Below are 50,609 nucleotides of genomic sequence, written 5' to 3'. Positions count from 1 at the left end.
CAGATGGTTCACTCGTTAAGCGGTGAACAACGCTTCATACGACCTCAGGTCGCACGGACAACAATAAGTTCGAGAACCGAGTGATAAGTTGTTAGTATGTATCAAATTTATAAATATCAGTTGGCTTATATAAATGCTTGATAATAAGTATATTAAACACCCTTATCACTGTGAGCAGTGCGACGCACTTACCCCGCACCTTGCTGTTAGCGCTTCCGATGCTGAATCTAAAGCGGACGCTGAATCTGAAAAGAAACAATGGAAGTTAGGCGTGTTGATGGAGTACCTGGTGACGTTATTGTTTAGAGGTGACCATAATGTTCCCGGTTTTTATGTCGACAGTGATTACGAATACCAATGTGAGAAATGTGGAACCAAATCGTGGCACTGATCGTGTGTTTAACTTTTGAAAAAATCCCCACCTAAACTGATGATAATAAGACGCATTAGAAAAGTGATCCTCTCTGCAAACTGAGAATGGAATCGCGTCTATACTGACATGGGTTACGTCGCTGAATTTGGAAGTGGCGCTATGAATGTAAGTTTGATTAGGTTAAATCTCAGAGGTGACGATGAAAAAATTACTACCACTATGCGCCATTTTACTCTCGGCATCATTTTCAGCTGCGGCTTCTGATGGTTTGATTAAATACCAAAGTAATTATTCAGTGAAAGAGACCGCTGACCGCTTTGAAGAAATCGCCAAGAGCAAAGGTTTGACCTTGTTTGCGAGAATCGACCATCAGAAAAACGCGAGTAAGGTCGATCTTGAATTGAGACCAACGGAAGTCATCATCTTTGGTAACCCGAAAGTAGGGACACCATTAATGCAATGTGCTCAAGAAGTCGCGATAGATTTACCGCAGAAGGTGTTAGTCACTGAGGATTCTAATAAGAAAGTATGGTTGTCTTACAACGATCCTAATTACTTGGTAGAGCGTCACGCGATCAATGGCTGTGACGAGGTCGTTAAGAAAGTATCGGGTGTACTAAGCAAGCTATCAGAAGCGACAGTGACGAAAAAGAAAGCAAAATAACCAAGACGAATAAGCACTCATTAAGACTATTAATGGGTGCGATATGACGATGATATCGCCCATTAGTCATTGTGTTGACAACTAAGCAACAGTATATAAAAGTAGTTTTATGAAACTGAATTTAGCGCCATCTAACCAACGAATTATCATCATTCCATAGGAATGGTGGGATTGTTGATGCGCTTTGTTTATCGAACCCACCCGTAAGGTGGGTTTTTTGTCGCTGTCTTATGGGTTTTATCTGAATAGAGGAAGTCATATGAAAAAGATCGCGGTTTTTGGCAAGCCTGGGAGTGGAAAATCCACAATCAGCAAGGCGTTAGCACTAGCTACAGGGATAGAGCTTCACCAGTTAGATTCTATTGTTTATAAGGCCAACGGAGAGTTTGTTGAACGTGAAGTATTCGAGCAGGCTCATGAGAGCATACTTAAGTCAGAAAGCTGGATCATCGATGGTTTTGGCCCTCTAGGATCGTTCAACACACGTTTAGATGCAGCTGATACCTTGGTTTATATCGACCTTCCTTATTCAATTAGCTACTGGTTTGTAACCAAGCGAATGCTCAAAGGTCTATTCGTTAAACCTGAAGGCTGGCCTGATGGAAGTTCAGTTATAAAAGGCACGATACAAAGTTATAAGACACTAAAACTGTGTCCTAAATTTTGGAATGACGACTTTAAAGCGCAGTTAGAATTGCGTGCTAAAGAGAAAGAGGTTTACATCATCAGAAGCGTGACTGAATTGAATAACTTTGTTCATCAACACGTCACTTAACAGTCGAGAGCTTACCTTTCTTTGAAACGCTTTAATTTGCTCATAACTTCATGAAAATATATAGATTTAACTCAACATGTGGCATATTTGCCATGTGTTGAATTTGTGCTTTGAGTTAAGGCGATAGATATTATGTATGGAAGTGAGAAGACGAGAGCGTTCTGCTGTAACTGTAAGGAACTTACACTGCATAGGTACACGATGTTCAGTAGCCAAGTGCAAAAGGCACCACAAGCTGAAGATAAAGAACCGAGCTTACTCCAACGAATTTTATCGGAGTTTCTATCTTTTGGTGTTACAGGTTCGGGCGCGACAGGTGATTACAAATGTACCCAATGTGGAACATATCTGAATACACCAGACAACCTCGACTGAGTTTGTGAGTTTGTGAGTTTGTGAGTTTGGCTTAGGCAAATAAAAACGGGAAGACCTCAATGATCTTCCCGTTAGATATTACTTAACTCATCGTGCTATTGGCAGTTTTGAGTGAGAAGCCTTATGCGCAACACTTCTTGTATTTCTTACCGCTGCCGCAAGAACACGGATCGTTACGGTTAGGGGTCTTTTCAAACGTCATCGTTTTTGGCTTGTTCAGTAGAGTATCAAGCTCGATGGTGTTCTCTTCTTTGTCTGCGTCGACTGTAACAGTAACGAAGATAGTATTTTCAGCGGCTAGTGCTTCAACTTCTGCTTTGCGCGCTTCAGTTTGAACCATTACTGCGATTGGAGATTCTTCAGTACCCGCTTTCACATCGCGGTTTACGTTGTAGCCAGCAAGAACGTGGTTCTGTCTTGTTTCGATACGGCCTTTGAAAAATAGTTTCGACATTGGGTACTCATTAAAAATGTTGAATGGCGCTATTTTTAACGGCGATAGCGCAATGGAGCGGGGATTATACGCATATATTGCAATTGATAAAGCAGTGATGTGAGCAAACACTGTTTGGTTTTTGTTTGCTAGTAACGGTTTGTTCTCTAGCTTTGCTTCTATTCGACAAATTTCGAAATTCAAGACAATAAAATTGCCCTAAATAGGCTTATGAATGATAAATTCAAATTACTAATCGAAACAAAGAGATAGTGTATGAAGTTAGATGCCATCCTGTGGGATTACGATGGAACCATAGTCAATTCCGTTCCAAAGAATATCGCAATCACAAAAGATATTATCTCTTTAGTCGCGCCACACTTGTCAGGTGATAACTTACCTAAATATTTGCTCAGCGAAGCGCTTTATCATGAAGCCAACCACGGGGCTAAAAACTGGCAAGCCTTATATGTCGATTATTACGGTTTATCACACGATGAAATGTTGATCGCTGGTGGAATGTGGGCAGAGCATCAAGAGAAAAACCAAACAGCCGTTGCCTTGTTTGAAGGAATGGAAACCGTGGTTAATCAGTTTGCTCATCTTCCACATGGGATCTGCTCTCAAAACTCTCAATTGAATATTCGTGGTGTGCTCGACAGTTATGGCATTGGTGATTTGTTTAAATCGGTCGTGGGCTATGACGATGTCTCGAACGGTAACCAAAAACCCCATCCATTTGGTGGTGTGAAATGTGTCGAGAACATATTTGGCGCCGATCCGACTAACGAGCTTTGTTTGATGTACATCGGTGACCATGAAGCGGACACACAGTTTGCTCGCAATATTGAAGCCGCGCTGGGTAAAAACGCAAAAGTGATTGCCGTTGCAGCAGGTTATAGCCGATCGAAACCTGAAAATTGGCAAACCAAGCCCGATTACATTGCTAACAGTGTCGATGATCTTTTAACGATCATTAGCAAGTACGCATAACGAAGCCGACATTTAAAAATCACCACACGTAAATAACTTTAAGGAAGAATAATGACACCAAAACAAGTGGTATTGGGATTTTGGGATTCAATGCGCAGTAATGATTTTGCAAAGGCAGGTGAATGGCTAACCGCAGATTTTGAAGGCTATTGGCCGCAGTCGTCTGAATTGACGTTAGGGCGCGACAACTTCACTGCAATCAATACTGAATACCCAGCCAATGGTGTTTGGGAATTCACGCTCAATTCGATTGTCTGTGAAGGTGATACGGTAGTCACGGACGTTTCGGTCACTGACAGTGTGTTGAAAGACCGAGTGATCACCTTTCACACGGTGGTTGACGGTTTAATTCAAAAGCAAACTGAGTTTTGGCCAGACCCATTCGAAGCGCCGGCGTGGCGATCGCAGTGGGTTCAGATCGTATCGAACAATTAGTTTGTATCGATACGATCAGTTTGTCACGAACAATCAGGTTGCACAGAATAAGTAAACATTAGGAGGTTTCATTGAGCAAGGTAGTGGTTGTAACCGGCGGAAGCCGAGGCATTGGCGCAGCAACGTCTAAATTGTTGGCCAGTAAAGGCTATGCTGTATGCGTTAACTTCATACACAATGAGTCGCGAGCTGAAGATCTAGTAGACGAGATTCGTGAACAAGGCGGAACCGCGATAAGCGTGCGTGCGGATGTGTCTGTTGAATCGGATGTGAAATCTTTATTTGAGATTGCTCGTAATAAGCTAGGTCCAGTGACGCACTTGGTCAATAATGCCGGGATCTTGTTTACCCAGTCACCATTGGTTGATATTGAATTGGATCGCTTTGAAAAGGTGATGAAATCCAACGTATCAAGCTGCTTTCTGTGCAGTAAAGCCTTTATCAAACAAGCCGATGGCGCGGGTTCGATTGTGAATGTATCGTCTGCCGCTTCTCGTACTGGCGCACCGTTTGAGTATGTGGATTACGCAGCATCGAAAGGTGCGATGGATTCACTCACCAAAGGCTTATCGCTTGAATTAGCTTCACGCAATATCCGAGTGAATGGCGTAAGGCCAGGTTGTATTTATACTGAGATGCATGCAGACGGCGGAGAGCCAGATCGCGTAGACAGACTAGCTTCGCAGTTACCGTTACAACGAGGTGGCACACCAGAAGAAGTCGCGAACTCTATCGCGTGGTTATTATCAGACGAAGCTTCGTATGTCACCGGCTCGTTTATTGATATTGCAGGCGGTCAATAGGGCACGTTTGCCTTTACACTAATATAAACAAGTTAAAACCATCAACACGCAACAAAAGTACCTAACTAAAAGAACGAAACTAAGAGTACAACCATGAAAAACTATTTTGAAAGCCCGTTTGTTGGAAAGTCACTCAAAGAACAAGTGACCAACCCAAACATCATCGTGGGCGAGCACAGCTATTACTCGGGTTACTACCATAACCACAGCTTTGATGACTGTGCGCGTTACCTATTACCGGATAGAACCGACATCGATAAGCTGATCATTGGCAGCTACTGCTCGATTGGTTCTGGCGCCGTGTTTATGATGGCGGGCAACCAAGGCCACCAAAACCAGTGGGTGAGTACCTTCCCGTTTTTCTATCAAGACGATGAGAAGTTTGAAGGTGCGATAGACGGCTTTGAACGCTCTGGTGATACCGTGATTGGTAACGATGTGTGGATTGGTACAGAAGCCATGATCATGAGTGGTGTTAAGGTTGGTGACGGAGCCATCATCGCAAGTCGAGCGGTTGTGACTAAAGATGTCGCGCCATACTCGATTGTCGGTTCAAACCCAGCACGCCATATCCGTTATCGTTTCAATGAGACTGAAATCGCTCAGTTGCTAGAAATGAAATGGTGGGAATGGAGCGAAGAACAAATCAAAGGCGCAATGTCGCTAATGTGTTCTTCAGACATTGGTGGTTTGTACCATTATTGGAAAGGATTCTTGAAGCCTTAAATTGTCGTTCACAGATGAAATGTGAATGGTGAGAACGAGATTAAATTTAACAAATTACTCAATAATCTGATTATGGCAATGCGATTGTGATACGAGTAACTTATTGATTGTAAAGATATTGAATAGTATGGCATGTCGCATTAGCGTGGTGGATGAATTGGAAGGGTATTATGATTAGTTGCAACGATTACGATTATATTGAGATTGTGTGTATGCACCGATACCCAATCAAATTAACGCTGAAATCTGGCGAGCAGATTGAATGTGTCGGATTAGATACTCAACGCAATGATAGCCGTGAAGAGTGCATTAAAGTCAGTACTCAAGGCGAGCAACAACTTGTCGTATTAACTCAAATAGCGACATTGGATGTCTGTGTCGACAACCCTCACTTTCAGCATGTTTCATTCAAAACGTCATAGGCTTTCAAATGAATAGAACCATAGAACAATGCTATTGCACCGCGTGCAGAGAAGAGACACAACATGTTGTTGTGTTGGTCAGAAAGACGAGTGCGTTTGCAGACAAACCTAACCAAAAGCGAAGTGAGTTTTGGGCAGGCATGATAAAAGGTTGGTTCCTTGGCCCGTTTGTCGCGTCAATGGATGAGTTTTCTCGTCACCTTGTCTGTGAAAAATGTGGCCATAAAGAGATACAAGATTAGCATCGTTATCTTATAAAACATTGGATTCAATACAGTTAGATCGTCAATTGGCTTAGGAATAGAACGAATGAAAGTTGAAACGATAGAAGCCGTAAAGGCGTATGGTTTTTCAGTAAGAACCACCAATACCGATGAGATGGACCCAGCAAGAGCCAAGATAGGGCAATTGTGGCAGGGCTTTTTTGACCAAGCATTTCCGAAATTAACACCGGATTCAAAAGTGTATGGCGTTTACACTAACTACGAGTCTGACTTTACGGGCGAATTTGATGTTATCGCGTGTACTAATGCACTTACGGATCAGAATGTTGATACGCTTGTAGAAACCGAAATACAAGCAGGTAAATACTTAACGTTTTCTGCTGAAGGTGAATTACCACAAGCTGTGATCGACCTATGGGGTGAAGTGTGGGCGTATTTCAGCGCTGCTGACTGCCCACATGTGAGAACTTACACGACAGATTTTGAACTATACAAAGGTGAAACTGAAGTCGAGATTTCGATAGCGATTCAGTGATCAGGTTAAAATGAACAAAAGGCTTAGCTTAGACTGTGTTTGCCAGTTAAGAGACAGTCGTTACCGGTAAAGAGACAACGGAATCCCAGTTAAGCCTTTGAATATCTGTTCTTTACAAAGAAGATAAAGTGTCACGTAACTACTTTAATACCTAGGAATTATCTATTCCAGAATTCCCCTAGATCACCCTAGATACCCTTAAGTCACCCAAAATTCTCTTAAGTTATCCAAAAAGACAATCTTGCTTGGTTTCATTCCACAAAGGGTATTGCTTCATGACTTGGGTGTAGAGCTTACTTTCCAAGTGCGCTCTTAACCAACGTCCTACGTTTTGGTATTCAGATTGCACAAACCACTTCTTTTCGACCCGCACAAACTGGCTGACAAAAGGCATCACCGCAAAATCGGCCAAGCTTGGGCTTTCTCCAAAAAAGTAGGGCTGATCGGTAAGTCGCACTTCTAACTGCTTAATGAAGGTTTCGCAGGCTTGTCGGCGTTGTTCAACATCGATGTTTCGGTAACGAACCGATGCACGATACCTTTCTAAGTGACCAATAAATTCTTCATCGTTGGTTTTAATGAGCTGCTGAACTTGTTCGCTAAGCGTTGGATTGCTTGAACGCAGAAGATCTTGAGGATCGTTTTGTTGAAGTGACCAGTTCATCACATCCAAGCTCTGTTCAATGACTTGTCCATTGGGTAACACCAATACAGGCACTGTTCCTTTTGGCGAACTGGCCAATAGTTCGCTAGGCTTGTCTTTGGTAACAATTTCTCGAAGTAACACTTTTTGCTGTGATAGTGCGATGCCCATTCGTCCGCGCATTGCATAAGGGCAACGGCGTAAAGAATAAAGGATAGGTAGATCGGATTCGTTCGGCATTATTGAGGTCATTTAGTTTGAAAAGTGTTGTACGGTGGTAAAGAGATCGTGATGTGGGTAGAATACGCGGCTTAAAAATTATAAGTAAGTGAGCGACTTCAAAAATGAGCAGAAAAATTGAGTTATTAGCCCCAGGTGGCGATGTAGAAGCGATAAAAGCCGCCATCGTAGCGGGTGCTAATGCAGTTTATTGTGGTTTAGACACATTCAACGCTCGTAACAGAGCCTCTAACCTGTCGTTAGACGAATTGAATGGTGTGATTCGCCTTGCTCATGAATACGGCTGTGAAGTGTTCCTGACTCTTAACGTTGTGCTACTGGAGCACGAGACTAAGAGCATCACCAAACTGCTGAACCAGCTTGTGAACACCAAAGTGGACGGCATCATTGTTCAAGACTTGGGTTTATTCAACCTGGTTAAGAAGCATTTCCCATCGTTAGACGTTCACGCGTCGACTCAGTTAACTACGCACAACGAAGGTCAGATTAAGTTCTTGTCTAAGATTGGCGCGACGCGCGTTAACTTGTCTCGTGAGTTGAACCTGCCTGAAATCAAGATGCTGACGGAAGTGGCACACGATCACGACGTATTAACCGAAGTGTTCGTACACGGCGCTCTGTGTATCGCATTCTCTGGTCAATGTTACTCAAGCTCAGTAAGTGTGGGTAACTCAGGTAACCGTGGTCGTTGTAGCCAAGCGTGTCGTGATGAGTACGAAATCACCAACGCGGGCAACAAGTTCCCACTTAACCTGAAAGATAACTCAGCTTACTACGACCTACCTGAATTGGTTGATGCGAAAGTCGACTCATTGAAAGTAGAAGGCCGTATTAAAGGCGCACACTACGTTTACACTGTGGTAGACACATGGCGTAAACAGATTGATAGCTTTGTAGAAAGTGGTTTGTTGATCGAAGACGATTCGAACCTACACAAAGTATTCAACCGTGATTTCACCAACTCTTTCCTAAAGGGCAACCTAACGAAAGACATGTTCATCGATAACCCGCGCGACAACAGCATGAACTACGCTGTTGAAAAAGCGACGGAGCAGAACAACGAAATCTCAGTTGTACAGATTCAAGAAGTGACCAACGAACTTCACCAAGCGAAAGACGTTCTTGGTAACGAAATGCGTGACAAGATCGAGTTCCTTGATATTCGCAAGACACCAGTAGCACTGTCGTTCAGCGCAAAAGTGGGTCAACCATTTACGGTGACTGTGAACACGCCAAAAGAGAACTTTACTCTTCAATCTAAATCGCTATTGAAAGCGGTTGAAGAGAAGGCGATTACTCAAGAGCTACTTGAGAAGCGCTTCAAAAACGTGAAGAGTGCAGTTCACACGCTAGAAAGCCACGACTTCAGTGAAGTGGATGCAGGCTTGTTGATTCCTCTAAAAGAAGTTTCAGACCTAAAAGACGAGATCGACTTCATTCTGAACGGCTCTGTGGAAGTGATTAAGCACGTTGAAGTGCCAGCACTGCCTCAGCACCCTAAAGTGAACGAGAAGCCGACTATGTCGATGCTTATCGCCGATGTAGAAGACTTACACCTGTATGACGTGACTGACGCGGATGTTTACTTCAAACTTCCAGAAAGCTTCAAGAAGCGTTGTAACAAGTACATCGACATCTTGGCAGCAAACCCACGTTTGATTCCTTGGTTCCCAGCGGTATTGATCGGTAAAGATTACGACGAAGCGGTTCGTATTCTTGAAGAGATCAAGCCAGCTCGCATCGTAACCAACAACACGGGTATTGCTTACAAAGCTTACGAGATGGGTATTGAGTGGGTTGCAGGCCCGTTCATGAACACGACCAACTCTCACGCACTGGTTACTCTGAAAGAAGAGCTGAACTGTGCAGGCGCATTCATTTCGAACGAGATCAACAAAGGTCAGATTCGTCATATTCGTCGCCCAGAGAACTTCAAACTGTTCTACAGCATTTACCACCCAATCTTGATGATGACCAGCCGTCAGTGTTTCTTCCAAAGAACCGTGGGTTGTAACAAGCCAAGCATCGAAGCAGGTTGTATGTTGAAGTGTGAGAAAGCGACCACGATTACCAACGTGAAAGGCATCTCTTTTGCGGTTGATAAACAGAAGGGTGGCTACCCAAGCATTTACAACCACGAGCAGTTCTTGAACCACGACGCAGTAACTGACTTCTCTGGTCTGTTCGACGAGTTCTTCATTGACCTAACCAACATCGGTGCAGGTTCTAAAGAAGTGAAAGACAAAGTTGAGCTTATCAAGCATTTCGAAGCGCTACTGAACGGCGTTGAAGGTTCACAACAGAACCTAGAGCAGATGGTTGAAGTTCGAACTAATGCTCAGTACGTGCAAGGTCTATAGCGTACAAGGTTTATAGGGTTCAATGTCTATGGGCTGTAAGGCTTATAGCTTCTAACGCAAAGAGCGTTCAAGGTTTATAACGCTCAACCGCTTATAAGCACTCTGAACCAATAAACAAAAGGCCACTCAATCGAGTGGCCTTTTTAATGTCTGAAACTTTCTGAATCTTTCTCAACCAACGAATACGTTATTCCGTCACGGCTTCTTGTTTGAAGCATGGGCTTTTCAACGTGTTCATCTTTTCAATTTCGTTGGTTAAGCGCAGCGAGAGCAGGGCTTTTTGGTTTGAAGCAAAATCAAACATCACGATAGTCGCGGTGCCAATGGTCGTCAGTTTTTGCTGAGTCTTACTGACAATCGCGTATTCCATGGTGAATCGGTCATCTTGAATGTCAGTGACACGAGAACCAACCATCAGCGTGTCTGGATACGTGACTGGTCTGAAATATTTACAATAAGTGTCGCCAAGAACAGGGCCAACTTTGGTAATCGCCATCTCTTCCATCAGCTCTACATGCTTGAAAAAATCTAAGCGAGCGGTTTCGAAATAACGAAAATATACGGCGTTGTTAACGTGATTAAGCGCGTCCATTTCTCCCCAAGCGACAGGGATTTCTGTTACTACCGGGTAGTCAGATAATAGTGCTTCCATGCGAACTCTCTTATTGTTATCTGTGTAGTTAATGTTATCTGGGTAATTAATGTTATCTGCTTATCCTTCATCGGGATAAGTTGTTATTGGAATAAAAACCCTACCGCTAAATTAACAAAACTGCAACACGTGTGATTTAAGTTTTTGAAGCTTGAAACCACACAATGTCAGTGACTTAACTTTCCGTTACTTATTGATTAGTGTCTCACTAAACAAACGACTCACGCACATCCACTCAATGATTACGCATTAAGGTGTTTGAATTGCAGTTCAACTAGGCGTTGGTACAATTCGCAGCTATTGATGAGAGACTGGTGGTCGCCGATGTCTACTAGCTGTCCTTTATCGAGCACTGCAATCTGGTCGGCGTGTTTAATTGTTGATAATCGATGGGCGATAATGATCGTCGTTCTACCACGCATTAACTCATCTAAAGCTTGTTGTACGTGATGCTCACTTTCGCTGTCTAGCGCACTGGTTGCTTCATCCAATAAGAGAATATTCGGATCTTTTAGGATGGCACGTGCGATGGCAATGCGTTGTCTCTGCCCGCCAGAAAGCCTAACACCGCGTTCACCAAGAAAGCTGTGATAGCCCTCAGGTAGGTTTTGGATGAACTCATGTGCGTGTGCTTTTTTAGCGGCCTCGATAACTTGTTCGTCCGTTGCTTTCGGGTTTCCGTAGCGAATGTTGTGAAACACATCGTTACTGAACAGAGCAGGTTGCTGCGGCACGAGTGCCATCTGCTTTCTTAGCTCGTTAGGATCAAACTGATTCAGTTCAACACCGCCTAAGGTTACTTTACCCACTTGCGGGTCGTAGAAACGTTGCAGCAGTTCGAACAGAGTAGTTTTACCTGCGCCAGATGGGCCAACCAGTGCCAACACTTTGCCTTCATGGGCAGTGAGCGTGAGGTTGCTTGTTGCGGGTTGATCCGGTCTTGATGGGTAACAGAAGGTCACATCATCAAACGCAACTTCTGGAGTCACATTATCTAGTGATGTTGGGTTCGCTACCGGCGCAACAATATGGCTTTCAACTTGTAGGATTTCGATTAATCGCTCGGTCGCACCTGCCGCGCGTTGCAGTTCACCCATCACTTCAGAAATGGTACCTAATGACGAAGCGACCATAATGGCATAGAAGACAAACGCCGCTAAGTCACCCGCTGACATCGTGCCGTTGATGACATCACTACCACCAACCCACAGCATCCCTGATATTGCGCTGAACACGATAACAATCACACCAGAGATAAGAATCGCGCGCTGTTTTACACGCTGGCGACCAATCTCATAAGCCTTTTCCACTTCTACCGCGAATGACGCTTTCTCTTGCTCTTCTCGGCTGTAGCTTTGAACCGTTTTAATATGCTCAATCGCCTCACCGGCATAAGACCCGACATCAGACATCGAATCTTGGCTTTGACGAGATAGGGCTCTGACACGACGCCCGTAGACAAGGATTGGAATCAAGATAAATGGCACCGAGGCCAATACAATCAAGGTCAGCTTAATATTGGTCGCGAATAGCATGATGATCGCACCAATACACATCAACGCGCTCCGCATCGCCATAGAGAACGATGAACCTATGATGCTTTGAAGCAGAGTGGTATCCGTTGTGATACGCGACATGATGTCGCCACTGCCATTAGTTTCGAAGTAACTCGGATGCAGTGTCACGACATGATTGAAAACCGATAAGCGAATGTCCGCACTCACGCGTTCCCCAACAGAAGAAACCAAATAGAAGCGGAAGAAAGTACCAATCGAGATCAACACGACCACGACCATGATGAATTGAATCGCGCTGCCTAAATCTGAGAGTGATTGTTGGCTAAAACCTTGGTCGATAAGAAGGCGAATACCGTGTCCGACTGAAAGGGTTAAGCTCGCCGTGAAGATCAACGCGATCAAAGCAGCAATAACACGACCTTTATAAGGCTGAATGAATTTACTCAGCTCAAACAAAATACTGAGGCTTTTCTTCTCAGGTTTGGGGTCTGGCGCTTTTTGAGTCGATCGCTGAGTTGAGTCGAGCGTAGAAGAGACATCGTTTTGCATATGACTGCCTTAATGTGTTGTCGCTTTAAAAATAGATGGCTTGTTGCTTGTTGCTTATGACTAATTGCTTATGACTTATTGCCTGTACTGCGCGTTGTTCGCTGGGCAGTAATTGTTGTTGAGAATAGAACCCATTAAAGCATTTATTGCGCTGTGACGCTCCCTAGGAAACTCAATTTCCAATATTTCATCATAACCAACTGCATAGCTCAAAACGACATTAAAGGAAAACTAAGCATTCTGATCCAGTCAGTTCGATAGGAAAGTAGGGGTTTTAACCCTAATTTTTATGCAAGTAAATTAGCGTTAATAGGGGAGTGCGTTCATAAACTAGTAATCGAGTTATGATTTATAAATTGATAGAAAAACGTTTGCTTTTTATCTCGATACTAACCTTATCAATGGCTTGCAGCCTTTGGTTGTAAGACCAGTTATAGCGACTGTTTTTTGTGCAATATGTGTTACAAAAATTCAACAAAGTAGTTTTTTATACATTTTTCTTGCATAAAACCTCGGATTGAATAGAATAACCAACAAATGACAATTAATGCAGTATTGTGGCATGAGTATTCAAGTAAAGAGCATCAACAAATCATACGGTGATACCCAAGTTCTTCACGACATCAGTTTCGACTGTGAGAGTGGCGAAACCTTGGTATTGCTTGGCCCAAGCGGCGCTGGCAAGAGTTCACTACTGCGTGTTTTGAACCTGCTAGAAATCGCGGACAACGGCGAATTAGACATTGCTAACGAGCAATTCGACTTTGCTGGTCAGATCCAAGAAAAGCAAGGGCTTAAACTTCGTCGTAAAGTCGGCATGGTGTTCCAGCAATATAACTTATGGCCACACATGACGGTGATGGAAAACTTGATTGAAGCACCAACCAAAGTTGCGGGTTTAGATAAGCAAGAAGCGATCAAGCAAGCTCAAGGAGTACTAAAGACACTTCAACTTGAAGACAAAGCTGACGCTTGGCCACTTCAACTGTCTGGCGGTCAACAACAGCGTGTTGCGATTGCACGTGCGCTGATGATGAAACCGGATGTGTTGTTGTTTGATGAGCCAACAGCGGCGCTTGATCCTGAGATCACCAACCAAGTCGTGAGTATTATTAAAGAATTGAGCGGAACGGGCATTACCCAAGTGGTCGTAACGCACGAAGTCGATTTCGCGAAGAAGATTGCTAGCCACGTTCTGTACCTAGAGAAAGGGTACATCGTTGAACACGGCACCAGCGATTCATTCGTTAATCCGCAGACACCTGAGTTTGCCGAGTATTTGACTCATTAAATCTGAGTTAACGCATAAGACTCACGTAACTCACTAGATTTAGCTAAACACAACATCGATCAAAACAATCAAATTATAAGAATGGCCACAGGCCGCTATCAAACAGTATTCGGAGTAACAAAATGAAAAAGATTCTACTAGCTTCACTTATCGGCCTTGCTTCTTTCAACGCAGCGGCGCAAGAAGAAATCAAATTCGCAATGGAAGCAACGTACGCACCATTCGAATACATGGATGAGAACAACCAAATTCAAGGTTTTGACGTAGACTTAGCAAACGCACTTTGTGAAGAGCTGAAAGCAACGTGTACTTTCCACAACCAAGCATTCGATAGCTTGATCCCTGCACTTAAATTCAAACGTTACGATGCGGCTATCTCGGCAATGGACATCACAGAAGCGCGTCTTAAACAGGTGAACTTCTCTAACGCATATTACGACAACTCTGCAGCATTCATCTCTTTCGAAGGCAAAGTAGCAGACCAAGTGGCACTGGAAGGTAAGCGTGTTGGTGTTCAAAACGGTTCTACTCACCAGAGCTTCCTACTTGAGCAAATGACTGGCGTAACAGCGGTACCTTACTCAAGCTACCAAGATGCATTCATCGACATGAAAAACGGTCGTATCGATTCTGTATTCGGTGACACAGCCGTTGTAGCAGAATGGTTCAAGAAAGAAGACAACCTAACGTACGTTGGCGACCAAGTAACAAACCAAGAGTACTTCGGTAACGGCTTTGGTATCGCAGTAAACAAGAGCAACCAAGAACTTGTAGACCAGCTTAACGTTGCACTTGCTGCAGTGAAAGCGAACGGCGAATACGACAAGATCTTCAACAAGTACTTCGGTAAGTAATTTATGGAATTAACGGGTTACTCTTTAGGGCTCGTCGAAGCAAGCTGGATGACTGTTCAGCTTGCATTCGTAAGTCTATTGGTTGGATTGGTTCTAGCAGTTTTGTTTGCAAGTGGTGAGATGTCTCGTCGTATTGCAATCAAATGGCCAACGACTGCATTTGTGACGATTGTTCGTGGTTTACCAGAAATTCTGGTCGTACTGTTTATCTACTTTGGTTCGACACAAGTTCTGTTCATGATCACTGGCGACTTCATAGAAGTGAGCCCGTTCTTATCTGGTGTTGTTGCACTGTCACTTATCTTTGCTTCTTACGCTTCGCAAACCATCCGTGGTGCTTTGAAAGCAGTAAGCAAAGGGCAGAGAGAAGCAGCAAGCGCGCTTGGTATTTCTCAATCACGTTCATTCTTTCGTATAGTTTTACCTCAAGCGGTAAGACACGCGCTACCAGGGTTAACCAACCAGTGGTTAGTGTTACTAAAAGACACTGCATTAGTATCGCTGATTGGCGTAACGGATTTGCTGAAACAAGCACAACTAACATCCGCTGCAACGCACGAAGCATTTACTTGGTACGCGACAGCAGCAGCAATCTACTTGGTCATCACTTTAATCACACAAAGATTGGTAAAAGTGATTGATGGTAAGTTCTCTATTCAAGGTTTGGGTAACAAAGGGGCAATGGCATGAATCAACAATACCTCTCTCAAATGCTTGAGGGCTTAGCGACCAGTCTTCAACTCACAGGCGCTTCATTGCTGGTTGGTTGTATCTTGTCACTGCTGATGACGGTAACGCTAATCCTAAGAATACCGGCGATTCACTGGTTAACACGTGGCATCATCACGCTGTTCACTGGCACACCATTGTTGGTGCAGATCTTCTTGGTGTATTACGGCCCGGGTCAGTTCGATTGGATTCGTGAAAGCTTCATGTGGACTTGGTTAAGCCAACCTTGGTTCTGTGCAATGTTAGCATTAGCTTTGAACACCGCGGCATACAGCACGCTACTGTTCAGAGGCGCATTCAACGCCATTCCAGCAGGGCAGTGGGAAGCGTGTCGCGCACTTGGCATGGACAAAGTCGCAACGCTTAAAGTGTTACTGCCATACGCTCTACGCCGTGCCGTTCCAGCTTACTCGAACGAAGTGATTCTAGTCTTCAAAGGTACGTCACTGGCAAGCACCATCACCATCATGGATTTAATGGGCTACGCTCAACGTATCAACGGCCAAACCTACGACACACTTACTGTGTTCGGTATTGCCGGCGCATTCTACTTAGCAGTAAACGGTGTATTAACGCTGATCTTCCGCCAAGTAGAGAAGAAAGCCCTGGCATTCGAAGCCGCATAAGCTAGCCACTCAAAAGCTTAACTAACGTATAAAGCCTGCCATTTATGTTCGCATAGATGGCAGGCTTTTTTGTGTTTGGGGTATGCGTAGAGGTACAGTGATTGCATACAGTTCGGGAGGGTATCCGCTAAAATCATACTATATAGAAATATTCTGCATTTTGTCATTCAATGAGTCTATCTATGTTTTAAGTCACTGAAATACTGTGATTAATCGTGGTAAATTGCTGTGCATATGAAACTAGATAGACTGATTCTGTATTTAAATGCAGAATTTTTCGGTCTAATAGCTGTTAGTTCACAGGAGTATAAATGGACTATTTTAGTTTGGCGGTTGGTTTTCTCGTAGGGACGGCAACTGGTGCTGCTGGTACATATTTTGGAAATAAGTACACAGACCAACGGAAAGCGAAAGAGCAGAAAAAAGAAATCAAGTCTTTCTACAAGTCTCTATGGGCTAAACATGAGCCTTTACTGAAGGAAATGAGGCTAGATCTAAAGAATCCTGATTTCAAATTTCATAGAGAATTTTTCCTCTTAAGTCGTTCTTGGAGTTTCGTACATGCTGGTAAGTTTCTCGCATACTATCTTGAGGAGCATGAAAATCTAGAGCAGCAAATTAAAATCTTAGAGTCACATGGTCTTATTATTGAGGTCACCGAGTTTGGTAAAAACGTTAAGAAGTACCAGTTTTCAGAACATTTAGTGGAGCATTTTCTGACAGAGTGAACTAACAATAAATTTAATAGTGATTCACAACGCTTGGCGCTTTCACTTCAAGCCAGTTTAGTGTTTATGGCATAATGCTTTAGGTAAGGTGTTAGCGTTGTTCACACCTTAATTGGGAGTTAAGCGTCATGCGCTACTCCAACTTGAGAAGGTAGTACAAGTGGAAACTAGAGTTAAAAAGTCAGTTCGGTATCTTGCCTTGGGTATTCTTATCTATCCGTTTCTTTACATGATACTCAATTTTATTATCCCGATTCTAATGGCGACTTTGGGCGAAGGTGGTCGCTCGTTAGTTGAAATTCTTGAGTATTTTACTTGGTTTATAATGCCTTTTTTTTCGGTGCTCTATTTGTTAGCTTTCTATCATTTCTCGCCAATGTTAGGTAAATGGCATCAATGGGTTGGGTATACTTTGGTTTTTGCCGCTGCGCTAATCGAAATAGCGATGCCCTGGATGGAATCTGGTCTGGTGTTTAAGACAGCATCTTTTCTATGTCAGCTTTTCGAGATAGGCATTTTGGTTAGTTGTCTGTTCGTTTTTAGCAATAAGTTGAGGCCAAATTCTGAGCTTGGAAGTAACGTATAGCAAGTCTTGGTCTCATCTTACTAGATTGGAGTGCTTATTATCCATCCGAGCTGTTCAAGAGTGATTCACAACACACGGCATTTTAACTATGCCTTTGTATTAGCCATTTAAGAAGTATAAGGCTGCTTCGGCATTGCGTTACTCCGCCTTGAACAGGGCGCACCACTCATCGTGTTGAAATTCATATTGCATCCCCGTTTCAGGGTAAATCGAGACCTATTTCCTTGCCTGAGAAATGAGCAAAAGTAGTATGTGCTTTAGAACTCTACTTCTTTAGTCAATTTTTCAGGTAATACGTGAATATACTTCTGATCATACCTACAGTTTTTTTAACTAAATTTATTGGTTTGCAAATGGGATTCACCTATAACCTGTTTTCAGACCCGTTCAGTCTTAAACTTGCTCTGATTGACCTTGGTTTATTTGTCTTTGTCGGTGCACTTCTTAGTTTTATTTACGACAAGGTCAAACATGCACTCAAGAACGTCAGGAAAAATTAGCCTGACATAGCACTGAAAACGGATGCTCAACGGCGTTATTTTCGGCTTACTTCAATTTCAGTGTTTACGTCGCAATGATTTAAGATCTGTTCGTAACGTCACTCACACCTATACATTGTTTTGCTTTCTACGAGGGAATGAACATGAAAAAAGGAATTTTCAAGAACTTGAAGCTGGCATTAGGGATTGGCTTTGGTGTCGCAATTCATCAGTACTTTTTTATGACGGATGGTACGTTTGATTTCTATCGGCCAATTGTGGCGTTTGCTTTTACGTTTGTAGTGAGCAGCATTGGTACACTTCTAATAGAAAGAATCATGCGTAACAGGGAGGCTAAAGGGGAATCATGACTAAAATCTATTTCGTATGTGGCTTTATCGGTTCGGGTAAGACGACTTACTCGAAAGCGCTTGCAGAAAAGCATGGCGCCTTTCGTTTCTCAATCGATGAGTGGATGATTCCTTTGTATGGCGAGCATATGGAGCGTGAGGTTTTTGATAGCCGGCTGGCTACGTTACAAGGTTTATTCAAGGACTCTGCAATGCAGCTCTTTTCTTTGGGTGTCCCTGTGATTTTTGACTTTGGTTTTTGGCGTGAGTCTGATCGGGATTCTTTTACAAGCTGGGCATCAAACCTAGGTGTGGACAGCGAAGTTCACTATCTTGATGTTCCGTTTGAGACTTGCAAGGAGAGAGCATTCAGCCGTAACTCGGAACTGAATGGTAGGTCTTATGAAATGACACCTGAAATGTTAGATCTGTTTTGGTCTTGGTTTGAGGTTCCAACTTCAAACGAAAATGTTGTTTGGGTTCAACAGGAAGCTCAAAAAGGTATGTAGTTAGGCGCGCAGGTGAGAGGTGTTTTTGTTATCTAGCTTGTGTTCTAAGTCTTCCGTTACATTGGGTTTATGAAAGTCTGAGTCGTCCATCGAATAGTAGAGTAACAAGGGCATTTCTCATGCCGTATTTTTGGTAATTAGTTCTTCCTGTCGATTATCGAATTTGTCCTAAACCCACTATTAAGGCAGGGAACCCCAATGAATAGAACGCTATGGTTCGCACTCATTTCGCTTTTGTTTTCAATGACAATGGTATTTTGTACATACAGTTATGGCATAGAGAGCCACGTTGAAGTAATTACACTCACTTTAGTACTGTCTGGCCCTCTGATTTTTACATTTGCGCTTGTTGTCATTTTTTGTGGCGCACCAGTTATTAACAAGTACAAGTTACTTGGAACCATCGCAATTTGTGTGCATGGATTTACAGCCTCACTGCATGTGCTGTGGAACGGTTTTATGTTTGTCGATGTGATTAATAAACAAGGCTTAGGTCCGGGACAAGGTTATTCTGGTTTGATACTTTGGGTTGGTAGTATCAAGGCGATGCTACTTGGTTTGGTTGTGGGAGTATGCCTGCATTACTTGCTACGATTTTTTAGAAAGGCTGCAGTAAGATAACTGTTGGCTAGTTAGTTGATTGTTCGTTGTCTATAGGAGTTGCCACTGTGTTTTATAGTAAGGAATCCAACAAGGGATTGCTGCTCATCCTTGTTGCGATAAGTGCTTTCATTGTCGTTACCTCGGATAATAACCCTGGGACATTAATCGCTCACGCCATCAATGGTTTAATTGCTTTGCTCTTTTTCTCCATGACAATTGAGGTTAAAGACAATGTACTAAGCTGGTATTTCGGCTTTGGTTTTTGGCGTAAGAATGTAGAAGTGTCAGACATTACAGAGACATCGTTTTATCAAAGCAAGTGGTATCAAGGTATTGGTATCCGAATGCTGAGCGATGGTTGGTTGTATAATGCATCGATAGGTTCAGCGCTTAAGTTAAGCCTAAGCAATGGAAAGCATGTTTACATTGGTTGTAAGGATACGGACGGTTTAAAGCTGGCGTTGAAAACCGCTAACGAACAGATAACGCAAAAGTGATTTACGAGGCTTGGCACTTTTCGTTTTGAGTTGGACTAATTTTTAAGGCTGTATGCTTTAAGTGAGCTGCATTTTAATATCTCAACAAGTGGATCGGAGGTTCAATGGACCAAGCAATCAAAACACATTTCGACGAGTATCCCGATGATGTTCGAGCTCGGCTTGAAGAGTTGCGTTCATTAATCTTTGAGCTTTGCTCTGATTTGGAACTAGCTGAAGTCGAAGAGTCTCTGAAATGGGGCGAGCCGAGTTACAGCGTTAAGACGGGCAGCCCAATTCGAATCGACTGGAAATTGAAGTCACCAAACAACTATTACTTGTTCTTTAACTGTCAAACGAAGCTAGTCGACACATTCAGAGAATTGCACGATGGCACATTGGTATTTCAAGGTAATCGGGCAATCGTCTTGAACCTAACTGAACCACTTCCCAAAGCACCAATCAAGCAGTGCTTAGAGTTAGCCTTAACTTATCAACAACGAAAACATCTACCGCTTCTTGGCGCGTAATTCTTATGTGTTGTCATTATATTTCTTAAACAGGTTTTCTGTGTTCTAGCTATCACTCTTTAAAGTGCTAAGACTGTACCATCTTGATTAGTATCAAGAGGCTAGGGAATCTCTATAACCAACGCTGATTGTATTGCTTACCGTTCAAAAAGGTGTTCTAGTCACCTTGTATTTCAAACTTAAAAGGAAGTTGTATGAATTTAGATAAAGCCAAAAAACGTATCGCAAAGCAGGTTAAAAAAGGCGACCACGGATACCCAAAAATCACGTTAGCGTATTACGGGACGACCAAAGATCTCGCAACGGAAGTCGCGGTTCAATTTATGCTGGGTGAGGGCGATGGTGTTCAAGAAGAGCGTTTTTCTTGTGAAACCGAAATCCGAGATAATGAGTTAGTTCAAACGACGTTACTCAAGATAATCGAGCGAGCAAATGTTAACTCAGTGATTGAAGTTGAAGGCGTGGCTGTTCTTTAGTTTGCTTTAGCCTGGAAACGAAGCCAACACGAGAACTCAGGTGTATAATCCACATTTTTATCAAATTGGGCAGGACACATGGCGATCTCGTTTGAAACTCAAAGACTAAAAGTAGAAGAAGTCGCAGGTGAACTTACTGTTCCTGAACGTTCGGCTCTGCTTGAGCGAGTACCTGGCATTCTAATCCCGTCAGTCGTTGAAAACCTTCCACCATACTTTCATGGTATTGTGTCAGGTGAGCTGGCTGAAATTTGGCTCGACCGAATGTTGTCGGAGAGCCGCTTACTTCAAGTGAAATCCAACGATAATCAATTAATTGGTTTTCTGTTCGCTTATGTAGAAGACGAAAGTGATGCTCATATTGGCTACTTGCTTGCAGAAGAATGCTGGGGCAAGGGTTTCGCGAGTGAGTTATTGCAGAGTTTCATCACAGAAGTCGCAAAAACCGAGTCATGGTCCACACTGATTGGCGGTGTCGACCGTTCAAACATAGCCTCTACACACTTACTTAATAAGCTAGGTTTTGTTGAGCAAGCCTCTGACGAAAGTGCCGTGGTTTTCTATGAATATAAGCTTTCTCGTCTTAATTCTTAATTCTTAATTCTTAATTCTGAGCTCTCAGCTCTCAGCTCTTAATTTCTAATCCCTAACTCAAGCCACATCTGCGTTATACATTCATTGCCAATGTTTACGTCAATTGATAGGGAAGAAACCTTATTACACCATTCAACTGAGAACCGAGAGCAGCGAGTCTAGTTAACGTGGGCTAATTCGGCACTCTGTGTTTCATTAGCGACTCTCCAATCGCCCCCTAAGGCTTTATAGAAAACAGGCTTTGTATCCACATTAGACCATACTGGTTTAGCGACCTCGACCATCTACCATTACGATGATTGTTTTAGAGATGATGCTGAGATCAGCGGCAATCCAAGACTTAACCGAACATAGGCTTAGTGCATAACTGTGGTCAAAACCTACTTTACGACGTACATCATCAATACAGGTGTCGTAACCTTGATTTACTTGTGCAAGCCCTGTAATACCAGGCATTACACCGTATGTGCGGTCGGCAAAGTAAGGAATTTCGTTCTCTAGTTTGGTGTAAAAAGTAGGGCGTTCAGGGCGCGGGCCAATTAGAGACATTTCACCTTTCAGTACATTGATCAGTTGTGGCAGTTCATCAAGACGTGTCTTTCTCAAAAAGCGGCCAACAGGCGTGATTCGTGGGTCATTCGCGGTAGCCCAAACTGCACCAGAGCGAGTTTCTGCATCCTCGTACATGCTACGGAATTTCATGATCTCAAAGATTTCCATTTTCTCCGGTGTCGATTTACCAACGCGCAATTGACGGTAGAAAATAGGGCCACGAGAAGTGAGTGCAATCGCCATCGCAATCAACGGAAATACGGGCGCTAGCAAAATCAAAGCAATCAGTGAGCTTACAAAATCGAAAGTACGTTTAGCACGTGAGATTTTGTATTGGTATAGGTTTTGGGTAGATAGCTGTTCGATGTTCATCATAATAAGTCCTTAATGATTTGCTCGTGTCCAAGGTGAGTTTTCTAGTCCGATTAGGTAACGAATGCCACCAATGAAGTTGGCATAATGTCCAACTATCAAATAAGAGATTAATGAAATAGGTTTGTTTACTAGACGCTTTGGTAAGATGCAGCCAAGGACGCCAATGGTATAAACGGCAACTTGAGCCCATAACAGCGCTTCAAATACCAAGTAGTTGCTAAGTAAGATTGAGCACACTAAGCACACAATCATTAAATAGGGAGTGAGTAGGCGAAGCCCTTTTCCTGAAAAGAACGCAAACGCGATTCCTTTAAACTTCGGGCTGAACAAGGCAAATAATCGAATCGCTTGTTGCATGTTGCCCGCTGAAATACGAAGTCTTCTTTTGAAGTCTGTTTCTAGGTTCGATTCTTCTAGCTCTAATGCAACCATTTGGGTTTCGTATTCGGCGATGTAACCTTGTTTAACGATTTGCATCGGTAAGATGAAATCATCATTAATAGTGTTGAGTGGAAGCAGTTCAAACAGGTGTGTTCTAAACAAGTAGAAAGCGCCATGAGAACCCAAGCTAGAACCTAATGAAGCCTCTGACTCTTTAACGGCGGTTTGGTACTGCCAGTAGGTGTTTTCGCCTTCGTTGCCTGTTGGGCAAAGCTGGTACGTTGCGTTTACCACTCCAACCTTGTCACTTTCAAAGTGAGCGGCGGCAATAAGCAAGGCATCCAATGAAATAAGGGCAGATACATCACTCATCGCTGTAATGTCACTGGTTATACGTGTCACTTCTTCATTAACAACCGCGACTTTACCTCGGTTTACTTGATGGTCATGTATCTCAAAATAGACATCACTGCACATCGCTTCTTGTATGGTCATTTGTGCAATGGCGACTGTGTTATCAGTGCAACCATCGCAAGCGATAATGACTTCCAACTTCTTTTTTGGGTAATCGAGTGAAGCAAGGTTACGAATCTTGTCTGCGATCCACTGTTCTTCGTTAAATGCAGGAACAAGAACGGTGATGGTCGGCAACGTGCAATCTTGCTGTTCCTCTTTGTAGCAACGATGACTCTCTTCAACTTTGCGTGCGGGGTGGCTTTTCGCATACCAACGCAGTAACAAAGGGTAGGCTGCGTGATGATAGACAATCAACGCACCTGAAAACAAACAAAGTCCCGCAAGCAACCAATCAATCATGCGTAAGCTCCTTCTGATATATCGTTGTAAGACGAAACCATTTTGATGATGTCGAAGTTTTCGAGTACGTAGCGACGAGGTGACAAAAAGCGTTCATTTTGCTTTTCTAATAGCGCACTAGCTAACCCCACAATGCTGCCGCTTTTGACGAGGGCGCCGCTGACTGGACATAAGGTTTCATCGACGGCACCAACGTCCATTGCGACGGTTGGAATATTGCATGCTTGAGCTTCAAGTGTAGAAAGCGGCAGCCCTTCGTGGCGTGAAGGTAGGCAGAACGTATCCAACGCTCCGTAAAACGTGGTCATGTCTTCAACTAAGCCAAGAAAGATGACTCGGTCACTCAGATTCAAGCGGCTAGTCAGTTGCTCTAGTTGATTGCGTTTAGTACCGCCGCCAGCCAATGCGACAACCATGTTTGCAGGTAAAAGAGTCAGTGCTTTAATAAGTTGGTCTTGGCCTTTGACATGTTCTAGTCGACCTGCACAACCGATGATGTGTTTGTCTGTCGGCAGGTTTAGTTTTGCTCTCGCGTGTTCTTTCGACATTGGCTTAAACTTCTCACAATCAACGCCATTTTTGATGGTAATGATGTTCTCATAAGAAAAAGCAGTGCGTAGTTGGTTATAAACACGTGTCGCGTCGGCAACTAACGTTGGTTGAGCAGCTTTTAAAGCAAGCGCTTGTAATCGACGACGTTTGTTGTTGTTCAGATGCCAAGCGTCATGTTCGGTATGGATTCGAGTTGGAACCCCGGTTACGCGAGCGGCATAACCAGCGTATAACAGTGGGCCAATATGATGGGTATGAACCACATCAGGGCGAATCGCGTTGAAGGCTTTAATTAGCTTAATAATTATATTGAATTGTACGCCTGGTGCTTTATCCAAAAAGACGATTTGCTTTTTGTATGGCTCTAGCTTCGGCCAGTTGTTTATAGACTCTTGTTTAGTACCCTCTAAACTGACAATCAACACTTGGTCTGTTGGTTTAGCAAGGCGGAGCAAATCCAGAGTTAAGGTTTCTAATCCACCCGGTGCAAGGTGCTGAACAACGTGTATGATCTTTTTGCCATGCTTCGTTAAATGCGTATTCATAGTTTGGACCCTGCCTTTATAATTGTTGTTTCGCCTTTCTGACGTTTCTCTTGAAGTAACTTCTTTAAAACGTTTAACTACACAAGGAGATTGCAGGAGTTGTGCCAATTAAATAACCGTTATTTTTCAGTTGTTTAGATTATTTAATTCTAGGGCAGTTTTCATTTCTCAAAATGGGAATCAAAACAAAATACAATTGAATGGCAGTTTGAATCATAGGGCTTGGGTAAATCGAAAGTAGCATTAGAACTTGGGGCTCTAAATAAACAAAACGCCAACCGAGTGTTGGCGTTTTGCTCTAGGATGCACGAAGCTTGGAAACTAGAAAGCTAGAAAGCTAGGAAGCTAGAAAGCTAGGAAGCTAGGAAGCACGAAGCTAGGAAATTAGAAAGCTGTGAATCTAGCAAGTCAAAAATGGCTTTGAGGCTGACTAGCTCATTTTAGGGATCACCGTTATCACAGGGACACCCAAGATATCTTCGATTTCGTCTTTGCGTTTGATTGAAGAATCAAACAGTTCAAACAATACCGCTAAACCAATACCCAGTCCGATACCTGCAACGAATCCAGCCAGAATAAAAACAAAAGTCGGCATGTTAGATTTGACACTCGGTGTGAAAGGCAAATCGATAATCTTCACACGTTTGTTTTGCTCAAATACACCAAGCGAACCCGTTAGTTGAGCCATTTCATAACGCTCTGTCAGTTCATCATATAGTTGACGTTTGATTTCAACTTGACGTTTAAGGCGGTACATCTCTTTTGCATTTTCGCCGAAGTTATTGGCCTTGTGTTCTAATTCGAAAATCATAGTTCGAAGGCTTTTGGTCTCTTCAGTTAAAGACTCAAAGCGAGCACGAACCAGCTGTAGGCTGTGTAATTGAGTGACCAGAAGAGGTTGGGTATCAGAAAGTTTGTTCAGTGTCGTACTACTTGCGATGTCCCAAAGCTGGTCGCTGTTCATCGTTGGCTGGGTTACCTCGAGCAAACTCTTACGTTCATTCTCTAGTCTGTCTAGCTCACGCACTTTAGCTTGCACAGCACTGTGCTTGTCCGTGTATTTAGCTTGTAACAAGGTAAGGTCGCTACGAATGTCGATGATCTGGTCTTCTAATTTACCGATCACAGGGTTGGTTCTTGAAAGTTGTTGGTCGATTGACCCTAAACTTTTTTCGACACCCGATAACTCGGCCTCTTTTTCTGCCAATGTTTGTTTGAGTGAAGCTAAGCGATTCAAACTTTGGCTCTGTACCTCAGGCGTCGAATGAACATTCTCATTCATGTATGCAGCTAGCGCTTCTTCTGCTTCTGCAAGCTCTGCGCTACGTTTGTCGATATGGATTTTCAAGAAGTTACTTGAATCTTCAATCGATGAACGTTCCGGTGCAAGTAACTGTTCAATGAAATGTTCACTTACCGAGCGCAGCGTCGCTTCCATTCCATTTGGTGTGTTCGACGTTAGACTTATCTTTAGAAAATCTTTTCCAAGCTGAGTCACCGTTAGACGTTGAGACAGGTCAGTAATGATCTCTTGTTTCTCAATTTCAGGCATATCTGGCGTGGTTAATTGCAGTTCATCAGCGACCGAGTAAAGCACATGTCGACTGTGAAGCAGTGTTCTCAATGCGTTAAGTCGATCTTTGAGCATCGTCGAAACGGCAATGTCTTCCAAGAATGGATTCATCTTGGCCGTTTCTTGAATCAACATACTGGTATGCGCGTCATATTTAGTTGGAGCCAACTTGCTCACACCAAAGCCTACAAAGGGCAAAATAAGCATTGGCAGAACGATAACGTAGCGTTGGCGCCACATCGCATTGATGATGACTAATAACCGCAATTTCAGATTATTCATAATAGCTCCAACATCCAATGTACGAAGTTACCACGGTTCTGCCAGCTCTCTTGTTCGACGACAGAGATAGGTGAGTTGCTTAGCTCGCGTGCATGATCAAGCGCCCAAATCATTTGGTTGGCACTGCCAACCGTGGTTACGTGCCCTTGATATGGAACCAAAGCAGGGAACGGTGTTGTGATAATGGGTGTGCCCGCCGCAAGGTATTCCATTAGTTTGAGTGGGCTACACGCTCGGATCTGCTCGTTATCAACAAACGGCAACAAGCTCACATCCCAGTGTTGAGAATAGCTTGGTAGCGTGTGGTGTGGACGAGGGCCAAGGTAATGTACGTTACTCAACTTAGGCAGCATGAGCGTATCAAGCTCGTTTGGACCTATGAAAACAAAGTCCCATTCCGGCATCGCATTCGCAACATGATCAATCATTTCATAATCAAGCCACTTAGAAAGGCTGCCATAAAAACCAGCAATAGGGCGGTGGTTGCTTGGTAAATCTTTTGCTCTTGGTGCGGGTGTTGAAAATAGGTCTACGTCGACACCATGTGGTAGCAAGTGCGCTTTATGCTTTGGAAATTTATCCATCAATTTTTTGCTAGCCGCGAATATAAGCGTTGATTTTTCGATTAGCTCTGATTCGTGCTGTGCAACGGTGTCATGATCAACACCAGCCAGCGCGCTAAAATCATCACCGCAGTAATAGACCACAGATGACTCGCCTAAGTGTCCGCACAAATCAACAGCGGTCGGAAGAGAAGTCCATAGGATAGGCGCGTTAAGATTAAGCTCCGCAATAATCGGTTTTAGTTGGTGCAACATCATTTGCTGAGCCAACTTTCTAGAAAATTTAGAAGCAGGCGCAGGGATTGTCTTTAAGTTAACGATAGTAATGTTGTCGTGTCCCTCAGAGTCGAGCATGTTTTGAGTAACGGCTTTGGTTTTACCAAACAACTTGTTGAACGCTCGGCTGGCATCTTTAGCGGACAGCTTCGGTTGTCTTAAGCCAATAGAGTTGACCCATAAGACTTTGTGTTGCTTAGCAAGGTGACGAACTAAATGTTGAGTCGATGAAGGTAGGCCACCAAAGTCTTCACCAAATACGATTAAATCACGCATGGTCACCTCCATGAGTCTCTAACGAATCGAACATATCGGATTCTGTCACTTCAACGGGTTTAATGTGACCGACAACTCGAGCTGGGTTACCGCCTGCGATTGCAAAAGCCGGGATGTTCTTTGTTACTACGCTGCCTGCGGCTATTACGGCACCTTCGCCGATGGTTACGCCACCTTTAACCGTCACATTCGTGCCTAACCAAACATCGGGTTCAAGAATGATGTCACCGATTTGCTGAGGGTCGTCACCTTCACCTAGCGCTCGGCGTTTTGCATCAAGCGGGTGTCCAGAGTATCCAAATAGAAAAGCGCCGCCTGCGATTCGTACGTTGTCAGAGATAACCACTTTACCTCCAACAGCGATAGTCGACTGCCAACCAATGTCGACGTTATTGCCAATCGACAATAGTGGGTGTTCCAAGCCTTCAAGTTGTTGAGTACAACCAGAGAATGTCGTGTGGCCAGAGATACGGCAGTTGTCGCCAATCGTAATTTGCACCGGACCGCTGACGAAAGGCAGTCCACCATACAAATACAGGCGTTTGCCACATTGAGCCACACGACCTTTGAAAGCCGGAGTCCAGTAAAAGAATCGCGTAAAGCCAGAAACCAGATTCACCACTAGCTTGTGCGCTTGATATAGGCAGCGATTAAGTACTTGAGGGGTAGGTAGCTCTGCGCTTCTGATGTCTTTCAAAATGAAAAACACATTTCTAATTCGAGAATTAGGATGAAACTTAAGCCAATGTTTGAATTGATGTATAGATACTGACGTCATAATGAAAATCCTCTGTTTTGTTATATAGAAGTACTTTCATATACTGTGCCATTTAATAAATATAATATTTTCAATGAGTTAAAATATAGCTTTTAGGTTTTCTCATTTTGACAGGCAGTTTGAGATACGTTTGAGGCGCAAACTGTGAGTGCTGCGAGGATATAAATCGGCCAGTTGAAGCCTTGAGTCAAAAATGTCCCCGACACTATTGTTCCAATCAGACCTGCATAGATCGCATAGGCGACCGCATTAAGCTCGGGGGAGATTTCTGTGGTCGAGTTTTTTAATCTCGTTAGCGTAGAGCGAGAGGTTTTGATCAAAGAAACGATAAGGCAGACAAAAATGATCAGACCAATAAAGCCAGTCTCTGCTAACACACCAAACCAAGTACTGTGAACGGCGTGATTCAGTCCGTCCCAGTGCGAACTATAAAAGAAGTAGTTCGAGAAGAAGTTGTTCAACCCTACGCCAGTCAGTGGATTTTCAACTGCCATTTTTACTGCCGCTTCCCAAGCATAGATTCGCCCCATTGCAGATTCATCGATACCTTGTTCAGCTGCACCACCAGAAGACCTGTCTGAGATACCAGCAACTAAATAGAGCATCACGGCCGCGACAGTTCCCACTGAGATTAAGAGAACTTTAGAGCGCACTAGCTTCCACGCAAAAATACCAATCACCGCAATACAACCCAGTAATCCGCCACGGCTTTGAGTGGCAATAATGGCGGCGAGCAGTAACAGACAAACTAAGGCACTGATTAAACGTTTGGATCGTGAGATGCCAGTCGTGGTGGCTTGGCTTATTGTAAAGGCGAGTGGGAACATCAGTACCAGTGCTAGGTCGTTCGGGTCACCTAACATAGAGCCAAAATCGCGGCCAATAGTCACGCGTGAGCCCTCGACAAGCCCAATACCATTTACTGAGTTGTACACGGCAATAGAGCTGACTAAAGCGCCAGCGTAGATAATCGTCATCGCGGTTTTTGCGAGATTTTCCGTGGTGTTTACTAGCCAAGTAATCGCAAGCGTCATCACTATAATTTTCCAATAAACGCCCTTGAATTCTGCTAGTGCTATTGGCCTGTTGGACGCGAAGATAATACCAATGAAAACCAATACCCAAAATATGGCGAGCCAATTTAAACAAGGGTGCCAGAAGATTTTAAGTTCTTTACTGATTAATGCATGCCATAGAAGAGCCGACAGAGCGCCTAATGAAAGCATCAGCGGTATTTTTAGCGAATAGAGCTGAGGTATAGCTTCGTGAATTCGGAAAAATGAAAAGACAACGAACAATAGAACTAACCAGAATGTTTTGTTTAACACGAATAACCCGGCCAATGGCACAAGAGCGAGCGCCACAATGACAGCAGGGTGAGGCACAAAGTACCAAACAACACCAAGCCCAACACACAAGGTGCTGATCGTGATGATGACTGGCAATCTATTGGCTTCAGGGTTGACCATTGTGACCTCTATTGGCAAATAAACTCTTTAGGACTCGGCTCGTAATCTTTTTAAGACGTAGTTACGCCTGATGTTAAAGATTGCAAAGTGAGTGCCAGTTATGCATTTTGTTTAACTTACTGATTTAATGTTGGATTATTAAGTGAGGGCGTAGCCTTGAGGTGAGTTTTGTCATTTTGAGAATCAGTATAAAACTGACTAAAGTACTTAAATCATCAAGCCCAAATAACCAGTTATCGACTAAGGCTAGAATTAACGGTCGAGTTGATAGATTTCCAACAACTGCGGGACAACGGCTTGTGGAGAGTATTGGTTTTTCACGGTTTCTATCGCGTGACTCTTGAGAGAGTCACGTTGCTCGTTCGTCAATGACATCCACAAAGATAAAAACTGTTCTAGCTCAGCTTCTGAATTTGCAAGGTAGCCGTTAACTTGATGCTCGATGAGTTGAGGCAAGTTACCAACTGAGGTGGCGAGAACGGGAATGCCACGAATCATGGCTTCTAATGCCGCCATAGGTAAGCCTTCAAAGCGAGAAGGGATGATTAACAGATCGATTTGGCTCCAGACGTCGTCCATATTGGTCTGATGCCCATGAAAGGTCACATTATCAGGCTGCGATTTAACTAAGATGTCCATTTCTGGCCCGTCACCAAAAAGCTCAAACCGAACATCAGGAAACTGTTTGGCTAATGCAACAAATCGATCAGGCGCTTTTTCATGGCTCAATCGCCCCACAAAACCAACATGGAATGGGCTTGATGAAGGGGAGCTTGTTAACCCGGTTGGCATTTTAACAAAGTTATTCAATTGATGGGTTTGACTCGGCACTTTCGCTTTAATCTTTTCACTGACCACGAGCGACTGATCAGAAAGAAAACTGCTGTAACGGTCGAGCCAATCATAAAGCCATACTTTGCCTTTTGGGGTTTCACCTGCGTGATAAGTGGTGATTTGCTTTGTGTTGTTGAAACGAGGCGGAAGCTTGATTAACTTGCTGACCAAACTGGCTTTGTAACCATGAGCATGGATAAGCCTTGGTTGATAATGTTGAATTGCACGTTTCAGCTGTGTCGCGCTATTGCCATTTGAATCTACAGAACATGAGGCTAAATCGGAGAGGTAACTAAAAGGGATGTTCAGCGCATTCAACTTTTCAACGATGATCGCTTCAGGATTAAACTTAGTCAAAAGAACGATACGAACAGCCTCTGAATACTGAGCGCTTTCCGATATCAGGCCTTGTGCTAATTCTAAAACATGCGTTTCTATGCCTCCAAAAGTTTGGCTGTCGATCAACAGCCAAATCTCATGAAGGTTTATGTCGAGTACACCTTGGTTAGGCTTGATTGTACTCATCTTCCGATTCCCAAGCCTGTTTCTTACGATAAACAGTAGAAGGGCTAAGTTCTAGCAGCACAGCAGCGTTTAACACATTCCCATCGCAATGATTGATGGCATGTTGAATGGCTTCACGTTCTATTTGCCACATTGGACGAATAGCACCTTCGCTTGTGGTAAATGCAGGCGTCATCGGCTCATTGTGAGCTTGAGCAACTGACGATTGTTCCAACTCTTCCGGAGTAATCGGTGGCAACTTAGCTTCTGGTGCTTCAACAACTGCAGGTTGAGGCGCAGTTACTCGAACTGGTGTCACTGATTTAGATGATGGAGCGGCATCTACTTTATTAATCGGAGGCGGTAACATGTCTTTAGTCACGCTCGTTTCATTGTTCAACACCACGATGTTACGGATGATGTTTTGCAACTGACGCACATTGCCTGGCCACGCATAACGTTTAAGTAGATTCTGCGTTTCTTTGTCTATTGATTTGAACTTCTTCTTGTCTTGCTTCGCGTACAGCTTCAAGAAATGATTGCAAAGAGTGACAATGTCACTCCCTCGCTCGCGAAGCGGTGGCATCTCGATAGGCACAACGTGAACACGATAGTAAAGGTCTTCTCTAAAACGTCCTTCTTCTACTTCAACCAGTGGATCGCGGTTGGTCGCACAGATAATTCTGACATCCACTTTAATCTCGCGGTTGCCACCGAGTGGAGTAAACGTACCAGTTTGCAAAAATCTGAGGAGCTTCTTCTGCATCTCCAGTTCCATTTCACAAAGCTCATCGAGAAATAGGGTACCGCCATGCGCTTGCATTGCTGCACCTTTCCGGTCGGTTGTCGCACCGGTAAACGCACCTTTAACGTGACCGAAGATTTCACTCTCCATTAGGTCTCGAGGGATAGCGCCGCAGTTAATGGCCACGAAGGGTTTACCATTACGCTGACTCTCTTGGTGAATCGCTTCCGCACACACTTCTTTACCTGTACCACTTTCGCCGTTAATAAACACGCTGGCAGTGGTTGGTGCTACCGAATCAATGATCTTGTAAACCGCCTGCATGGGTAGGCAAGAGCCAATGAAATTATGAAAACGATCACGATCGAATTTGCTTTGCATGTTATCGACGAGGTTTTCGAGTTTCGCTCTTTTTAGATGCAAGCTAACAGAGGTCTTGAGTCGATCGGCTTGAATGGGTTTCTCTAAGAAGTCTTCTGCACCGCGTTGGATAAGGTCTACCGCGATGTTTACTGAACCATGCGCTGTCGCGATGATGACAGCGGTCGGTATTTCGTTAGCAGTAATCCAATCTAAGACTTCTTCGCCTGGCATGTCAGGAAGCTTAAGGTCGAGAATCACAAGCTGTGGAGAGTGCCTTTCAATGAAGGTCTTAGCTTCCGCGCCGGTTTCGACGTGGAAAATATCATAGGGCTCGTCTTTTACGTACTGCTTGTAGAGTACGGCGAGTGAGGTGGAGTCTTCAACTAACAATACCTTAGGGCGCATTGTGTATTCCTTTTGAAACTTTATCCTAACCAATCAATAACATAGTGATATGCAACCATCAATACGAGTCTTGTGTATTTGTTATCTACCACATACAATCTTTTAAGAAGCGGCCTGTATAACTTCTCGCATTGCTGTTCATGATGGAGCCCATCTTATGGCGACTATATTAATAACGACTGTTTTGAGTTTTTAATCTGATACCGATAATGAACATGCAAAGCTAGCTGAAGCCTGCCTCTTTCCTTTCAAGCAAGGCTTTTATTGAACGCTCTGCGAGCTCTATTAATTCATCAACTTGTCGAAATGCCGCATCATGACTCTGTTCTAAACATAGCTTTTCTAAAGCTCGAGCTAATTCACCCAAAGGGCGATTACCTAACGAAAGCGCTGTGCTGCCGAGAGTGTGGACCTCGAACTCAAGTGTTTGAGCGTCTTTCTGCGTGACTGCCTCTTTTATAGCGACCAAGCGTGTTTGTGATTCTTCGACATAATGGTCGATCAAGATAGGGATAATGTCCGCACTTGTATCGCGAATCATTTGCTCCAGAACGCTTTCATCGACAAGCTCGCTCACTTGTTGTGAGTTTAGATTTGTAGCTGCGTCTGACGCTAAAGTAGAATTCATCAAACTAAGTCCTTTTATTGAGCTTAATATCTGTTAATACTATTAAGTTTTAGTCATTTTCTAGAATAATTTCAACTGGTTGCCGTACAAATAGAGCATTTAATTGGCATCTCACTCATCTTGCTATTGGGTTTGTGACAAACCTAACGGACTGATTTTATTTTGTTTTCTCTTATGAAATATAAACTTAGGTGCCTATAAAGCCTAAGGTGCGGGTAGATCTCAGAAGAAAACGAGCCCGATACAAATAAAAAAGACCACTGCAGTGAAATAACAACAGTGGTCTTAGAGCGGTTTATGTAGTTTAGGCTAATCTAAATAGCAATAACTCAAATAACGATAACCCAAACAATGATAATTTAAACAGCCGTGCTTTAAATCACGAAAAGTAGGACTACGAAGCTTTATCAATTTTTGGCTTTGGGTCGGCTTCTACTTCTTCCTCGCTACTTTCTGAGAAGATATCAGCAACAGCGCTTCTCTCGAGTTCACCTTTTAGATTACCGTCTTCATCAACAACTGGAAGAGAGTAGTCACAAGACATAGTGTCCGGTAGCACTTCTTCAATCACCGCATCTGGTAAGATGGCAGGGACTTCTTCGTATATCTCATCACTAAAATCATGTACCGATGAATCTTCAACGGCGTCTTGTAGACTTTCTTGTGTGACTAGGCCTTGATAGCCGTCATCTGTTACGTGATAAGCGTAATCGTTTTTAAGCATCTTCATTTGTGCCAAAGCACCTTCAATTGTTTCTGATGTGATTCGATACAGAGGAGGCTGCATAACGGTTTCAACGGTCAGTGCACGAGCACGGTTTACGTCTTTCACGAACGCTTCCACGTAATCATCGGCTGGATTTAGCAGAATCTCATGTGGTGTGCCTTGTTGTACTAACTCGCCGTCTTTCAAAATTGCGATTCTATCGCCTAGGCGGAGTGCTTCGTCCAGATCATGTGTGATGAAAACAATCGTCTTATGAAGCTTCTCTTGAAGTTCAATAAGCTGGTCTTGCATTTCACTTCGAATCAAAGGGTCGAGTGCCGAAAAGGCTTCATCCATTAACAAGATTTCAGCGTTAGTACACAGAGCGCGCGAAAGGCCAACACGTTGTTGCTGACCACCTGAAAGTTGCGCAGGGTATTGCTTGCCGTAACCTTTCAAGCCCACGGTTTCTAACCATTCGTTGGCTTTTGCTAAACGGTCTTCTTTTTTGATGCCTTGTACTTCCAACCCGTACGCAACGTTTTCAACCACAGTGCGATGAGGCATTAAGCCAAAGCGTTGGAATACCATCGACATTTTATGACGACGGAACTCTTCTAGCTGTTTAGTGTTGAGGCTCATCACATCAATGCCTTCAACCATGATTTTACCTTGAGTCGGGTCAATCAAACGGTTGAAGTGGCGGATCAGCGTCGATTTACCCGAGCCAGAAAGCCCCATGATAACGAAGATTTCACCACGGTTAATCTCAAGGTTGATCTCTTTTAAACCAACGGTATGACCCGTATCCGCAAGAATCTGATCTTTGTGTTCGCCGTTTTGAACTCGGTTCATAACAGACATTGGTTTCGGTCCAAACACCTTGTACAGACCACTAATTTCAATCAATGGTTTAGTCATGCTTGAATCCTCCTAAATGCGCATTAGTTCTTCTTGCGTACGCCTGAGAAGCGCGGTCAAAAAGGATTGCGAGGGCAACGATGGCGAAACCATTCATCAAGCCTAATGTGAAGTACTGGTTAGTAATCGATTTGAGAACCGGTTGTCCTAGGCCTTTCACACCAATCATGGATGCGATAACAACCATAGACAGTGCCATCATGATGGTTTGGTTAATACCCGCCATGATCGTTGGCATTGCTAGAGGAAGTTGAACACCCCATAAGCGTTGCTTTTTGCTCGCACCGAAAGCGGTAGCGGCTTCAAGGACTTCTTTATCAACTAAGCGTATGCCTAGGTTAGTTAGACGAATTACAGGTGGGATCGCGTAGATAACCACGGCGATTAGCCCTGGAATCTTACCGATGCCCAGTAGCATTACCACTGGAATCAAATAAACGAACGCAGGCATGGTTTGCATGATATCGAGCATCGGCGTAACAATTGACTGAGCTCGATTTGAACGAGCCATCGCAATACCAATCGGAATGCCCAAGAATATTGAAACCAAGGTACATACAGTGATGATACTGAGCGTCCGCATGGTGTCTTCCCACATTCCAAAGTAACCAATGAGAAGTAGAGAAGCAACACAGCCTAGAGCCAGTTTCCAAGAACGGCTTGCTGCGTAGACAAGGCTGGTACACACAGCCAGGACTATAATCCAAGGTGTTGAGATAAGGAGTTTTTCAAACCAAACGAGGAATGAAAGAAGAGGGTCAAAGAGAGATTCAATCATTTCGCCGTATTCACGGGAAAATTCACGGTATGCGCCATCTAGCGTCTTTTTTATGGTTCGTAAATCACCGCGTTCCATCTCTGGAAAGCTTGATAACCAATTGCTGTCAGCCATTTTATATCCTTATAGTTCGGAGCCACTTGTCCATGCGATAAGAAAATCGCTAATGAAAAGGGCTCCGAATCATGAATAACATCAAGTATAGCGACGTTATTTCTGTTTTATTGTTGAAGCGTAATTACTTGTTATTAAATCAAGCTCTTACAGCTCTGCTTCAACTTTCTTAGCCACTTCTTCAGAAACCCATGGGTGCCATACTTCTGGGAATTCACTTAAGAAATGCAGACTCGCTTCTTCGCCATCAGCTTGGTTGTCTTCCATCCAAGCAAGTAGCGAGTTCATTTTGTCGTTCGTGAAACCACGTTTAGTAAAGTAGTCGTATGCTTCAGGAGCACGTGACGCAAAACTTTCAGTGGTAATCGTGTGAACAGGTGAAGGCGGGTACATGGTCGCTTTTGGCGATTCACAATCTTCTTTAGTGGTACAGTTAAGGAACTCTTCCTCATTAACGCCACTGCCAAAGTCGACTTTAACCATGTCGTATTTACCTAGCACAGCCGTCGGTGCCCAGTAGTAACCAAACCAAGCTTCTTCACGTTCATAAGCTTTTGCGATAGAGCCAGATAAGCCGGCACTCGAGCCTGGATCAACAATCGTGAAACCGCTGTTTTCTAGCTCAAGAGCATTAAACAGGTTTCCGGCGCTGATCTGACAGTTCCAGCCTGCAGGGCAGCTGTAGAATGCAGATGTATCTGGGTCTTCAGGGTGTTTGAATAAGCTTGCGTTTTTGCGTACGCCTTCGATGGTTGCCATTTCAGGGTACTGTTTTACTAGGTAAGCTGGAACCCAAAAGCCTTCTTCGCCGCCGTTCACAAGTGCTTTACCTGCGTAGCGAAGACGTTTTTCTTCAACACCTTTATCTAATGCGTCTTTTAAGCTGTTGCTCCAAAGTTCAGGTGCAACATCAGGCTGGCCTTTTTCGATCATAGACGTGCCTGTTGGCATAGTGTCGCCAGGGATAAGTTCAGCATCACACCCATAACCATGTTCAAGGATGAATTGGTCGATATTGGCGATCAGTGTTGCAGAGTTCCAGTTCATATCTGCGATTGTTACGCTGCCACATTCTCCAGCGTTAGCATTACCGCTGGCTGCTGCTACTAACAAAAATACGGAGCTTAACTTGTATTTCATATTGAGTTTCCTTTCTCTTTAATAATACAACTAAGGTAACCAAGGTAAATTGATTATCTAAATTGCTCGATGGTGATCCTTTCCGTGTATTTGAACCATTTGAGCAGAAGGAGGGATGGGTGAAGTTTGAATAGATAAACGTGCAAAGTCAGTGAAGTGTGATTTGCCAATTCATCCACTGTGTTTCAACAGCCATCGGATAACTTTGTCAAACTATTACAAATTCGTCAAAAACCACCTCTATTTATAATCTTAGGGAATAATCGTACGAATTCCATCTTTGATGCGATTTACATGGCACTTTAACCGTCTGTGTCACATTACCGCTAAAGTTAGGCGTGGGGCTGTTGATTTTTGAAGGAATTTAAAGGGGGTAAGACCATGATTGATGTGTGTGAAATGCGTTGAATGGTTTTTAAAATCTTATTTTTAAGAATAACTTCGCCAAAAATACCCAATTTGGTTTTGAGTTATTCAGAGCTTTTGGAGCTTGAAGTCTAATAGGATAGGTGGCTGTCATGGTTTAATGACAGCCAGAAAGTAGCAAAAGAAAGTTACATCGGAAGGTTCAAAAACTCATTTTGATACAGCTTGTTTGCCAAGCTATCGCGAAGCTTAGCGGGGATGAATTTCATTCGATTGATTTGTCTGACCATCTCTTGTGCAAAGCTAGGCTTTTGTTTCATGTTCATCACGCAGCCCATTAGGTTGATACTTTGTGCATCAAGCAGCTTTTTCGCTTGTTCTAGGTGGTGACTCGACGTTTCACCATAGGCGACAACCATCAATGTGCTGTCACAAGCACTCGCCACAGACTGAGCCGGAATGTTGCCTTTGTTTATGTTGAGAAGCGGTGAGGTATCAATGATGACTCTGTCGTATTTCTCTAACCATTTGTTGACCACGTTTTGTAACGTTGTCGGATCTTTATAAGCCAATTGCGTTGAAGCAACTTGTGGAGCAGGTACACCGATAAACGTACGCTGAGATTCAACATGTTCAATCAATTGACCTTGCTGATTATCTTCTAGCATATTCAAATCTTTGAAAGCAGGGTTGAATAAGTTGAGATCAACATAAAGTGTTGAATGACCCGCAAGAAGAAAACGCTCGGCTAATGCGGTTGCAATAGATGTTACGCCGTCACCTGAATGGCAGGCGGTGACGCATATTGATTTTTGGCCGTTAAGTTCAGAAGCTAAATACAGTTGCTCGACTTCGGCATGGGTCGCTGAAATTGTCATTATAAAGCTCCTATTAATACGATGGTGGTGGTGATACGCAGTATGTCATCAAGTCCGACGCGTGCTTTTTCAATAAAGCTTTCGCGACGGTCTGGGATGTAAATCGTGTCACCAGCGCGTAGCACCGGCAAGTTGTAAATGTTCGCCGTTTTGCTGAATTCAACAAGGTCAAAAGTACGAGCCTGACCTTGGCAGCAAGACATATTGACGATGGTAATTTTTTCTACATAAGCATTGTCGGTAGGTCCTGCTGCTTCTGCCAGAATATCTAGAATGGTCATGTTGTCGTTGAACACATAACGCCCCGGATTGTTAATCGCACCAAGCACACGAACGGTTTCTTCTTTCGGTGTATCTAACCAGTTTTTGCCTTTCTCTGGGATGTAAATCGTGTCGCCAGTGGTTACGTTTGGCAGTAACGATTCGTCACCGGTTTCGAAGTACAGTGATAAGTTAAGTTTGCTTACTTGCGAATAGGTTTTGTCACGATGCGTTACTCGAACGTTGTGGATGTCGGCATCCTTTGTTGGACCGTCAGCCGCAGACAAGATATCAAGGAAGTGCATGTCTTTGGTGAAGCGGTAACGACCGGGTGCATTCACTTGTCCAAAGATGTAGATCGAAGCATCAGAGCTTTGACGAACCCATTGTGATTTATTGTCTGAAGGATCTTGTGGCAAGTCGTGAACACGCACGATAGAGCCCGCTCGAATTTGTGGCATTTGGTCACGTGGCGCACCATTTCGAATAAAATCATCAAGGTTAAACACAACTAGCTTTCTACCAGTAACAACTTCGATTTTCGATGTGTCAGCGCGTAGCGTAGGGCCACCGACGTGTGCCAATAATCCCATGAAATTCATTTCATCTGACCATTCAATACGACCAGGTCGATTCACCTCACCAATCACGTTAACTGCTCTGTCTGGCGTGATTTTCAACCAAGACTTCTCGTTCATGTCGGTTTTCTCGGGAACGAAAATCGCGTCACCAGCTTTGATGCTAGGAGGGTTAGAGTTAGGTAAGCCTTCAGTGTAAGCCGCTAAATCGAATTTAAGCACTCTGCCATCTGCTTTGATAACACGGATTTGTCGTGACTCTGCAAATCGAGTTGGGCCGCCAGCATTCGCCAAGATATCCATAAAGGTCGCGTCTCTTTTGCCTTCAAAAGCACCAGGGGCTGCGACTTCGCCCATTACGTAAACCATGTTGGCGCCGGATTTGATCTCTTCTTCTTGCTTGGGAACGAAAATGGTCGCACCCGGGCGTAAAATTGGAAGCAGACTTTCGTCACCAGAATCTAAGTAACGTTTTAGGTTGAATAGCGTTGGGGTGTTGTTCGAAATCACTCGGATTTGCTCAACACTGGCATAACGAGTTACGCCGCCCGAACGCATAAGTACGTCGACAAGGTCGGTGTTCTCTTTGTAAGTGAACGAACCCGGCGCGTTCACCTCACCAAACACTTTGATGGAGTTACGAGAATCAGCACTGTCACCTGAGTTAGCAAGCTTTGCTGCGTCAAACTCTTGCTCGATGTTACCGACTAATGGAGAAGCTGGAACGAATAGTGAATCCAGTGATTGAAGAGTAGGTAATGCTGACTCGTCTCCTGAATCAAGGAATCGTTTGTAGTTAAACTCTTTCTTATCTGCGCCTCGCTTAAGAATCAGCTTATCCAGTTGCGCGCCCGGGCGTAAACCACCCGCAGCGTAAAGTGCCATTTGGATGCTAGAACCTAATGAGAGCGTGTATTCGCCAGGCTGTTCTACATAACCTTGCACGTAGATGATGATTTGCTGCTCTTTTACATACACTGAAGCGTTCGAAAGATCTTTGTAAGCGGTTGCCAGCGACTCTAGAACGACTTTGTTAAGCTGTTCGCTGTCGTAACCCGCAACAAACACAGCGCCTACTTCTGGAAGAGTAATACGGCCACGCTTATCCACTTGGAACCCCGTGTTTAAGGTACTTTCACCGGGTACGTTAACTTGGATTAGATCACCGACTTGAACCGCGTCTGAAAACTCATCGTTAGCATTGACGACATTCGCAAAGCATAACGATAGGGTGATGATAAAAGCGATCAAGGATTTCATAATCCACCTCCCATTTTCTCGGCATTCTTAGGCGAGACAATTTCAATACTTACTCGGCGGTTCGTTAAACGCGTGCCGTCGGATTCACCTTCAAAAAGAGGGACGGTTTCGCCAACAGAGACGGCTTTGATTCGTTGAGCGCCTAGTCCAAAAATAGTCAGGTAGCGTTCGACTTGTTTCGCTCGTCCAAGTGCTAACTTGTCGTTGTATTCTTCGGCACCCGTTGCATCAGCATGGCCGGTAACAACAAGGTCTAGGGATTTGTGTTCTTTAAGTAAAGTGGTCGCCTCGGCCAGTCTTCCCATATATTTAGGATTTACTTCAGTCGAGTTTTCCGCAAATTGGTTGTCAACATTAAGCAGGTCATACAACTGTTCAATAACCGACAGTTGCATTCTAAATTGATTTTCATTTTTTGGTGGCTCACAGCGGGCTTGTGAAGTTACGTAATCCAGTTGGACCTCAAGTTCATTTAGGCGTTTTCTTTGGATCACTAAGTCGTTGGCTGCATCCAGTAGTAGACCGCCTTGAAGTTCACGAGCAATACGGTTTTGCTTTTCGATTGCTTGAACAACAGCAGCGGGGAAACACCAACGAGCACCTTCTTGGATCAAAGCATCAAGGTGCAATTTAGCGAGCTGCCAATCAAAGCGTAATCCATGTTCTGGACCAAGAGGCTCGTCTGGCATGACAGGAGAGAAGTCTGAGTTTTGATAGTTAATAGAATCGTAACTTTCAGCCAAACCCCCTGTGCCTTGTTCAGGATAGCTAGTACAGCCACCCAGAACGAGAGCGGACAGAGAAAGGGCTATGTAGTTTTTCAGTATTTTCATGCCAACGTCCTATGTTTCTAATTTTTCTTATTATTTTTTGTTACTTCTAGCTTAGTGGGTCTTCATGAATTTGCAGGATTTTTTGAATTTACTGGGATAGCGTGGCCAATACGCAGCAAGCTCATAATTTCAAGCGGTTGCCCCGTCACATTTTCAAGTCGCATATTGCGCTCGCGTTCAGTCAGACGTTTGAACATATAAACAATTGCGCCAACCCCAGATGAATCTAAAAACTCAACTTGGCTAAAATCAACTTCGATTTCAGGGTGGCCATCGTTAGAAATCACATCATCGATGTCGGTTTGTGCATCACGACTGCCTGCTGCATCCAGATCACCGAAAATAGAAAGTATCAGTGTCGTTGTGTTTAAATCAATCTTACGTAGTTCCATAGCGATATCTCCTTTTAAGTATGTATGGACAAGTGCACTGAATGTGCCAACTTTTATGTTGTTATTTTTCAATAAGTTATGTTTAGTACGAATTCCTATCTCAAATTGAGAAAAGACGTTTCTCAATATGAGAACTAAAAACAGCGGAATATATGAGAGTTATAGATCATTAATTTAATGAATAAATGAAAAGGTTAGATAAGGTTGATGAGTGGATCGCATCTTCTAGCAAAGGTTGTCTACCTACGTGTCAGAACGCTTAGGATTAAAGGCGTTTGTTGACTACTACAGATATCAATACGGAGCAGATGATGAGATTAACTAAATTGGCGATAGCAACTCTATGGGCGTGTTCGCTCTCTTCTCATTCATCCTATTTACCTCCCGACCATTTGGTACTGGCCAATACATACCAACAAGGCATTGATGTTTCTGAATACTGGAAGAGTGAAAAGCTTGATGGAATTCGGGCTCTTTGGGACGGACAACATCTTTATACACGCAATGGTAATCGCATTTACTCACCCAAGTGGTTTACTGAAAACTTGCCTAAGGTCCATCTCGAAGGAGAGTTGTGGGCAGGAAGGGGCAAGTTCCACCTTGTTCAATCTACCGTTCTCGACCATACGCCGAGTGACACAGCATGGCGCCAAATCGATTTCATGCTGTTTGATATGCCAGGCGCCGCAGGAGATTATCAAAAGCGCTATTACAACATTTTGCATTGGGTAAGCGTGATTGGAGAATCTCATGTCAGCTACATAGAACATGTACCAATTCACAGTGAAGAGGCTTTGTTTCATCAACTTGATAATGTCGATGAGCGTAATGGCGAAGGTTTGATGCTTAGAAAAATCACCAGTCGTTATCAAGCAGGCCGAAGTAATGATTTGTTAAAACTGAAAAGGCATCATGATGCCGAAGCCACGGTTATTGGCTATAGGGGTGGGACAGGGAAGTACAAAGGGATGATGGGGTCAATTCTGGTTCACACAGAAGAGGGTGTGGAACTTTATATAGGTAGCGGGTTCACTGACCAAATGAGACTTGTACCGCCAGAGATCGGCAGCCGTATTACCTTTCGCTACAATGGTTTTACTCAAAACGGAAAACCCAAGTTTGCCCGCTTTGTACGAGAGAAGAGTGAATATTAAGGCAGATACGATCTACCTAACCATTAAACGAAAAAGAGCCCTGAAAATCAGAGCTCTTTTTTGTGTTCGAAATCAGATAGACCGACTAAGCGAGTGCGAATCTAACGAGAACTAAATTCTAACTGTACGTCATCATCCTGCTTGTGCATCCAGTGTAAGCGCATACCTAGCATAATCGCTGCTGATGTTAGACCGACAATGAAACCAATCCAGAAGCCGTGCGCGCCCATAGGTTCAACAATCCAATCTTTCATTCCTAAGATGTAGCCGATAGGAAGGCCAAGCAACCAGTAAGCAACGAAGGTAATGTTGAAGATTGAACGCATGTCTTTGTAGCCACGCAGAGCACCTGCAGCGATAACTTGGATGGCATCAGTACATTGATAAACCGCCGCGAACAACAGCAACTGCATTGAAACGGTAATTACCGCAGTGTTCTCTGTGTAAAGTAATGCAACCTGTTCTCTGAACAGGACAGTTAACGCCGCTGTCATTAAGGCTGTCACTAAACCAACAATGATACCTACGTGTGTCGCGATCTTAGCGCCTTCGGTGTTGTTTTCGCCCAACTTATGCCCAACACGAATACTCACGGCTGCACCGATACTCATTGGAATCATGAAGACCAGCGAAGAGAAGTTGATCGCGACTTGGTGCGCGGCAACAATCAACGAGCCAAGTGGGGCAACCAACAAGGAAACAACCGCAAACAAGGTTACCTCGAAGAAGATAGCGGCTGCGACAGGGAAACCAAGTCTAAACAGGCGAATTTGAGCTTTAAGTTGCGGCTTATGGAACGTACCGAAGATGTTGATTTTCGATAACCGTTTTGAAGTTAAAACGTAAGCGAATAGCAGTGCAAACATCACCCAGTATACGATAGCCGTTGCAACGCCACAGCCAACACCACCCAATGCAGGAGCACCAAGTTTTCCGTATACGAACATCCAGTTAAGCGGGATGTTTAATAACAAGCCAATAAAACCAATCACCATTGCAGGCTTGGTTAAAGACATACCATCGGTAAAACTTCGCAATGTTTGGAACAACAAGAAAGCGGGTACAGCAAACATCACCGCATTCATATAGCCGATGGTCTTTTCCGCCATGAGTTGTTCAATGTCCATCCACTCCAATATCAATTGTGTTTGAAAAAGCACACCAATGATTGGAAGGGAGATGACGAGCGCTAAAAATGCGCCTTGTTGAATTTCGAATGGAATTTTTACTTGTCGACCAGAACCATTCAGTTGTGCAACGACAGGAACCAACGCCATCAATAGACCAACACCAAATAGGATTGATGGTAGCCAGATACTTGCTGCAATCGAAACCGCCGCCATATCGATAGCACTTACGCCACCGGCCATTACGGTATCAACAAAACCCATTCCAGTTTGTGCAACGGATGCGATCAATACTGGGGTCGCAAGTTTGATTAGATTCGAGGATTCTTCTTTGTAACGATGCACAAACAACTCCAAATAAGAGGGAAAATTAGAATAATAGTGTAGGAAAGGACATTCTGAAGGAATCAGAGACAATGATCTTAAGCTTCCACTGGACGAATCATAAAGAAATGTCACAATAACTGCTATGAAAAACTGTTATTAGAATGCTAAATAGGAATCTTATGTTTACAGGTATCGTTCAAGGCATGGCAACACTGGTTGCTATCAACAAAAAAGAGTCGTTTCAAACTCATACCATTGAGCTAAGCGATGAAATGGTTGAAGGATTAGCCATTGGTGCTTCAGTAGCTCATAACGGTTGTTGCTTAACGGTAACGGAAATTTCAGGTAACCAGATTGCTTTTGATTTAATGCAAGCGACATTGCGATTGACGAACTTAGGCCAACTGAATGTTGGTGACAAAGTGAATGTTGAGCGTGCAGCAAAGTTTGGTGACGAAATTGGCGGGCATAGCATGTCTGGCCACATTACTCTGATGGCTAACCTAGTCGATGTGATTAAAACAGAAAACAACCGTACGCTTTGGTTTGAGCTGCCTCAAGAATCAATGAAGTATGTGTTGAGTAAGGGTTACATCGGCGTTGATGGTTGTTCATTGACGATTGGTGAAGTGGAAGAGAACCGTTTCTCTGTTCACCTGATCCCAGAAACACTGAATCGTACTCTGTTTGGCGGCCGTGAAGTAGGCGACCAAGTAAACATTGAGTTTGATCCACAAACGCAGGCAATTGTTGATACTGTCGAGCGTGTATTAGCGAACCAGAAATAGCCACTAAGCGCATTGAATCGGTGGCAATAAAATCACACCGATGACCAAATTAAAAAAGAGCACGTGAGGTGCTCTTTTTTGATCATGGTTTAAACGAGAAACTGATTGTCAGAATACTTGTTCATCATCGGCATCAATCGAAAGGTTGATTCTGTCTCTTACTTCGTCAACCTGCATATCCAAATGAATGGCATTGCAACACGCTGGACAATCATCATAGAAGTCTTGGCTACCATTAGATGCATCAAGCGTGATGTTAATACCGTGCCCACAATGCGGACAGGAGACATGTTTCTCTGTGTATTTATGCATGGCAAATTCTCCTCACTGTAACTGATACCAATCGTATTCGGTTATAAACAGCTGTAATTGGTATTAAACGGCCTGTATCTTCTGAATGCATGCTTCAGTGTGTGCTAAATATTCGCCGCCAAATTGATTGCAGTGGTTAAGAAGATGGTACAAGTTGTAAATGTCTTTCCGATCAGTATAGCCAACGTCGAGTGGATTGACGCTCTGGTAACCTTCATAAAACTCTTTAGGGAAACCTTCAAACAATTCAGTTAACGCCAAATCACACTCATGGTCCCCCCAGTAACAAGCAGGGTCGTAGCAAATTGGGCCAAACGCAGAGTTAGCAACATTGCCATTCCAAAGATCCCCATGAAGCAAAGAAGGGCGAGGGTTGTGGCCAGCAAGACGCATATTCACCACATCAACGATGTCATCGATATCACCAAACTCGATGCCTTTCTCTTTGAGCAGTTGCAGTTGGAAACCAATGCGTTGCTCAGAGAAAAAGCGACCCCATTTCTTATGCCAAGGGTTAGGCTGAAGTGTACTACCGATATAATTATCTTGGTCACAACCAAACTCTTTTTGCTCGCCCCATTTATGAAGCTGAGCAAGCTGCACCCCGAAGTCAAAGCTGTTATTACCGGTATCAAGCGGCTTAGTTGGCAAGTAATTGAGAATAATGAATGAGCATTCTTTGGTTTTACCAATCAGTACCAACTCAGGCACATAAACGGTGGAAGTTTCTCTTAACAAGCGTAAGTTCTCAGCTTCGATTTCAAACTTAGGTAAAAACTCTCGCTGGTTCACTTTTACGAAGTAGCGTTCATTACCATCGCTGATCATATAGCAATCGTTAATGTCACCACCAGAAACCTTGGTACGTTCAGTAATCTGAAAGTTAAATAGAAGAGTATCTGAAAGTTGTTGAGAAATGGCCTGCCACATAGGAAATCCTCAAAGACTGAAAGTTAAAAAGATTGAAGGTTAGAAATACTGTTTGTTTAATAGCAATAGTTTAGGATAAATCTGAACAATTTATAGACGCACTCGTCAATGTTCTTAGCTCTTCTTCATCTTACGTAGAATCAATTGGCCGAATTGTGAACTCGAACTGATTCAAGCTCTTTGAAATACAAACATAAATTGAAAACCTGACGTGATGAAATAGTTTGGAACTGGTCTCACAATCGAAACGGTTTTGAACGCCACAAACTGGAAAAGAGGTTTGAGCTTGTTATTGTCTAGCGACTAAATCAAATGAGCTTTTAGAGTAAGTTGAAAGGGCTATTGTTAACTGGCGCAATACTTTGCTTCAAAGTTTGTCTTACACTTCTTTAGCGTGAATTTACTTATGTCGTAAGTAGGCAGGTATACCACATAAAGCTATATCGATTTAATTTTAAGCTGAAATACTAACTAGGATCATTTAAATGTGGTTTTGGGCAATAAAGTGATGACAAATAGCTTCATTTACATAGTATTAGGCAAGTACGTATTAATCTGCTCTAGAGCTTAAAACGGAGAATTATTGTGGTTGTAGAAACCGATGGCTATTTGGCTTTAATCGAGCACCTATCATTCAACCTTGATGTGTTTACCAATAGTAATGGTGATACTGGAAACGAAAGTGTCGAAGACATTGTTACCGACATGATTTCAACAAACATCATGGCTATTTTCGAGCAAAACCCAGAGTTGCATTCGAGCGTTCGTTTTCAACTTTTGAAAGAAGCAGATGCCGTAGTAGCGGATCTTGGTGAAGTATTAGCGGGTGTGTGGGCCAAGAAAGCGACTAACGAACAAATTGTATTCCTCGATGAGTACATCGCGTTAGTGAAGAACCTGTTTGATACTGCTGTTGCTAAATACGATTAACGGTTTGTTTGCTCATTTATCGTCGTAATTAATCAGCATAATAACAACGGGCGTTTAAGTCGTATCTTTCTAGAGTTACCTCGCTCAGCGGTTTATCTTTCGAACCGCTATAAACGCCTAAAGTGCCAAAACTTGGATGCCCAGTAAGGGTTATCTAACCTAGAAATAATGACACCTTTCGATGTCGAGGCATGTAGAAATTGGTTGTTTCCTAAATAAACGCCTACATGTCGCACCGTCATCGAAGTCTTGAAAAACACCAAGTCACCGCTTGTTGCCTGCCCATACGCAATTTCTTTTCCCTTTTTACTCTGGTCTTTTGTGGTTCTTGGTAGAGCTTGTTGAGTCGCATTTTGCACGGCGATTTGAACAAAAGCAGAGCAATCTATACCTCGAAATGAGGTCCCACCGAAATGGTATGGCACGCCTTTCCACTGTTCATACACGCTCATATAAGCGTTTGTAGTCAATTGTTCTGACTTTGATAGGGGTTTCTGTGCGGTTTGACTAAACTGAGAAGGCGAAGGTGACGAGCTACAAGCAGCCAATGTTGCTAAAGTTATTGTAACTACAGCCATTTTTCTGATTTTCATATGTAACTCTTCTGACAAAAAACTGAAATAAAAACGTCATCAAGGACTTCTAGTATACGACCTAACTTAAGGATATCTCTTTTCGTAGTCAAACTGGATTTCACATGCCCGACACAAATTTATCAATAAAACCCTCACGTTATACATTCTCGCTCATTCAAACCGTCACTGCTGTATTTATTTCCATTCTTTTACTTGTTACTTTTTTATCAATGGTTAGCATTCGGGGCGTTGAACGGGTCGGGGGACATTTTGATGCACTCTCGGAACAAGCATTACCCCTTGCTCTACATAACGCCGAATTAACGCAAAGCGTATTAGAACAAGTAAAACTTCTCACTTACAGCACCCAATCAACCGACTTAGATACACTGAATGCCACAAGGGGCTCAATTGACCAACTCGCGACAGAGAGCAATACCACGCTAGAGGAACTTCTTTTTATTTCCCAATCTTTTCCTGATGCGATCTCTTTAGAGCAACAACAAATCCTTGTCGATGACATGGCGCAACTGCAAGCTATGACCAACACGGTACTGCTGGCGCAGATTGAGATTCAAAGTAAGCAAAATCTGATCGACAGTAAAATGGGCGAGTTCCGTTATGGCGTTGGGTCTATCGGACCAGAAATGAATCGAATCAGCTCATTCTTGGTTGAAGACAACCCAGAAGCGAGCGATGCAGCGAACCGATTCACATCCAGTGCGTCTGCTATGGCGAACACCTTCTTGATGTTGATGATGCAACCTGACATTGATAAAGCACAAGACGAATACCGTCAATTGAGAAACCGAATCGCAGGCCTTAACTTGGCTTACAGCGATTTTGCCGATTGGCATCCAGACATCGTTGAGTTCGCGAGCTTGACGGCGCCTTACGAGATGGTGAAAGAAGGCTTTACCGAAGAAGGCGTGATCAAACAGATCCTCTTGAAACTCGAACTTGTTCAGCAGCAAGAGCAGAACTTAACGCAAGTTATCACCCTCGCGAATACAGTCATAAGCACATTGAATCAGTTGTCTTCTACCGCTTCCCATCTGATTGATGAAAGCGAACTGGTTGTAAATCAAACCATCACCAATATTGATCGTGTGTTGTTTATCAGCGGGCTGGTTATTGCCGTAATCATTGTGATTTCATGGTTCGTGTTACGCCGTTGGATGAATAAAGGGCTAAAAAACATTACTCAACAGTTGAGTTCACTTGCAGATCATGACTTCTCTAAACAGAGTGAATTGCTTGGGCCGCTAGAGCTTCAAGTTATCACTTCAAAACTCAATACGGTCGTTGATTCCACCGCGGACTCGGTTCGTTTAGTAACGCGTAACTGTGAGACGCTTTATCAAACGGCTGAAGTAAGCCATGACGCTGCAGAGCAAACCAATTCGAGCTTGAACGAGCAGAACGAATCACTTCAGAATATGATCACCACCATTACGGAGCTGGAAGCATCGATTGGTGAGATTGCTCGTATCTCTAACGCATCGAACGACGATGCTCAAATAGCAGAAGATGAGTCAGTGAATGGCAGCCAAGTGGTTGGCCTTAACCAACAACGATTACAAGCGCTTGAGCACTCTCTTAGCATGAGTGAAGAGTCGATGGCTGACTTGGATGGTCGAGTGAAACAGATTCGTGAAATGGTCGACATGATCAGTGGTATCGCTGAAAACACCAACTTATTGGCACTGAACGCTGCGATAGAAGCGGCGCGAGCAGGTGAACAAGGTCGAGGTTTTGCGGTAGTTGCAGACGAAGTGCGTAAATTGGCGAGCGGCACATCCCAGCAAACCACCAATATTCGTAGCATGATGAACGAACTAGTAGCGGCAGCAGATCGCTCACGTGCTTCTGTAACGGAATCGAGAAGTGAGATGGCCAATGCACTGGAAACCAGTGGCGATGTAAGACAAGCCTTCGAGAAAATCGAATTTGCGGTTAGCCAGATCAAAGGGCGTGTTGAGCAAATCATGGTGGCTACCGAAGAACAAGCTCGTGCAACTGTCGATGTTACCCATTCAATCACTCGAGTATCTGAGCAGGGCGAGAATACTAAGCTGCAACTTGAATCTATGATCGAGAGTTCAGAGCAAGTCGGAGAGATAGCAGGGCACCAACAAGCCATGCTTCATAAGTACGTGCTGAAATAGACGAGCGTGATAGTTAAGCTAGTGTGCGAAAGAGTTTAAGCACTAGCAGTACTTAATCATTAACTACGCTTATAACGACTATCGATACAGAAGCGCCCTTAAGTTCTCACAAGAATCTAAGGGCGTTTTGTTTTCGGATTAAGATAACTTTGGTATTAAGCTAAGGTTGGTCTCAATATAAGCTTGAGACTCAACTGAATTCGAACTTAATCTTTCGTTGTCGGGAATCGTGCAAATGGCTGACGTAACATTAAATCTAGCCGTTGCTCTTTACCATCTTGAATCTCGGGAACACCAATATGCACCTTGTCATGACCAAGCTTGGGTTGGGCGCGGTAAGTCTTAAACCAGATGTCCCACACTGATAAAAAGAAGCCAAAGTTTGAGTGCGTTTCCTTAACAATGACTGAGTGATGAACGCGGTGCATGTCTGGTGTCACAATCACTTTTCTCAATCGTTTATCGAACCATAGCGGAAGACGTGCATTACTGTGGTTAAACATCGCACTCGCATTAAGAACAATTTCAAATATCACGACCGCAATGACAGGCACACCAAGTGCGATCACCAAACTCACTTTGATGAGCATTGAAAGAATCATCT

Annotated in this window: 55 protein-coding genes (1 of these 55 cut by a window edge); 29 read left to right on the top strand and 26 right to left on the bottom strand. The window is 43.6% G+C overall.

Features of this window, described 5'->3' with window-relative positions; translation table 11 throughout:
• Window positions 1–133 precede the first annotated feature (133 nt).
• From AB6D06_RS08355 to AB6D06_RS08340, 4 genes are all read left to right on the top strand, one after another.
• Window positions 134–391, top strand: coding sequence for a hypothetical protein (locus tag AB6D06_RS08355; protein WP_017066541.1), 258 nt, complete (start codon window positions 134–136; stop codon window positions 389–391).
• 181 nt (window positions 392–572) lie between these two features.
• Complete coding sequence (locus AB6D06_RS08350) at window positions 573–1,037, top strand: DUF302 domain-containing protein (RefSeq protein WP_102333304.1); 465 nt, start codon at window positions 573–575, stop codon at window positions 1,035–1,037.
• Between the two features lie 259 nt (window positions 1,038–1,296).
• Entirely contained in the window at window positions 1,297–1,812 is a 516-nt protein-coding gene (locus AB6D06_RS08345; protein WP_065583646.1) for an adenylate kinase, read from the top strand.
• Window positions 1,813–1,944: 132 nt separating this feature from the next.
• Entirely contained in the window at window positions 1,945–2,187 is a 243-nt protein-coding gene (locus AB6D06_RS08340; RefSeq protein ID WP_029235167.1) for a hypothetical protein, read from the top strand.
• Between the two features lie 121 nt (window positions 2,188–2,308).
• Here AB6D06_RS08340 and AB6D06_RS08335 read toward each other — a convergent pair whose 3' ends face one another.
• A complete protein-coding gene (locus AB6D06_RS08335; protein WP_017068336.1) occupies window positions 2,309–2,641 on the bottom strand; it encodes a PBPRA1643 family SWIM/SEC-C metal-binding motif protein in 333 nt (110 codons plus the stop codon).
• Between the two features lie 255 nt (window positions 2,642–2,896).
• Between AB6D06_RS08335 and AB6D06_RS08330 the strand changes: the two genes are divergently transcribed.
• From AB6D06_RS08330 to AB6D06_RS08300, 7 genes are all read left to right on the top strand, one after another.
• Complete coding sequence (locus tag AB6D06_RS08330; protein WP_017061811.1) at window positions 2,897–3,613, top strand: HAD family hydrolase; 717 nt, start codon at window positions 2,897–2,899, stop codon at window positions 3,611–3,613.
• 51 nt (window positions 3,614–3,664) lie between these two features.
• A complete protein-coding gene (locus tag AB6D06_RS08325) occupies window positions 3,665–4,048 on the top strand; it encodes a nuclear transport factor 2 family protein (RefSeq protein WP_102333305.1) in 384 nt (127 codons plus the stop codon).
• 71 nt (window positions 4,049–4,119) lie between these two features.
• The gene (locus AB6D06_RS08320; protein WP_102333306.1) at window positions 4,120–4,851 is read left to right on the top strand and encodes a glucose 1-dehydrogenase; all 732 of its coding nucleotides are present in this window, start codon (window positions 4,120–4,122) and stop codon (window positions 4,849–4,851) included.
• Between the two features lie 93 nt (window positions 4,852–4,944).
• Window positions 4,945–5,577, top strand: a complete 633-nt coding sequence (gene catB, locus AB6D06_RS08315; protein ID WP_017063920.1) for a type B chloramphenicol O-acetyltransferase — start codon at window positions 4,945–4,947, stop codon at window positions 5,575–5,577.
• Window positions 5,578–5,747: 170 nt separating this feature from the next.
• Window positions 5,748–5,999: a Rho-binding antiterminator gene (locus AB6D06_RS08310; RefSeq protein ID WP_017068339.1), complete on the top strand. Its 252-nt coding sequence runs from the start codon at window positions 5,748–5,750 to the stop codon at window positions 5,997–5,999.
• Between the two features lie 8 nt (window positions 6,000–6,007).
• Window positions 6,008–6,241 (top strand): hypothetical protein, encoded by a 234-nt coding sequence (locus AB6D06_RS08305; RefSeq protein WP_017068340.1) that lies wholly within the window; start codon window positions 6,008–6,010, stop codon window positions 6,239–6,241.
• A 67-nt stretch (window positions 6,242–6,308) separates the two neighbouring features.
• On the top strand, window positions 6,309–6,758 hold the full coding sequence (locus AB6D06_RS08300) for a GyrI-like domain-containing protein (protein WP_102319784.1): 450 nt from the start codon (window positions 6,309–6,311) through the stop codon (window positions 6,756–6,758).
• A gap of 223 nt (window positions 6,759–6,981) precedes the next feature.
• On the opposite strand, the gene AB6D06_RS08295 is transcribed toward AB6D06_RS08300, so the two are convergent.
• Entirely contained in the window at window positions 6,982–7,572 is a 591-nt protein-coding gene (locus tag AB6D06_RS08295; RefSeq protein WP_240799499.1) for a glutathione S-transferase, read from the bottom strand.
• Between the two features lie 173 nt (window positions 7,573–7,745).
• Between AB6D06_RS08295 and AB6D06_RS08290 the strand changes: the two genes are divergently transcribed.
• On the top strand, window positions 7,746–10,001 hold the full coding sequence (locus tag AB6D06_RS08290; RefSeq protein ID WP_102333308.1) for a peptidase U32 family protein: 2,256 nt from the start codon (window positions 7,746–7,748) through the stop codon (window positions 9,999–10,001).
• Window positions 10,002–10,188: 187 nt separating this feature from the next.
• On the opposite strand, the gene AB6D06_RS08285 is transcribed toward AB6D06_RS08290, so the two are convergent.
• Together AB6D06_RS08285 and AB6D06_RS08280 are read right to left on the bottom strand one after the other, a co-directional pair.
• Window positions 10,189–10,653, bottom strand: coding sequence for a thioesterase family protein (locus AB6D06_RS08285; RefSeq protein WP_102333309.1), 465 nt, complete (start codon window positions 10,651–10,653; stop codon window positions 10,189–10,191).
• 242 nt (window positions 10,654–10,895) lie between these two features.
• Window positions 10,896–12,719, bottom strand: a complete 1,824-nt coding sequence (locus AB6D06_RS08280; RefSeq protein ID WP_372110103.1) for an ABC transporter ATP-binding protein/permease — start codon at window positions 12,717–12,719, stop codon at window positions 10,896–10,898.
• Between the two features lie 562 nt (window positions 12,720–13,281).
• On the opposite strand from AB6D06_RS08280, the gene artP reads away from it, so the two are divergent.
• The 13 genes from artP (at window position 13,282) to AB6D06_RS08215 (ending at window position 21,550) form a co-directional block, all read left to right on the top strand.
• On the top strand, window positions 13,282–14,010 hold the full coding sequence (gene artP / locus AB6D06_RS08275) for an arginine ABC transporter ATP-binding protein ArtP (RefSeq protein ID WP_102333407.1): 729 nt from the start codon (window positions 13,282–13,284) through the stop codon (window positions 14,008–14,010).
• 122 nt (window positions 14,011–14,132) lie between these two features.
• A complete protein-coding gene (locus AB6D06_RS08270; RefSeq protein WP_102333311.1) occupies window positions 14,133–14,864 on the top strand; it encodes a lysine/arginine/ornithine ABC transporter substrate-binding protein in 732 nt (243 codons plus the stop codon).
• Between the two features lie 3 nt (window positions 14,865–14,867).
• Entirely contained in the window at window positions 14,868–15,554 is a 687-nt protein-coding gene (gene artQ, locus AB6D06_RS08265; protein WP_017083621.1) for an arginine ABC transporter permease ArtQ, read from the top strand.
• Complete coding sequence (gene artM / locus AB6D06_RS08260) at window positions 15,551–16,219, top strand: arginine ABC transporter permease ArtM (protein ID WP_065681833.1); 669 nt, start codon at window positions 15,551–15,553, stop codon at window positions 16,217–16,219. The genes artQ and artM overlap by 4 nt, the downstream gene beginning before the upstream one ends.
• A 311-nt stretch (window positions 16,220–16,530) precedes the next feature.
• On the top strand, window positions 16,531–16,947 hold the full coding sequence (locus tag AB6D06_RS08255) for a hypothetical protein (RefSeq protein ID WP_061024101.1): 417 nt from the start codon (window positions 16,531–16,533) through the stop codon (window positions 16,945–16,947).
• 160 nt (window positions 16,948–17,107) lie between these two features.
• Window positions 17,108–17,533, top strand: a complete 426-nt coding sequence (locus AB6D06_RS08250) for a hypothetical protein (RefSeq protein WP_017083679.1) — start codon at window positions 17,108–17,110, stop codon at window positions 17,531–17,533.
• A gap of 643 nt (window positions 17,534–18,176) precedes the next feature.
• A complete protein-coding gene (locus AB6D06_RS08245) occupies window positions 18,177–18,383 on the top strand; it encodes a hypothetical protein (RefSeq protein WP_102333313.1) in 207 nt (68 codons plus the stop codon).
• Window positions 18,380–18,871 (top strand): ATP-binding protein, encoded by a 492-nt coding sequence (locus AB6D06_RS08240; RefSeq protein WP_102333314.1) that lies wholly within the window; start codon window positions 18,380–18,382, stop codon window positions 18,869–18,871. Before AB6D06_RS08245 ends, AB6D06_RS08240 begins: the two co-directional genes overlap by 4 nt.
• Before the next feature lie 198 nt (window positions 18,872–19,069).
• The gene (locus tag AB6D06_RS08235) at window positions 19,070–19,492 is read left to right on the top strand and encodes a hypothetical protein (RefSeq protein ID WP_102333315.1); all 423 of its coding nucleotides are present in this window, start codon (window positions 19,070–19,072) and stop codon (window positions 19,490–19,492) included.
• Window positions 19,493–19,518: 26 nt separating this feature from the next.
• Window positions 19,519–19,971: a hypothetical protein gene (locus tag AB6D06_RS08230; RefSeq protein ID WP_102333316.1), complete on the top strand. Its 453-nt coding sequence runs from the start codon at window positions 19,519–19,521 to the stop codon at window positions 19,969–19,971.
• Between the two features lie 104 nt (window positions 19,972–20,075).
• On the top strand, window positions 20,076–20,480 hold the full coding sequence (locus tag AB6D06_RS08225) for a DUF1801 domain-containing protein (protein WP_102320222.1): 405 nt from the start codon (window positions 20,076–20,078) through the stop codon (window positions 20,478–20,480).
• A gap of 194 nt (window positions 20,481–20,674) precedes the next feature.
• Window positions 20,675–20,956 carry a hypothetical protein gene (locus AB6D06_RS08220; RefSeq protein ID WP_017059577.1) on the top strand — a complete coding sequence of 94 codons (282 nt, stop codon included), beginning with the start codon at window positions 20,675–20,677 and terminating at the stop codon, window positions 20,954–20,956.
• Window positions 20,957–21,034: 78 nt separating this feature from the next.
• On the top strand, window positions 21,035–21,550 hold the full coding sequence (locus tag AB6D06_RS08215) for a GNAT family N-acetyltransferase (RefSeq protein WP_102333317.1): 516 nt from the start codon (window positions 21,035–21,037) through the stop codon (window positions 21,548–21,550).
• Window positions 21,551–21,817: 267 nt separating this feature from the next.
• Here the strand turns inward: AB6D06_RS08215 and AB6D06_RS08210 are convergent, their stop codons facing one another.
• The 17 genes from AB6D06_RS08210 to AB6D06_RS08130 form a co-directional block, all read right to left on the bottom strand.
• Window positions 21,818–22,477 (bottom strand): sugar transferase, encoded by a 660-nt coding sequence (locus AB6D06_RS08210; protein ID WP_017063903.1) that lies wholly within the window; start codon window positions 22,475–22,477, stop codon window positions 21,818–21,820.
• 9 nt (window positions 22,478–22,486) lie between these two features.
• Window positions 22,487–23,674 (bottom strand): glycosyltransferase family 2 protein, encoded by a 1,188-nt coding sequence (locus AB6D06_RS08205; protein WP_017059581.1) that lies wholly within the window; start codon window positions 23,672–23,674, stop codon window positions 22,487–22,489.
• Window positions 23,671–24,771 (bottom strand): glycosyltransferase, encoded by a 1,101-nt coding sequence (locus tag AB6D06_RS08200; RefSeq protein ID WP_017070860.1) that lies wholly within the window; start codon window positions 24,769–24,771, stop codon window positions 23,671–23,673. The genes AB6D06_RS08205 and AB6D06_RS08200 overlap by 4 nt, the downstream gene beginning before the upstream one ends.
• 430 nt (window positions 24,772–25,201) lie before the next feature.
• On the bottom strand, window positions 25,202–26,626 hold the full coding sequence (locus tag AB6D06_RS08195; protein ID WP_017063900.1) for a Wzz/FepE/Etk N-terminal domain-containing protein: 1,425 nt from the start codon (window positions 26,624–26,626) through the stop codon (window positions 25,202–25,204).
• Window positions 26,623–27,741: a glycosyltransferase gene (locus tag AB6D06_RS08190; protein ID WP_017068358.1), complete on the bottom strand. Its 1,119-nt coding sequence runs from the start codon at window positions 27,739–27,741 to the stop codon at window positions 26,623–26,625. The genes AB6D06_RS08195 and AB6D06_RS08190 overlap by 4 nt, the downstream gene beginning before the upstream one ends.
• A complete protein-coding gene (locus AB6D06_RS08185; RefSeq protein WP_017063898.1) occupies window positions 27,734–28,519 on the bottom strand; it encodes a DapH/DapD/GlmU-related protein in 786 nt (261 codons plus the stop codon). The genes AB6D06_RS08190 and AB6D06_RS08185 overlap by 8 nt, the downstream gene beginning before the upstream one ends.
• Before the next feature lie 92 nt (window positions 28,520–28,611).
• Window positions 28,612–29,988, bottom strand: a complete 1,377-nt coding sequence (locus AB6D06_RS08180; protein WP_102333320.1) for an O-antigen ligase family protein — start codon at window positions 29,986–29,988, stop codon at window positions 28,612–28,614.
• A gap of 252 nt (window positions 29,989–30,240) precedes the next feature.
• Complete coding sequence (locus AB6D06_RS08175; RefSeq protein WP_102333321.1) at window positions 30,241–31,347, bottom strand: glycosyltransferase family 4 protein; 1,107 nt, start codon at window positions 31,345–31,347, stop codon at window positions 30,241–30,243.
• Complete coding sequence (locus AB6D06_RS08170) at window positions 31,328–32,839, bottom strand: sigma-54 dependent transcriptional regulator (protein ID WP_102333322.1); 1,512 nt, start codon at window positions 32,837–32,839, stop codon at window positions 31,328–31,330. The genes AB6D06_RS08175 and AB6D06_RS08170 overlap by 20 nt, the downstream gene beginning before the upstream one ends.
• A 223-nt stretch (window positions 32,840–33,062) precedes the next feature.
• Window positions 33,063–33,467: an Hpt domain-containing protein gene (locus AB6D06_RS08165; protein WP_102333323.1), complete on the bottom strand. Its 405-nt coding sequence runs from the start codon at window positions 33,465–33,467 to the stop codon at window positions 33,063–33,065.
• 394 nt (window positions 33,468–33,861) lie between these two features.
• Window positions 33,862–35,094 carry a glycine betaine/L-proline ABC transporter ATP-binding protein gene (locus AB6D06_RS08160; protein WP_017059590.1) on the bottom strand — a complete coding sequence of 411 codons (1,233 nt, stop codon included), beginning with the start codon at window positions 35,092–35,094 and terminating at the stop codon, window positions 33,862–33,864.
• The gene (locus tag AB6D06_RS08155; protein ID WP_017059591.1) at window positions 35,087–35,986 is read right to left on the bottom strand and encodes a proline/glycine betaine ABC transporter permease; all 900 of its coding nucleotides are present in this window, start codon (window positions 35,984–35,986) and stop codon (window positions 35,087–35,089) included. Before AB6D06_RS08155 ends, AB6D06_RS08160 begins: the two co-directional genes overlap by 8 nt.
• A 147-nt stretch (window positions 35,987–36,133) precedes the next feature.
• A complete protein-coding gene (locus AB6D06_RS08150; protein WP_017063893.1) occupies window positions 36,134–37,126 on the bottom strand; it encodes an ABC transporter substrate-binding protein in 993 nt (330 codons plus the stop codon).
• A 554-nt stretch (window positions 37,127–37,680) separates the two neighbouring features.
• Window positions 37,681–38,370, bottom strand: coding sequence for a tyrosine-protein kinase family protein (locus AB6D06_RS08145; protein ID WP_017059593.1), 690 nt, complete (start codon window positions 38,368–38,370; stop codon window positions 37,681–37,683).
• Window positions 38,370–40,469 (bottom strand): SLBB domain-containing protein, encoded by a 2,100-nt coding sequence (locus AB6D06_RS08140; RefSeq protein WP_017067079.1) that lies wholly within the window; start codon window positions 40,467–40,469, stop codon window positions 38,370–38,372. Before AB6D06_RS08140 ends, AB6D06_RS08145 begins: the two co-directional genes overlap by 1 nt.
• Window positions 40,466–41,302 (bottom strand): OmpA family protein, encoded by an 837-nt coding sequence (locus AB6D06_RS08135; protein ID WP_017067078.1) that lies wholly within the window; start codon window positions 41,300–41,302, stop codon window positions 40,466–40,468. The genes AB6D06_RS08140 and AB6D06_RS08135 overlap by 4 nt, the downstream gene beginning before the upstream one ends.
• Window positions 41,303–41,364: 62 nt before the next feature.
• Window positions 41,365–41,694, bottom strand: coding sequence for an STAS domain-containing protein (locus tag AB6D06_RS08130; protein ID WP_102333326.1), 330 nt, complete (start codon window positions 41,692–41,694; stop codon window positions 41,365–41,367).
• 311 nt (window positions 41,695–42,005) lie between these two features.
• On the opposite strand from AB6D06_RS08130, the gene AB6D06_RS08125 reads away from it, so the two are divergent.
• Window positions 42,006–42,848, top strand: a complete 843-nt coding sequence (locus AB6D06_RS08125; protein WP_372110105.1) for a DNA ligase — start codon at window positions 42,006–42,008, stop codon at window positions 42,846–42,848.
• 101 nt (window positions 42,849–42,949) lie between these two features.
• On the opposite strand, the gene AB6D06_RS08120 is transcribed toward AB6D06_RS08125, so the two are convergent.
• Entirely contained in the window at window positions 42,950–44,320 is a 1,371-nt protein-coding gene (locus tag AB6D06_RS08120; RefSeq protein WP_372110102.1) for an MATE family efflux transporter, read from the bottom strand.
• A gap of 161 nt (window positions 44,321–44,481) precedes the next feature.
• Here AB6D06_RS08120 and AB6D06_RS08115 point away from each other — a divergent pair, with 161 nt between their 5' ends.
• Window positions 44,482–45,090: a riboflavin synthase gene (locus AB6D06_RS08115; protein WP_017065861.1), complete on the top strand. Its 609-nt coding sequence runs from the start codon at window positions 44,482–44,484 to the stop codon at window positions 45,088–45,090.
• A gap of 108 nt (window positions 45,091–45,198) precedes the next feature.
• On the opposite strand, the gene AB6D06_RS08110 is transcribed toward AB6D06_RS08115, so the two are convergent.
• Together AB6D06_RS08110 and AB6D06_RS08105 are read right to left on the bottom strand one after the other, a co-directional pair.
• Window positions 45,199–45,402, bottom strand: a complete 204-nt coding sequence (locus tag AB6D06_RS08110; RefSeq protein WP_017059600.1) for a CPXCG motif-containing cysteine-rich protein — start codon at window positions 45,400–45,402, stop codon at window positions 45,199–45,201.
• A 63-nt stretch (window positions 45,403–45,465) separates the two neighbouring features.
• Window positions 45,466–46,332 carry a fructosamine kinase family protein gene (locus tag AB6D06_RS08105; protein ID WP_372099227.1) on the bottom strand — a complete coding sequence of 289 codons (867 nt, stop codon included), beginning with the start codon at window positions 46,330–46,332 and terminating at the stop codon, window positions 45,466–45,468.
• Between the two features lie 585 nt (window positions 46,333–46,917).
• Between AB6D06_RS08105 and AB6D06_RS08100 the strand changes: the two genes are divergently transcribed.
• A complete protein-coding gene (locus tag AB6D06_RS08100; RefSeq protein WP_010440912.1) occupies window positions 46,918–47,262 on the top strand; it encodes a DUF3802 family protein in 345 nt (114 codons plus the stop codon).
• 107 nt (window positions 47,263–47,369) lie between these two features.
• Here AB6D06_RS08100 and AB6D06_RS08095 read toward each other — a convergent pair whose 3' ends face one another.
• Window positions 47,370–47,855: a C40 family peptidase gene (locus AB6D06_RS08095; RefSeq protein WP_372099229.1), complete on the bottom strand. Its 486-nt coding sequence runs from the start codon at window positions 47,853–47,855 to the stop codon at window positions 47,370–47,372.
• Between the two features lie 104 nt (window positions 47,856–47,959).
• Between AB6D06_RS08095 and AB6D06_RS08090 the strand changes: the two genes are divergently transcribed.
• Window positions 47,960–50,005 (top strand): methyl-accepting chemotaxis protein, encoded by a 2,046-nt coding sequence (locus tag AB6D06_RS08090; protein ID WP_372099231.1) that lies wholly within the window; start codon window positions 47,960–47,962, stop codon window positions 50,003–50,005.
• A gap of 206 nt (window positions 50,006–50,211) precedes the next feature.
• Here the strand turns inward: AB6D06_RS08090 and AB6D06_RS08085 are convergent, their stop codons facing one another.
• Window positions 50,212–50,609 carry the 3' end of a sterol desaturase family protein gene (locus AB6D06_RS08085; RefSeq protein ID WP_065584420.1) on the bottom strand. The gene runs 406 nt beyond the window's last position, so 398 of the gene's 804 nt are visible here — the last part of the coding sequence; the start codon falls outside the window, past its right edge; the stop codon is at window positions 50,212–50,214.

This window comes from Vibrio sp. 10N.239.311.G01, from assembly GCF_041465805.1.
GTDB lineage: Bacteria > Pseudomonadota > Gammaproteobacteria > Enterobacterales > Vibrionaceae > Vibrio > Vibrio crassostreae_C.
This window is presented reverse-complemented; position numbering and strand designations above follow the sequence as displayed.

Bases quoted from the DNA above. Each gene is read 5' to 3' on its own strand.
- AB6D06_RS08190 (WP_017068358.1), bottom strand. From the start codon at position 27,741: ATGCGTGATTTAATCGTATTTGGTGAAGACTTTGGTGGCCTACCTTCA.
- AB6D06_RS08130 (WP_102333326.1), bottom strand. From the start codon at position 41,694: ATGGAACTACGTAAGATTGATTTAAACACAACGACACTGATACTTTCT.
- AB6D06_RS08300 (WP_102319784.1), top strand. From the start codon at position 6,309: ATGAAAGTTGAAACGATAGAAGCCGTAAAGGCGTATGGTTTTTCAGTA.
- AB6D06_RS08295 (WP_240799499.1), bottom strand. From the start codon at position 7,572: ATGGGCATCGCACTATCACAGCAAAAAGTGTTACTTCGAGAAATTGTT.
- artM (WP_065681833.1), top strand. From the start codon at position 15,551: ATGAATCAACAATACCTCTCTCAAATGCTTGAGGGCTTAGCGACCAGT.
- artP (WP_102333407.1), top strand. From the start codon at position 13,282: ATGAGTATTCAAGTAAAGAGCATCAACAAATCATACGGTGATACCCAA.
- AB6D06_RS08345 (WP_065583646.1), top strand. From the start codon at position 1,297: ATGAAAAAGATCGCGGTTTTTGGCAAGCCTGGGAGTGGAAAATCCACA.
- AB6D06_RS08150 (WP_017063893.1), bottom strand. From the start codon at position 37,126: ATGAAATACAAGTTAAGCTCCGTATTTTTGTTAGTAGCAGCAGCCAGC.
- AB6D06_RS08270 (WP_102333311.1), top strand. From the start codon at position 14,133: ATGAAAAAGATTCTACTAGCTTCACTTATCGGCCTTGCTTCTTTCAAC.
- AB6D06_RS08280 (WP_372110103.1), bottom strand. From the start codon at position 12,719: ATGCAAAACGATGTCTCTTCTACGCTCGACTCAACTCAGCGATCGACT.
- AB6D06_RS08195 (WP_017063900.1), bottom strand. From the start codon at position 26,626: ATGAATAATCTGAAATTGCGGTTATTAGTCATCATCAATGCGATGTGG.
- AB6D06_RS08310 (WP_017068339.1), top strand. From the start codon at position 5,748: ATGATTAGTTGCAACGATTACGATTATATTGAGATTGTGTGTATGCAC.
- AB6D06_RS08235 (WP_102333315.1), top strand. From the start codon at position 19,070: ATGAATAGAACGCTATGGTTCGCACTCATTTCGCTTTTGTTTTCAATG.
- AB6D06_RS08225 (WP_102320222.1), top strand. From the start codon at position 20,076: ATGGACCAAGCAATCAAAACACATTTCGACGAGTATCCCGATGATGTT.
- AB6D06_RS08240 (WP_102333314.1), top strand. From the start codon at position 18,380: ATGACTAAAATCTATTTCGTATGTGGCTTTATCGGTTCGGGTAAGACG.
- AB6D06_RS08180 (WP_102333320.1), bottom strand. From the start codon at position 29,988: ATGGTCAACCCTGAAGCCAATAGATTGCCAGTCATCATCACGATCAGC.
- AB6D06_RS08220 (WP_017059577.1), top strand. From the start codon at position 20,675: ATGAATTTAGATAAAGCCAAAAAACGTATCGCAAAGCAGGTTAAAAAA.
- AB6D06_RS08205 (WP_017059581.1), bottom strand. From the start codon at position 23,674: ATGATTGATTGGTTGCTTGCGGGACTTTGTTTGTTTTCAGGTGCGTTG.
- AB6D06_RS08110 (WP_017059600.1), bottom strand. From the start codon at position 45,402: ATGCATAAATACACAGAGAAACATGTCTCCTGTCCGCATTGTGGGCAC.
- AB6D06_RS08165 (WP_102333323.1), bottom strand. From the start codon at position 33,467: ATGAATTCTACTTTAGCGTCAGACGCAGCTACAAATCTAAACTCACAA.
- AB6D06_RS08285 (WP_102333309.1), bottom strand. From the start codon at position 10,653: ATGGAAGCACTATTATCTGACTACCCGGTAGTAACAGAAATCCCTGTC.
- artQ (WP_017083621.1), top strand. From the start codon at position 14,868: ATGGAATTAACGGGTTACTCTTTAGGGCTCGTCGAAGCAAGCTGGATG.
- AB6D06_RS08095 (WP_372099229.1), bottom strand. From the start codon at position 47,855: ATGAAAATCAGAAAAATGGCTGTAGTTACAATAACTTTAGCAACATTG.
- AB6D06_RS08255 (WP_061024101.1), top strand. From the start codon at position 16,531: ATGGACTATTTTAGTTTGGCGGTTGGTTTTCTCGTAGGGACGGCAACT.
- AB6D06_RS08170 (WP_102333322.1), bottom strand. From the start codon at position 32,839: ATGCGCCCTAAGGTATTGTTAGTTGAAGACTCCACCTCACTCGCCGTA.
- AB6D06_RS08210 (WP_017063903.1), bottom strand. From the start codon at position 22,477: ATGATGAACATCGAACAGCTATCTACCCAAAACCTATACCAATACAAA.
- AB6D06_RS08355 (WP_017066541.1), top strand. From the start codon at position 134: ATGCTTGATAATAAGTATATTAAACACCCTTATCACTGTGAGCAGTGC.
- AB6D06_RS08115 (WP_017065861.1), top strand. From the start codon at position 44,482: ATGTTTACAGGTATCGTTCAAGGCATGGCAACACTGGTTGCTATCAAC.
- AB6D06_RS08290 (WP_102333308.1), top strand. From the start codon at position 7,746: ATGAGCAGAAAAATTGAGTTATTAGCCCCAGGTGGCGATGTAGAAGCG.
- AB6D06_RS08135 (WP_017067078.1), bottom strand. From the start codon at position 41,302: ATGAAAATACTGAAAAACTACATAGCCCTTTCTCTGTCCGCTCTCGTT.
- AB6D06_RS08105 (WP_372099227.1), bottom strand. From the start codon at position 46,332: ATGTGGCAGGCCATTTCTCAACAACTTTCAGATACTCTTCTATTTAAC.
- AB6D06_RS08335 (WP_017068336.1), bottom strand. From the start codon at position 2,641: ATGTCGAAACTATTTTTCAAAGGCCGTATCGAAACAAGACAGAACCAC.
- AB6D06_RS08140 (WP_017067079.1), bottom strand. From the start codon at position 40,469: ATGAAATCCTTGATCGCTTTTATCATCACCCTATCGTTATGCTTTGCG.
- AB6D06_RS08215 (WP_102333317.1), top strand. From the start codon at position 21,035: ATGGCGATCTCGTTTGAAACTCAAAGACTAAAAGTAGAAGAAGTCGCA.
- AB6D06_RS08090 (WP_372099231.1), top strand. From the start codon at position 47,960: ATGCCCGACACAAATTTATCAATAAAACCCTCACGTTATACATTCTCG.
- AB6D06_RS08155 (WP_017059591.1), bottom strand. From the start codon at position 35,986: ATGGCTGACAGCAATTGGTTATCAAGCTTTCCAGAGATGGAACGCGGT.
- AB6D06_RS08305 (WP_017068340.1), top strand. From the start codon at position 6,008: ATGAATAGAACCATAGAACAATGCTATTGCACCGCGTGCAGAGAAGAG.
- AB6D06_RS08330 (WP_017061811.1), top strand. From the start codon at position 2,897: ATGAAGTTAGATGCCATCCTGTGGGATTACGATGGAACCATAGTCAAT.
- AB6D06_RS08340 (WP_029235167.1), top strand. From the start codon at position 1,945: ATGTATGGAAGTGAGAAGACGAGAGCGTTCTGCTGTAACTGTAAGGAA.
- AB6D06_RS08185 (WP_017063898.1), bottom strand. From the start codon at position 28,519: ATGACGTCAGTATCTATACATCAATTCAAACATTGGCTTAAGTTTCAT.
- AB6D06_RS08160 (WP_017059590.1), bottom strand. From the start codon at position 35,094: ATGACTAAACCATTGATTGAAATTAGTGGTCTGTACAAGGTGTTTGGA.
- AB6D06_RS08200 (WP_017070860.1), bottom strand. From the start codon at position 24,771: ATGAATACGCATTTAACGAAGCATGGCAAAAAGATCATACACGTTGTT.
- AB6D06_RS08325 (WP_102333305.1), top strand. From the start codon at position 3,665: ATGACACCAAAACAAGTGGTATTGGGATTTTGGGATTCAATGCGCAGT.
- AB6D06_RS08145 (WP_017059593.1), bottom strand. From the start codon at position 38,370: ATGACAATTTCAGCGACCCATGCCGAAGTCGAGCAACTGTATTTAGCT.
- AB6D06_RS08175 (WP_102333321.1), bottom strand. From the start codon at position 31,347: ATGAGTACAATCAAGCCTAACCAAGGTGTACTCGACATAAACCTTCAT.
- AB6D06_RS08245 (WP_102333313.1), top strand. From the start codon at position 18,177: ATGAAAAAAGGAATTTTCAAGAACTTGAAGCTGGCATTAGGGATTGGC.
- AB6D06_RS08350 (WP_102333304.1), top strand. From the start codon at position 573: ATGAAAAAATTACTACCACTATGCGCCATTTTACTCTCGGCATCATTT.
- AB6D06_RS08125 (WP_372110105.1), top strand. From the start codon at position 42,006: ATGAGATTAACTAAATTGGCGATAGCAACTCTATGGGCGTGTTCGCTC.
- catB (WP_017063920.1), top strand. From the start codon at position 4,945: ATGAAAAACTATTTTGAAAGCCCGTTTGTTGGAAAGTCACTCAAAGAA.